This is a genomic window from Streptomyces omiyaensis (genome assembly GCF_014650895.1).
In the GTDB taxonomy this organism is placed as follows: domain Bacteria; phylum Actinomycetota; class Actinomycetes; order Streptomycetales; family Streptomycetaceae; genus Streptomyces; species Streptomyces omiyaensis.
On sequence record NZ_BMVV01000008.1, the window covers coordinates 282,551 to 339,466 of the forward strand.

54 protein-coding genes and 2 tRNA genes (2 of these 56 only partly in view) are annotated in these 56,916 nt (G+C 73.1%); 45 read left to right on the forward strand and 11 right to left on the reverse strand.

Annotation, left to right across the window (positions count from 1 at the left end; genetic code table 11):
* Positions 1–235, forward strand: the end of a protein-coding gene (locus IE287_RS16370) for an aminotransferase class IV (RefSeq protein WP_189849777.1). It extends 596 nt beyond the left edge of the window; the window shows 235 of its 831 coding nt (coding positions 597–831); the start codon falls outside the window, past its left edge; its stop codon occupies positions 233–235.
* Between the two features lie 70 nt (positions 236–305).
* Positions 306–1,145 (forward strand): GNAT family N-acetyltransferase, encoded by an 840-nt coding sequence (locus tag IE287_RS16375; protein WP_189849778.1) that lies wholly within the window; start codon positions 306–308, stop codon positions 1,143–1,145.
* Between the two features lie 39 nt (positions 1,146–1,184).
* Here the strand turns inward: IE287_RS16375 and IE287_RS16380 are convergent, their stop codons facing one another.
* On the reverse strand, positions 1,185–1,703 hold the full coding sequence (locus IE287_RS16380; RefSeq protein WP_189849779.1) for a DsbA family protein: 519 nt from the start codon (positions 1,701–1,703) through the stop codon (positions 1,185–1,187).
* Positions 1,704–1,893: 190 nt separating this feature from the next.
* Here IE287_RS16380 and IE287_RS16385 point away from each other — a divergent pair, with 190 nt between their 5' ends.
* A complete protein-coding gene (locus tag IE287_RS16385) occupies positions 1,894–2,328 on the forward strand; it encodes a hypothetical protein (protein WP_189849780.1) in 435 nt (144 codons plus the stop codon).
* A 132-nt stretch (positions 2,329–2,460) separates the two neighbouring features.
* Positions 2,461–2,643, forward strand: a complete 183-nt coding sequence (locus tag IE287_RS16390; protein WP_189849781.1) for a hypothetical protein — start codon at positions 2,461–2,463, stop codon at positions 2,641–2,643.
* Positions 2,644–2,716: 73 nt separating this feature from the next.
* Here the strand turns inward: IE287_RS16390 and IE287_RS16395 are convergent, their stop codons facing one another.
* Both IE287_RS16395 and IE287_RS16400 read right to left on the reverse strand, forming a co-directional pair.
* Positions 2,717–3,274 (reverse strand): CGNR zinc finger domain-containing protein, encoded by a 558-nt coding sequence (locus tag IE287_RS16395; protein ID WP_189849782.1) that lies wholly within the window; start codon positions 3,272–3,274, stop codon positions 2,717–2,719.
* 191 nt (positions 3,275–3,465) lie between these two features.
* Complete coding sequence (locus IE287_RS16400; RefSeq protein ID WP_030493555.1) at positions 3,466–3,879, reverse strand: SsgA family sporulation/cell division regulator; 414 nt, start codon at positions 3,877–3,879, stop codon at positions 3,466–3,468.
* Positions 3,880–4,068: 189 nt separating this feature from the next.
* Here IE287_RS16400 and IE287_RS16405 point away from each other — a divergent pair, with 189 nt between their 5' ends.
* Together IE287_RS16405 and IE287_RS16410 are read left to right on the forward strand one after the other, a co-directional pair.
* Positions 4,069–4,491 carry a TIGR02611 family protein gene (locus tag IE287_RS16405; protein ID WP_189849783.1) on the forward strand — a complete coding sequence of 141 codons (423 nt, stop codon included), beginning with the start codon at positions 4,069–4,071 and terminating at the stop codon, positions 4,489–4,491.
* Positions 4,492–4,545: 54 nt separating this feature from the next.
* Positions 4,546–4,620 (forward strand) — tRNA-Val (locus IE287_RS16410).
* Positions 4,621–4,683: 63 nt separating this feature from the next.
* Here IE287_RS16410 and IE287_RS16415 read toward each other — a convergent pair.
* Positions 4,684–7,110, reverse strand: coding sequence for an SCO7613 C-terminal domain-containing membrane protein (locus tag IE287_RS16415; protein ID WP_189849784.1), 2,427 nt, complete (start codon positions 7,108–7,110; stop codon positions 4,684–4,686).
* Positions 7,111–7,190: 80 nt separating this feature from the next.
* On the opposite strand from IE287_RS16415, the gene IE287_RS16420 reads away from it, so the two are divergent.
* Complete coding sequence (locus IE287_RS16420; protein WP_189849785.1) at positions 7,191–7,637, forward strand: SRPBCC family protein; 447 nt, start codon at positions 7,191–7,193, stop codon at positions 7,635–7,637.
* 45 nt (positions 7,638–7,682) lie between these two features.
* Positions 7,683–7,754, forward strand: a tRNA-Val gene (locus IE287_RS16425).
* A gap of 56 nt (positions 7,755–7,810) precedes the next feature.
* Here the strand turns inward: IE287_RS16425 and IE287_RS16430 are convergent.
* Positions 7,811–8,539 (reverse strand): 3'-5' exonuclease, encoded by a 729-nt coding sequence (locus tag IE287_RS16430; RefSeq protein ID WP_189849786.1) that lies wholly within the window; start codon positions 8,537–8,539, stop codon positions 7,811–7,813.
* A 122-nt stretch (positions 8,540–8,661) separates the two neighbouring features.
* On the opposite strand from IE287_RS16430, the gene IE287_RS16435 reads away from it, so the two are divergent.
* From IE287_RS16435 to thrS, 3 genes are all read left to right on the forward strand, one after another.
* Positions 8,662–9,228, forward strand: coding sequence for a DUF4365 domain-containing protein (locus IE287_RS16435; protein ID WP_189849787.1), 567 nt, complete (start codon positions 8,662–8,664; stop codon positions 9,226–9,228).
* The gene (locus tag IE287_RS16440) at positions 9,228–10,514 is read left to right on the forward strand and encodes a hypothetical protein (protein ID WP_189849788.1); all 1,287 of its coding nucleotides are present in this window, start codon (positions 9,228–9,230) and stop codon (positions 10,512–10,514) included. The genes IE287_RS16435 and IE287_RS16440 overlap by 1 nt, the downstream gene beginning before the upstream one ends.
* A gap of 117 nt (positions 10,515–10,631) precedes the next feature.
* Positions 10,632–12,608 (forward strand): threonine--tRNA ligase, encoded by a 1,977-nt coding sequence (gene thrS, locus IE287_RS16445; protein WP_189849789.1) that lies wholly within the window; start codon positions 10,632–10,634, stop codon positions 12,606–12,608.
* Between the two features lie 14 nt (positions 12,609–12,622).
* Here thrS and IE287_RS16450 read toward each other — a convergent pair whose 3' ends face one another.
* A complete protein-coding gene (locus IE287_RS16450; protein WP_189849790.1) occupies positions 12,623–13,327 on the reverse strand; it encodes a potassium channel family protein in 705 nt (234 codons plus the stop codon).
* Positions 13,328–13,392: 65 nt separating this feature from the next.
* On the opposite strand from IE287_RS16450, the gene IE287_RS16455 reads away from it, so the two are divergent.
* Positions 13,393–13,956: an HIT family protein gene (locus tag IE287_RS16455; RefSeq protein ID WP_189849791.1), complete on the forward strand. Its 564-nt coding sequence runs from the start codon at positions 13,393–13,395 to the stop codon at positions 13,954–13,956.
* A gap of 65 nt (positions 13,957–14,021) precedes the next feature.
* Here the strand turns inward: IE287_RS16455 and IE287_RS16460 are convergent, their stop codons facing one another.
* On the reverse strand, positions 14,022–15,680 hold the full coding sequence (locus IE287_RS16460) for an AbeC-like domain-containing protein (protein ID WP_189849792.1): 1,659 nt from the start codon (positions 15,678–15,680) through the stop codon (positions 14,022–14,024).
* A 175-nt stretch (positions 15,681–15,855) separates the two neighbouring features.
* Positions 15,856–18,063 (reverse strand): elongation factor G-like protein EF-G2, encoded by a 2,208-nt coding sequence (locus tag IE287_RS16465; protein WP_189849793.1) that lies wholly within the window; start codon positions 18,061–18,063, stop codon positions 15,856–15,858.
* A gap of 267 nt (positions 18,064–18,330) precedes the next feature.
* On the opposite strand from IE287_RS16465, the gene pgsA reads away from it, so the two are divergent.
* From pgsA to IE287_RS16540, 15 genes are all read left to right on the forward strand, one after another.
* Positions 18,331–18,996: a phosphatidylinositol phosphate synthase gene (gene pgsA / locus IE287_RS16470; protein ID WP_189849794.1), complete on the forward strand. Its 666-nt coding sequence runs from the start codon at positions 18,331–18,333 to the stop codon at positions 18,994–18,996.
* Entirely contained in the window at positions 18,993–19,934 is a 942-nt protein-coding gene (locus IE287_RS16475; protein ID WP_229883518.1) for a phosphatidylinositol mannoside acyltransferase, read from the forward strand. The genes pgsA and IE287_RS16475 overlap by 4 nt, the downstream gene beginning before the upstream one ends.
* A complete protein-coding gene (locus IE287_RS16480) occupies positions 19,931–21,085 on the forward strand; it encodes a glycosyltransferase family 4 protein (protein WP_189849795.1) in 1,155 nt (384 codons plus the stop codon). Before IE287_RS16475 ends, IE287_RS16480 begins: the two co-directional genes overlap by 4 nt.
* A gap of 721 nt (positions 21,086–21,806) precedes the next feature.
* Positions 21,807–22,349, forward strand: a complete 543-nt coding sequence (locus IE287_RS16485; protein ID WP_030745424.1) for a hypothetical protein — start codon at positions 21,807–21,809, stop codon at positions 22,347–22,349.
* A gap of 135 nt (positions 22,350–22,484) precedes the next feature.
* Positions 22,485–23,393: a pyridoxal 5'-phosphate synthase lyase subunit PdxS gene (gene pdxS / locus IE287_RS16490; RefSeq protein ID WP_189849796.1), complete on the forward strand. Its 909-nt coding sequence runs from the start codon at positions 22,485–22,487 to the stop codon at positions 23,391–23,393.
* 6 nt (positions 23,394–23,399) lie between these two features.
* Positions 23,400–23,990 (forward strand): pyridoxal 5'-phosphate synthase glutaminase subunit PdxT, encoded by a 591-nt coding sequence (gene pdxT, locus IE287_RS16495; RefSeq protein WP_189849797.1) that lies wholly within the window; start codon positions 23,400–23,402, stop codon positions 23,988–23,990.
* Between the two features lie 63 nt (positions 23,991–24,053).
* Positions 24,054–24,806, forward strand: coding sequence for a YebC/PmpR family DNA-binding transcriptional regulator (locus IE287_RS16500; RefSeq protein WP_189849798.1), 753 nt, complete (start codon positions 24,054–24,056; stop codon positions 24,804–24,806).
* A 122-nt stretch (positions 24,807–24,928) separates the two neighbouring features.
* Entirely contained in the window at positions 24,929–25,459 is a 531-nt protein-coding gene (ruvC, locus tag IE287_RS16505) for a crossover junction endodeoxyribonuclease RuvC (RefSeq protein WP_189849799.1), read from the forward strand.
* Positions 25,456–26,088 (forward strand): Holliday junction branch migration protein RuvA, encoded by a 633-nt coding sequence (ruvA, locus tag IE287_RS16510; protein WP_189849800.1) that lies wholly within the window; start codon positions 25,456–25,458, stop codon positions 26,086–26,088. The genes ruvC and ruvA overlap by 4 nt, the downstream gene beginning before the upstream one ends.
* Before the next feature lie 38 nt (positions 26,089–26,126).
* Complete coding sequence (ruvB, locus tag IE287_RS16515) at positions 26,127–27,206, forward strand: Holliday junction branch migration DNA helicase RuvB (RefSeq protein ID WP_189849801.1); 1,080 nt, start codon at positions 26,127–26,129, stop codon at positions 27,204–27,206.
* Positions 27,207–27,408: 202 nt separating this feature from the next.
* Positions 27,409–27,849 carry a preprotein translocase subunit YajC gene (yajC, locus tag IE287_RS16520; protein ID WP_189849862.1) on the forward strand — a complete coding sequence of 147 codons (441 nt, stop codon included), beginning with the start codon at positions 27,409–27,411 and terminating at the stop codon, positions 27,847–27,849.
* Positions 27,850–27,995: 146 nt separating this feature from the next.
* Entirely contained in the window at positions 27,996–29,777 is a 1,782-nt protein-coding gene (gene secD, locus IE287_RS16525) for a protein translocase subunit SecD (protein WP_189849802.1), read from the forward strand.
* Between the two features lies 1 nt (position 29,778).
* Complete coding sequence (gene secF, locus IE287_RS16530; protein WP_189849803.1) at positions 29,779–30,852, forward strand: protein translocase subunit SecF; 1,074 nt, start codon at positions 29,779–29,781, stop codon at positions 30,850–30,852.
* Positions 30,849–31,400: an adenine phosphoribosyltransferase gene (locus IE287_RS16535; protein WP_189849804.1), complete on the forward strand. Its 552-nt coding sequence runs from the start codon at positions 30,849–30,851 to the stop codon at positions 31,398–31,400. Before secF ends, IE287_RS16535 begins: the two co-directional genes overlap by 4 nt.
* Before the next feature lie 277 nt (positions 31,401–31,677).
* Positions 31,678–34,128: a RelA/SpoT family protein gene (locus IE287_RS16540; RefSeq protein WP_189849805.1), complete on the forward strand. Its 2,451-nt coding sequence runs from the start codon at positions 31,678–31,680 to the stop codon at positions 34,126–34,128.
* Between the two features lie 79 nt (positions 34,129–34,207).
* On the opposite strand, the gene IE287_RS16545 is transcribed toward IE287_RS16540, so the two are convergent.
* On the reverse strand, positions 34,208–35,437 hold the full coding sequence (locus IE287_RS16545; RefSeq protein ID WP_189849806.1) for a DUF349 domain-containing protein: 1,230 nt from the start codon (positions 35,435–35,437) through the stop codon (positions 34,208–34,210).
* A 226-nt stretch (positions 35,438–35,663) separates the two neighbouring features.
* Positions 35,664–36,416, reverse strand: coding sequence for a peptidylprolyl isomerase (locus IE287_RS16550; protein WP_189849807.1), 753 nt, complete (start codon positions 36,414–36,416; stop codon positions 35,664–35,666).
* Positions 36,417–36,570: 154 nt separating this feature from the next.
* Here IE287_RS16550 and IE287_RS16555 point away from each other — a divergent pair, with 154 nt between their 5' ends.
* The 5 genes from IE287_RS16555 to rpsD all read left to right on the forward strand — a co-directional run bounded on the left by IE287_RS16555 (position 36,571) and on the right by rpsD (position 41,669).
* Positions 36,571–37,281, forward strand: a complete 711-nt coding sequence (locus IE287_RS16555) for an MBL fold metallo-hydrolase (RefSeq protein WP_189849808.1) — start codon at positions 36,571–36,573, stop codon at positions 37,279–37,281.
* A 10-nt stretch (positions 37,282–37,291) separates the two neighbouring features.
* Positions 37,292–38,554, forward strand: coding sequence for a histidine--tRNA ligase (hisS, locus tag IE287_RS16560; protein ID WP_189849809.1), 1,263 nt, complete (start codon positions 37,292–37,294; stop codon positions 38,552–38,554).
* Between the two features lie 138 nt (positions 38,555–38,692).
* Positions 38,693–39,307 (forward strand): vitamin K epoxide reductase family protein, encoded by a 615-nt coding sequence (locus IE287_RS16565; protein ID WP_189849810.1) that lies wholly within the window; start codon positions 38,693–38,695, stop codon positions 39,305–39,307.
* Between the two features lie 45 nt (positions 39,308–39,352).
* Complete coding sequence (locus IE287_RS16570) at positions 39,353–40,702, forward strand: replication-associated recombination protein A (RefSeq protein ID WP_189849811.1); 1,350 nt, start codon at positions 39,353–39,355, stop codon at positions 40,700–40,702.
* Positions 40,703–41,054: 352 nt separating this feature from the next.
* Entirely contained in the window at positions 41,055–41,669 is a 615-nt protein-coding gene (rpsD, locus tag IE287_RS16575; protein WP_189849812.1) for a 30S ribosomal protein S4, read from the forward strand.
* Between the two features lie 31 nt (positions 41,670–41,700).
* Here the strand turns inward: rpsD and IE287_RS16580 are convergent, their stop codons facing one another.
* Positions 41,701–43,857: an ATP-binding protein gene (locus IE287_RS16580; RefSeq protein WP_189849813.1), complete on the reverse strand. Its 2,157-nt coding sequence runs from the start codon at positions 43,855–43,857 to the stop codon at positions 41,701–41,703.
* 168 nt (positions 43,858–44,025) lie between these two features.
* On the opposite strand from IE287_RS16580, the gene IE287_RS16585 reads away from it, so the two are divergent.
* From IE287_RS16585 to efp, 13 genes are all read left to right on the forward strand, one after another.
* Positions 44,026–44,466 (forward strand): DUF948 domain-containing protein, encoded by a 441-nt coding sequence (locus IE287_RS16585; protein WP_189849814.1) that lies wholly within the window; start codon positions 44,026–44,028, stop codon positions 44,464–44,466.
* 5 nt (positions 44,467–44,471) lie between these two features.
* On the forward strand, positions 44,472–44,822 hold the full coding sequence (locus IE287_RS16590) for a DUF6167 family protein (RefSeq protein WP_189849815.1): 351 nt from the start codon (positions 44,472–44,474) through the stop codon (positions 44,820–44,822).
* Positions 44,822–47,491: an alanine--tRNA ligase gene (gene alaS, locus IE287_RS16595; protein WP_189849816.1), complete on the forward strand. Its 2,670-nt coding sequence runs from the start codon at positions 44,822–44,824 to the stop codon at positions 47,489–47,491. Before IE287_RS16590 ends, alaS begins: the two co-directional genes overlap by 1 nt.
* Before the next feature lie 2 nt (positions 47,492–47,493).
* On the forward strand, positions 47,494–47,958 hold the full coding sequence (gene ruvX / locus IE287_RS16600; RefSeq protein WP_031005548.1) for a Holliday junction resolvase RuvX: 465 nt from the start codon (positions 47,494–47,496) through the stop codon (positions 47,956–47,958).
* 101 nt (positions 47,959–48,059) lie between these two features.
* Positions 48,060–49,865: an endolytic transglycosylase MltG gene (gene mltG, locus IE287_RS16605; protein WP_189849817.1), complete on the forward strand. Its 1,806-nt coding sequence runs from the start codon at positions 48,060–48,062 to the stop codon at positions 49,863–49,865.
* Complete coding sequence (locus tag IE287_RS16610; RefSeq protein WP_189849818.1) at positions 49,862–50,689, forward strand: shikimate dehydrogenase; 828 nt, start codon at positions 49,862–49,864, stop codon at positions 50,687–50,689. The genes mltG and IE287_RS16610 overlap by 4 nt, the downstream gene beginning before the upstream one ends.
* Positions 50,690–50,868: 179 nt before the next feature.
* Positions 50,869–52,053, forward strand: a complete 1,185-nt coding sequence (gene aroC, locus IE287_RS16615; protein WP_189849819.1) for a chorismate synthase — start codon at positions 50,869–50,871, stop codon at positions 52,051–52,053.
* Positions 52,050–52,568, forward strand: a complete 519-nt coding sequence (locus IE287_RS16620; RefSeq protein WP_189849820.1) for a shikimate kinase — start codon at positions 52,050–52,052, stop codon at positions 52,566–52,568. The genes aroC and IE287_RS16620 overlap by 4 nt, the downstream gene beginning before the upstream one ends.
* Positions 52,565–53,662 (forward strand): 3-dehydroquinate synthase, encoded by a 1,098-nt coding sequence (aroB, locus tag IE287_RS16625; RefSeq protein WP_189849821.1) that lies wholly within the window; start codon positions 52,565–52,567, stop codon positions 53,660–53,662. The genes IE287_RS16620 and aroB overlap by 4 nt, the downstream gene beginning before the upstream one ends.
* Entirely contained in the window at positions 53,659–54,111 is a 453-nt protein-coding gene (gene aroQ / locus IE287_RS16630; protein WP_189849822.1) for a type II 3-dehydroquinate dehydratase, read from the forward strand. Before aroB ends, aroQ begins: the two co-directional genes overlap by 4 nt.
* Before the next feature lie 220 nt (positions 54,112–54,331).
* Positions 54,332–55,228 carry an AAA family ATPase gene (locus IE287_RS16635; RefSeq protein ID WP_189849823.1) on the forward strand — a complete coding sequence of 299 codons (897 nt, stop codon included), beginning with the start codon at positions 54,332–54,334 and terminating at the stop codon, positions 55,226–55,228.
* 69 nt (positions 55,229–55,297) lie between these two features.
* On the forward strand, positions 55,298–56,410 hold the full coding sequence (locus IE287_RS16640) for a M24 family metallopeptidase (RefSeq protein WP_189849824.1): 1,113 nt from the start codon (positions 55,298–55,300) through the stop codon (positions 56,408–56,410).
* Between the two features lie 48 nt (positions 56,411–56,458).
* On the forward strand, positions 56,459–56,916 hold the 5' portion of the coding sequence (gene efp, locus IE287_RS16645; RefSeq protein WP_189849825.1) for an elongation factor P. Its footprint extends 109 nt past the window's final position; 458 of the gene's 567 nt are visible here — the first part of the coding sequence; it begins with the start codon at positions 56,459–56,461; its stop codon lies beyond the right edge, outside the window.

Genomic DNA, 56,916 nt, shown 5'->3' on the forward strand with positions numbered 1-56,916 from the left:
CGGCATCACGCGCGCGCTGACCGCCGAGTGGACCGGAGCCGTCGAGACCGACCTGCCGCTCGACGTGCTGGAGACCGCCGAGGAGATCTTCCTCACCTCCACCCTCCGGGACGTCCAGGCCGTCCACCGTGTGGACGGACGCGAACTCGCCGCCGCCCCCGGCCCGGTGACCGCCAAGGCCATGCGGATCTTCGAGGAGCGCGCCGCGCGGGACCGGGACCCGAGGCTCGGCTGAGCCGGGCCGCCGGGCACGGTGGCGGGCAAATCGGATGACGGAGCCCCCGGGGGTGGGTAGAACACCCCTGATGACCACCACCCTGCGGCCGACCGAGCCGCTCCAGCACTCCGCCGACGGCGGCCGTTCGCGCGCCTACGACATCTGCGTGAACAGCCGCCGGGTCGGCTCCGTCCGCATCGCCACCGATCCGGCCTTCGGCGCCGCCTCGGGGCTGATCGAGAACCTCCGGGTGGACGAGCCGGACCGCGGCCGGGGCCGCGGCACCGTGGCGGCGCTCGCCGCCGAGGAGGTGCTGCGCGGCTGGGGCTGCGCGGAGGTGCAGATATCGGTGCCCGCCGACGCCGCGGCCGCCCTCTCCATGGCCCGCGCCCTCGGCTACGCCGAGCGCAGCCGGAACATGGTGAAGGAGCTCTCCGGCGAGGTGCCGGCGCTCCCGTCCGGCGTGCGGACCCGTCCGATGACGGGCGAGGAGTTCGCGGAGTGGGAGGAGGGCGCCCGGGAGGCCTTCGCCCGCAGCTGGACCGACCGGGGCGTCCCCGAGGAGCGGGCCCGCGCCAAGGCGGAGGCGAGCCACCGCGAGCTGCTGCCCCGGGGGCTCGACACCCCCGGCACCGCGATCCGGGTGGTCGTCCTCGACGGCCGGGTCGTGGGCCACGTGTGGACCGGCGTGCGGGAGCTGGAGCCCGGGGTGAGCGCCGGGTACGTGTACGGCATCGAGGTCGGCGGGGAGCAGCGCGGCCGGGGGTACGGCCGGGCGCTGATGCTGCTCGCCGAGCGCGTGACGCGGGAGGCCGGGGAGACCCTGCTCGGACTGCACGTCTTCGCGGGCAACACCCCGGCGATCCGTCTCTACGAGTCGCTCGGCTACCGCACGACGTACGTCAACAGCGCCAAGCCGCTGCTCTGAGCGCGGCGGGCGGAGCGGGCGCGGCGGGCGGAGCGGGGGTCAGCCGGCCGACAGGCGGTCGGCGATCTCCTCGATCCGGGCCCGCAGGCCCTCCTGGCTCTTGCCGCCGTCGAGGCGCTCCCCGCCGATGACGTAGGTCGGAGTGCCGGTGATCTTGAGGGCCTGGCCCTCGGCCTGGTCGGCGTCGACGGTCAGCAGGTGCCGGCCGTCGATCAGGGCCGTGTCGAACTCCTCGGCGTCCAGGCCGAGTCCGGCCGCCACCTCCAGGAGCACCGGCTCGCCCCGGTCGCCGAGGTCGGCGGTCCGGGCCAGCAGCGCCTCCGCGTACGCCCAGCCCCGTCCCTGGTCGGCGGCCTCCTCGGCGGCCTGGGCGGCGGCGTAGGCGTGCTTGTTCTTGGCGAGCGGGAAGTGGCGCAGCTGTACGTCGAGCCGGTCGCCGTACTTCTCGCGCAGCGCGCGGACGTCGTCGAGGGCCTCGAAGCAGTCGGGGCACTGGAGGTCGAACCAGGCCTCCAGGACGACGGGGGAGGCGGGGGACGCGGTGGTGGAATCAGTCATGACGGGCAGTCTTCCAGCCGGAACGCCCGCGACCCCCATCGGCACCGGTCGGCCCCGACCGGGACCTGAGGAGGAGATCCCGCCCGGAACGACCCGGAGATCTCCCTGAGACCGGCCTGCGGGCATGGCCTCCGGGGCTCCGCGCGGTGCAGGATGGAAGGGACGTATCACCCGGGACCTGGAGGACCGCATGCTCGCCGAGACCATCTTCTCCGCGGTGTCCGTGGCGGGCCTGGGCATCGCCGCGATCACGGCGTACCGGAAGAAGTACCTGTCGGCGACGCGGATCGCCGCCTGGGCGCTGGTGCCGCTCGGCCTGGTGATGGCCGGCGCCGTCGAGTGGGCCTTCGACACCGTCTTCAGCCCGGTCGCCTGGGCCGGCTTCGGCGTGCTCGGCGCGGCCTGGCTGCTCCTGATGACGACCCGGGGCGTGGAGCGGCGTCGAGGAGGGCGCAAGGCGGCCGGGGCGGGAGCGGGGCCCGCGGCGGTCGCGCCGGGCGTTTCGGCCCCGGCCCGGGACGCCCTCGCCCGTCCGGCGCGTCCGGCGGCGCGTCCGGCGGCGCAGGGCGGTGACGCCGAGGACTTCAGCGACATCGAGGCGATTCTGAAGAAGCACGGAATCTGACCGCTTCTGGCCGTTGCCTGCCGGGCTGAGACCGGGCGGTGATCCGGAGATCCACGGGAAGGGATGAACCGCCCGGCGGTCCGGCCCTTTCCGGCCTTCCGGGGGTGCGCGGTGCGCGATCATCCCCCCGAGATGCTGGATGCCTCGCGGGAACCCGCCCCCGCCTCCGCCGAGACCGCCCCCGCCGCCGACGCCCCGGTCGACGAACCCAGGGGCTGTCTCTTCGCGCTGTCGCAGCCGCCGCTGATGATCTTCCTGGCGGTGATCGGGGCCCTGCTGCTGATGGCGTCCCTGCACGACCTCTACGTCCTGTGAGGCCCTCCGTCCCGCGGGGCGGACGGTTCCCCGCCCGCGGGGCACCCGGCCGGCGCGCGCCCGGTGCGCGGGATCAGCCGGCGGCCTCCTTGCGGCGGGCGCGGTAGGCGGCCACGTGCAGCCGGTTGCCGCAGGTGCGGCTGTCGCAGTAGCGGCGGGAGCGGTTGCGGGAGAGGTCCACGAAGGCCCGGCCGCAGTCCGGCGCCTCGCACCGCCGCAGCCGCTCGCGCTCGCCCGCGACCACGATGAAGGCGAGGGCCATCCCGCAGTCGGCGGCCAGGTGGTCGGCGACCGAGGCGCCCGGCGCGAAGTAGTGCACGTGCCAGTCGTAGCCGTCGTGGTCGGTGAGCTGCGGGGTGGTGCTCGCGGCGGCCACCAGCTGGTTGATCAGCGGGGCCGCGATCCTGGCGTCGGGGGCGGAGAAGACCGCGGCGAAGCGCTCGCGCACCTCGCGGACGGCCCGCAGGTCCTCCGCGCCGAGCTCGCCCACGTCGCTGATCCGGTGCTCGCGCACGAAGACGCCCAGCGAGGCGAGGTCCGTGAGCGTGTCCTCACGGTCGCCCTGCCCGGCGGTGTTCATGAGATCGACGACGGTGTCGAGGGCGATCCGGGTGTCGTGGGGGATGAGCACGCTTCGCTCCCTGGCCGGCCGCGGGCGGGCGCCCGCGGATGGGAGACGACTCTAGCGCGCCCCGGAAAAGCGCGACGGCGCCCTTCACCGCGCCGGCTGCGCGGTGGGGACGCCGGATGTCGTGCTGTGTGACTGCCCGCGCGGCGCCGTCTCCCCGAGTTAAGACGGCGCCGTGCGGTCCACGGCCTGGCTCAGCTGTCGGCCAGGATGTGGGAGAGCTCGGTATCGAGGTCGAAGTGCCGGTGCTCGGTGCCCGGTGGCACCGCGGCGTCGGTCCGCTTGAGGAACGACTCCAGGGCCCTCGCCGGGGCCTCGAGCAGGGCCTCGCCCTCGGGCGAGCTCAACGCGATGCAGACGACGCCCTGGCCGTGACTACGGGATGGCCAGACCCGGACGTCGCCGGTGCCGGTGGGCCGGTGCAGCCCCTCGGCGAGAAGGTCGCGGGCGAAGACCCACTCGACCGTCTCCTCGGCTCCGGTGTGGAAGGTGGCGTGCACGGCGTACGGATCCGCCGTGTCATACCGCAGGCCCGCGGGTACAGGCAGTGAGGACTCGCTCGACACAACGAGGCGCAGGTGCAGCTCGCAGCTCACCACGGTGTTCATAAGCGCCAGGGCCTTTCGCTCAGTGTGCGCTCGGGGATTCGCACGTCGGCGAAATCGACATGCCACCTCCGGTGGCGTTGTAAACCCCTCTGTCGGTTTTGTGGCCGTTCAGGTAGCTCGGACGGTGGTATGTGACTTTGGGTAATACCGCCATACCGGTGGGGCTGGTGTGTCGGGTAAATTGGCACCATGCATGCGGAGAGTGACGAGCGCGCCCCCGAGCCCAAGAGTGACGACCAGGTCGAACTGGGATCGCGGGCACCCGAGTTCATCAAGTCCCGCAGGGGCCTCCACCTGAGCTGGCGGGTCGGCGTCTTCATCGTCGGACTCGCCGTGATCGGGGCCGGCATCCTCATGCTGGTCTTCCCCGGGCCGGGCTGGCTCGTGATCTTCGCCGGCATGGCGATCTGGGCGACCGAGTTCGACTGGGCGCAGAAGGTCCTCCGCTGGACCAAGCGCAAGGTCACCGAAGCCGCGCAGCGCGCCCTCGACCCCAAGGTCCGGCGTCGCAACATCACCCTCACCGTCATCGGCGCGGTGATCGTCGCCGCCCTGCTCGGCTGGTACCTGTGGAAGTTCGGCATCGTCATGCCCTGGAAGATCGCCGAATGATCCCGACGTGGTTCGGGAGCCCCGCTGACATGCGGTAATGTTTGCGGTGCGCCCGGGCGATTAGCTCAGTGGGAGAGCACTTCGTTCACACCGAAGGGGTCACTGGTTCGAACCCAGTATCGCCCACCACCCGGCACGAGGGCCCGGAGACGATCACCGTCTCCGGGCCCTCGGCGCATCCCGGGACCCGGCTCACCGCATCCGGCCCAGCCGCTCCCGCAGCGCCCGCGCCTCCCGCAGCCGCCGCTCGTACGTCGCCCCCACGGCGAGCAGCAGCGCGCCCGCCGCGGCCGGCGGCAGCCACCGCGGCAGCGCCCCGACCAGCTGCACCACGTACGGCGCCAGCTCGTGCAGTCCCACCAGGGCGACCACCGACCCGCCCAGCACCAGCGGCGCCCGCAGACGGAACCTCGCTCCCAGCAGCGTCACCGCGAGCGCCGCCGTCCCCAGCAGCAGCGGACGCTCCCAGGAGGGGTCCGACCAGACCGCCGCCAGGCTCGGCACCAGCGTCACCGCCAGACCCGGGCCGTACGCCGTCCAGGACGGGACCGCGGGGTCCCGGCGCCGTCGCAGCAGCCCCACCACCAGCACCGGCACCGTCACCGGCAGGGTGTACGCCTCCGGGACCGTCACGCCCCAGACCGCGAGCCGCACCCAGGCCGCGGCCAGGAACAGCGCCCCGGCCGCCCAGGAGGCCGCCCGTCGCCGCTCGGGCCGCAGCGCGGTCGCCGCCGCGACCACCCCGCCCAGCGCCAGCGCCAGGGCGAGCAGCGCCGGCCGCGGCGCCGTGAGCGCCACCGCCACCACGCCCACCGCCGCCCCCGTGAGCTCGGCCGCCGCCGACCGGAACCGCGCGGCCAGCGCCGCCGTCCCCGCCGGGACCACCAGCAGCACGAGGCCCGTCACGGACGGCGCCAGCCCCGCAGCGCCCGCCCCGGCCGCCGTCAGGCCCGCCGCCGCGAGCACCGCCGCCCCGGCCGCCGTCTCGCGGGCCGCGCCGGCGCCGAGCGCCGCCGCCACCGCGAACAGCCCCAGCAGCGCGCCCAGCACCCCGAAGGTCGCCGCCCGCGCGTCCAGCGCCAGGAGGGCCACCGAGCCGGCCGAGGCCACCGCGGCCGCCAGGGCCGTCCCCGCGAGCAGCGCGCCCGGCCGGAGCGGCGCGACCGCCCCGGACGCCCAGGCCGCGCCCCAGGTGCCCGCCGGCCCCTCCGGTCCCGGCTCCGGCCGGGGTGCCGGCTCGGGCAGGCCGCGGGCCGCGAGCCCCGGCCGCACCGCCAGCGCGAGCGCCGCGGCCACCGTCACCAGCCGCACGGCGAGCCCCGCCGCGTACGGCAGGCCCAGCGAGACCGGGAGCGCCGTGAGCAGCGCCCACCCCAGCACCACCGCGCCCCACCGGCCCCACAGCCGCCCCGTCGCCGCCGCCGCGCCCGCGCCGAGCAGCAGCACCAGCGCCGCCGTCGCCGGATGGCCGGCGGCCACCGGCTCCGCGTGGACCCCCGACCAGACGCCTCCGCTCCGGGCCGCGGGCCCCAGCAGGCCCCCCAGCACCGGCGGCAGCGCCCACAGCACGCCCAGCGCCGCGACCCCGCCCCCGGCCCACCCGAACCCGGCGCGTACCGGCTCCGGCACCCGCAGGGCCCGCACCGGACGCCACAGCGCCGCCAGGGCCAGGCCGCAGGCCACGTACACCGGCACCGCCCACTCCGCCGGCAGGGCGGCCCGCAGCGGCCCGCCGACGCCCGCCACCGCCGCCAGACCGGCCACCGCGGCCAGCGCGGCGCCCGCCGGGCGGACCGCCCGCGCCCCGTACAGGCAGAGCGCGGCGCAGGCGAGGAGCAGCGGAGCGCCGGTCCACGGGCTCGTCAGCGAGAGCCAGGCGCAGGTCGGCAGCGTCCACAGCGCGAGCACGCCCGCCGCCGCCCCCGCCGTGATCCGCACCGCGAGCCCCGCCGGCCGCGCGACCAGCAGCAGGTCCCCCGCCGCCGTCAGCAGCGCCGCCCACGCCACCGCCGCCGGACCGCCCCCGGCCGCGAGCGTGCCCAGCGGCAGCGCGAGCTGCGCCGCCGCCACCGCCGCCGGCAGCGGGAGCCGCAGCCCCCGCAGCAGCCCGCCGTACCCGGCCCACACGCCCGCCAGGACCGCCGAGGCCACCGCCGTGTAGCCGAGCCCGTCCGTCCCCGGCAGCGCCACCCGGTGCAGGGCGTACGCGTCGAGCACCGTCAGGACCAGCCCCACCGCGCCCAGCGCCTCCGCCGTCGACGCCAGCCCCCGCCGCAGCAGCACCGCCGGCGCGGCCAGCGCCGCCGACGTCACCACGAGCAGCACCGCCGAACGCCCGGCGATGCCCAGCGAACCCCAGCTCACCAGCGTGAAGGCGAGCGCCGCGATCGCCAGCAGCGTCCCGCCCAGCGTCAGCAGCGCGTTCTGCGCCCCGCGCGGCGAGGTCTCCGCGGGCGCCGCACCCCCCGGCGGCGGCACGGCCGGCCGGCCGGCGGGGGAGTGCAGCACGCCCAGCAGCCACGCCCGACGGGCCAGCAACTCCGCGCGCCGCGCGTCGAGTCGGACCAGTTCGAGGTCGACGCGGCGCAGCTCCTCGACCGGGGGCAGTCTCATGTCCATGACCGGAGTGTCGCGCCGCGCCCGCGCCCGGGGAATGCGCGCTGCTACTCAGATCCGGTCCGAGTACCCACACTGGAGCCATGGACTGGTGCCGGTACCGCTTCCGCAGCGTCTGGCGGCTCGACGCCCCGCCCGACCGGGTCTACGCCGTCCTGGCCCGCGCCGAGGAGTACCCCCGCTGGTGGCCCCAGGTCCGCTCCGTCGTGCCGCGCGACGCCGCCACCGGCACCGCCCGCTTCCGCTCCGTCCTCCCTTACGACCTCCACGTCACCGTCCGCGCCCTGCGGCAGGACCCGGGGGTCCGCGTCCTGGAGGTCCGGCTCGACGGCGACCTGGAGGGCTGGGCCCGCTGGACCGTCACCCCCGACGGTGCCGGCACCCGTGCCCTGTACGAGCAGGAGGTCGAGGTCAGGGCGCGGCTGCTGCGCCTCCTCGCCGTCCCCGGCCGGCCCTTCTTCCGCGCCAACCACGCCCTGATGATGCGCGGGGGGAGGCGGGGGCTCGCCGGCCGCCTGCTCTCCGAATGAATTTGGAGCCCGGCCCGGGATCCCTGTATGGTTCAACCCGTTCCCGGGCGATTAGCTCAGCGGGAGAGCACTTCGTTCACACCGAAGGGGTCACTGGTTCGATCCCAGTATCGCCCACCGGGAGAGGCCGGTCCGTCATCACGACGGACCGGCCTCAGCCGTTTCCGGCCGCCTCACGCCGCCTTCCGCAGCTCCTGGCGGAGCGGCCACGCCGGATCCACCAGCTCCGGCGTCCCCTGCCGGGTGAACCACGCCTGGAGCCCCCGCGCCTGCGCCGCGTGCCACACCGCCTGGAGCGTGTGCAGCTCCGCCGGCGACAGCCGCTCCAGCCGGGAGGCGAACCGCCGCCCGACCGCCCGGACCACCTCCATCGCCGCCGTGGCGTCCGCCGCCGCGTCGTGCGCCCCCGCCAGCTCCACCTCGTAGTGCGCGCACAGGTCCGTCAGCGTCCGGCGGCCCTTGCGGTACCGGTCCAGATGCTTGTCCAGCACCCGCGGATCGAGCACGCACAGCGCGGTGTGCTCCAGGTAGCGGCCCAGCGTCGACGCCCGATGGCGCCTCAGCTCCCGGTCCAGGATGGTGAGGTCGAACGGCGCGTTCATCACCACCAGCGGCCGGCCGGCCGCGTTCTGCTCCGCCAGGGCGCGCCCCAGCTCCTCCATCACGGGGGACGGCCAGCGGCCGTTCCGCTGGAGGTGGTCGTCCGTCAGTCCGTGGACCGCCGTGGCCCCTTCCGGCACCGGGACGCCCGGATTGACCAGCCAGCGGGTCACCCGGGGCCGCGCTCCGGCGGCGTCCTGGACGACCAGAGCGGCGGACACGATCCGGTCCTGCTCGACGTCCACTCCGGTCGTCTCCGTGTCGAAAGCGGCCAGGGGCCCTTCGTACCAGTTCGTCGTCATAGCCGAACTCCTCGCACACGCGCGGCAGATGGCCAACCCCCTGCCCCGAAGCGGTGATACCCGCCCTGTTTGCGCCGTACGCGGACCGGTGACAACAGGGGTGACGGGGGAAGGACGTTCACATGGCGCTCGCCCAGCCCGAGTCGGGAGGACTGCCGCCCCAGCGGGTGGCCCCGGCCCGCGGTTCACTCGCCACCACCGCCTGCATGGAGACCCTCCAGGTGGCCTACCTGCACGCCGTCGCCGCGGCGGCGGGCTGCTCGCTCGGGCAGCCCTTCCCGGACAACGGCATCGACTGGCACGTGAGCCACGGCTCGCCCGCACACACCGTCGACGACGAGGTCACCATCAAGGTGCAGCTCAAGTGCACCTACCAGCTGCCGCCCCACCCCAAGGGGAGCACCTTCCCCTTCACCCTCGACAACGACCACCTGGTCAAGCTCGCCCGGTCCCCCGTGGCCGTGCACAAGATCCTGGTCGTGATGATCGCCCCGAGAGACCCGGAGGACTGGCTGCGCGCGAGCCACGACCGGCTCGACCTGCGGCACTGCTGCTACTGGATGAACCTGGCCGGGCACCCGGTCACCGGACGCCACCGGACCACCGTGCGCGTCCCCACGGCGCGGATCTTCGACGACCGGGCGCTCTGCGAGATCATGACCCGGGTCGGCCGGGGAGGGAGACCCTGATGCACCGACCGATCGACGAGTCCGGACACGGGACGGGAGGCGGCGCCGGGCGCGGCCCCGTCCCGCCTCCGTACCGGCCCCACCCCGTGCCGTCCGCCGGCCCCGCCGGCTCCTGGACCGACCCCGGCGACGGCGTGCCCGACCCCGGCCGGGTCGACCCGCGCGTCCTCGGTGCCCTCCTCGCCCGGCACGGCTGGCGGCGCCGCGGCGGGCCGGCCGGCCGGTACGGACGGTGGACGCCGCCCGGCGACGGGCCGGGCGGCGGCACCAGCCTCCTCGTCCCCGACACCCTGGCCTTCCCCGACAGCGAGGAGCTGATCGGGGAGGCCCTCACGGCGCTCGCCCGCAGCGGCACCCCCGCCGCGCGCGAGGTCCTCACCGGCCTCGCCGTCCCCAGCGACGAGATCCGCTGGTGGCGCGAGGTGCCCCCGGGGCCGGCCGGCACCGTCCCCTGGCCCGCGCAGGAACAGCTCCGCGCCGCCGCCCGCGGCGTCCTCCTGGCCGGCGCCCTCGCCGTGCGCGGCCGGGCCGGGTACCACGGCTCCCGGCACCGCTCCGCCGCGCGGGCCGCCCTCGACGCGGTCCTCGTCGGCACCGACCCCGGCGGCCGCGCGCTGACCGCCTTCCTGCCCGTCCCGCCGGGCCGCCCCCTCGCCGTCCGGCTCCACCACGCCCTGCACGCCGCCCGCGAGGCCGTCGACTACCAGCGCGCCACCAACGGCATGGAGGCCTTCGACTCGGCCGTCGAGGCCGGTGTCAGCCGCGAGCTCACCGAGGCGCTCGTCGCCCTCGTCCGGGGTACGGAAGGCGTCCGCATCGCCCTCGCCTGGGCGCCGGCCGCCGGCGTCCCGGACGGCTGCGCCGCCCGGCCCGAGCCCGTCGAGTTCTCGCCCGGCGACCTGCCCGCGCTCCGCGAGGCGAGTGCCCGCTACCTCACGGACGAGCCCTCCGTCCCCGTCCGGATCACCGGCGCCGTCGTCCGGCTCCGCCGTTCCGGGCCGCGCGGCGGGGGCACGGTCAAGCTCCGGGTGCTCGGCGGCGCCGAGGTGGGCCACGTCCGGGTCGCCCTCGACGAGGAGGCGTACCGCACCGCCGGCCACGCCCACCTCGTCGGCCTCCCCATCCGGGTCGTCGGCCGCCTGGAGAGCCGCGGCGGCTTCCGGCGGCTCGCCGACGCCTCGGACGTGGTCCCGGTGCAGGTGGACGAGGCCGAGCGGGACCGCCTGATGAAGTCGCTGCACGAGGACCTCGACTACTTCGAGGAGGCGTGCGGGCCGGGGGAGTAGCGGCGAGCGGCGAGCGGCCGGGCCCGTAAGATCGAGGGGACGCGGCACCTCGTCTCTGCCGCGCGCCACCGACGCCGGCACCTCGTGTCTGCCGGCGCCCCGATGCATGGAGTACCCGTGTCCGAAGTCCGTGTGACCGTCCCGACCGCCTCAGGACCCGAGGAGAGGACGGTGAGCGCGGGCACCACGGCCGGCGCCCTGTTCGCCGACGACCGCACCGTCATCGCCGCCCGCGTCGCGGGCGAGCTGAAGGACCTCTCGTACGAGCTCGCCGAGGGCGACGTCGTCGAGGGCGTCGAGATCGGCTCCGAGGACGGCCTGAACATCCTGCGCCACTCCACCGCGCACGTCATGGCCCAGGCCGTGCAGGAGCTCTTCCCCGAGGCCAAGCTGGGCATCGGCCCGCCGGTCCGCGACGGCTTCTACTACGACTTCGACGTCGAGAAGCCGTTCACGCCCGAGGATCTCAAGGCCATCGAGAAGAAGATGCAGGAGATCCAGAAGCGCGGCCAGCGCTTCGCCCGCCGCGTCGTCACCGACGAGGACGCCCGCGAGGAGCTCGCCGACGAGCCGTACAAGCTGGAGCTCATCGGCATCAAGGGCTCCGCGTCGACCGACGACGGTGCGAACGTCGAGGTGGGCGGCGGCGAGCTGACCATCTACGACAACCTGGACGCCAAGACCGGCGAGCTGTGCTGGAAGGACCTCTGCCGCGGTCCCCACCTGCCCACCACCCGGAACATCCCGGCGTTCAAGCTCATGCGCAACGCGGCCGCCTACTGGCGCGGCAGCGAGAAGAACCCGATGCTCCAGCGCATCTACGGCACCGCCTGGCCGTCGAAGGACGAGCTGAAGGCCCACCTCGACTTCCTGGCCGAGGCCGAGAAGCGCGACCACCGCAAGCTGGGCAACGAGCTCGACCTCTTCTCCGTCCCGGACGAGATCGGCTCCGGCCTCGCCGTCTTCCACCCCAAGGGCGGCATCATCCGCCGGGTCATGGAGGACTACTCGCGCAAGCGGCACGAGGAGGAGGGCTACGAGTTCGTCTACTCGCCGCACGCCACCAAGGGCAAGCTGTTCGAGAAGTCGGGCCACCTCGACTGGTACGCCGAGGGCATGTACCCCCCCATGCAGCTCGACGAGGGCGTGGACTACTACCTCAAGCCCATGAACTGCCCGATGCACAACCTGATCTTCGACGCGCGCGGGCGCTCCTACCGTGAGCTGCCGCTGCGCCTGTTCGAGTTCGGCACCGTGTACCGGTACGAGAAGTCGGGCGTCGTCCACGGCCTGACCCGCGCCCGCGGCTTCACCCAGGACGACGCGCACATCTACTGCACCCGCGAGCAGATGGCGGACGAGCTCGACCGCACCCTGACCTTCGTCCTGAACCTGCTCCGCGACTACGGTCTGACCGACTTCTACCTGGAGCTGTCGACCAAGGACCCGGAGAAGTTCGTCGGCTCCGACGAGGTGTGGGAGGAGGCCACCGCCGTCCTCCAGCAGGTCGCCGAGAAGCAGGGCCTGCCGCTCACCCCCGACCCGGGCGGCGCCGCCTTCTACGGCCCGAAGATCTCGGTCCAGGCGCGGGACGCCATCGGCCGCACCTGGCAGATGTCGACCGTCCAGCTCGACTTCAACCTGCCGGAGCGCTTCGACCTGGAGTACACCGCCCCGGACGGCACCAAGCAGCGCCCGGTCATGATCCACCGCGCGCTCTTCGGCTCGATCGAGCGGTTCTTCGCGGTGCTCCTGGAGCACTACGCGGGCGCCATGCCGCCGTGGCTGGCCCCGGTCCAGGCGACCGGCATCCCGATCGGCGACGCGCACGTCGACTACCTGCAGGAGTTCGCCGCCAAGGCGAAGAAGCAGGGGCTGCGCGTGGAGGTCGACTCCTCCTCGGACCGGATGCAGAAGAAGATCCGCAACGCGCAGAAGCAGAAGGTCCCCTTCATGATCATCGCGGGTGACGAGGACATGGCCGCCGGCGCCGTCTCCTTCCGCTACCGCGACGGTTCGCAGGAGAACGGCATCCCCGCCGACGAGGCCATCGCCAAGATCGCCAAGATCGTCGAGGAGCGCGCCCAGGTCTGACGGCCGGCGCGGCTTCAGGAGGCCCCCGGGAAGTCCCCCGGGGGCCTCTCCCCGTTCCCCGGCTTCTCGTCCTCCCGGGTGAAGGCCTGGATCAGCCAGGACGAGAAGGAACCCGTCACCGCGCCCAGCAGCGCCAGCCCGCAGGCCATCAGGCCGACCGCGACCGTCCTGCCGATCGGCGTCACCGGGGTCACGTCGCCGTAGCCGACCGTCGCCAGGGTGGCGCAGGCCCACCAGACCGAGTCGCCGAAGGTGAGGATCGTGGCGCCGGGGGCGTCGGCCTCGTGGTGGTAGACGGTGAGCGCGGCGGTGAAGCCGAGCAGGGAGACCGAGAGGCCGGAGTAGACCATCACCCGGGCGTAGAGGCCGAGCCGCGGCTGGCCCCGGCGGCGCTGCACCCGGTCGTAGAGCGCCACCATCCGGACCGGGCGCAGCAGCGGCAGCAGGAGGACCACCGTGTCCAGCAGGTGGGTCCGGACGAAGCGGAGCGGGTGCAGGCCGCTGAGCCGGAGCCGCACCACGTAGTCCGTGACGAAGACCGCCCAGGCGCCGAGGACGACCCCGACGCAGAGGTCCACGCCGAGCCTCGGGAGGTGGTCGCGGGCGAGGACCCGGACCGCGTACCCCGCGAGGTAGGCGAGTGAGGCCACGGCGAGCGGCAGCTCCATGCGGCGGTCCCAGCATTCCTGGCGGGGCGGTTTCGGGGGCCTTTCGCTCATCGGATCAGGATCACCCGCGAAGGCTTCGCTCGCCCCGCCGACACGTTCCGAACGGGCGAAGCAATATGCTGCACGGCATGACGACTGAGCCGGAGCAGCAGATCGGAGTGGGGGCGCCGGACGCGTTCCAGCGCCTGTGGACGCCTCACCGGATGGCCTACATCCAGGGCGAGAACAAGCCGACCGGGCCGGGGGCCGACGACGGCTGTCCGTTCTGCTCGATCCCGTCGAAGTCGGACGAGGACGCGCTGGTGATCGCCCGGGGCGGCAGCGTGTACGCGGTCCTCAACCTGTACCCGTACAACGGCGGACACCTGATGGTCGTCCCGTACCGGCACGTCGCCGACTACACGGACCTGGACGCCGCGGAGACGGCCGAGCTCGCCGACTTCACCAAGCGCGCGATGGTCGCGCTGCGCGCCGCGTCGGGTGCGCACGGCTTCAACATCGGGATGAACCAGGGCGCCGTGGCGGGGGCCGGGATCGCCGCCCACCTGCACCAGCACGTCGTGCCCCGCTGGGGCGGCGACACCAACTTCATGCCGGTCGTCGGTCACACCAAGGTGCTCCCGCAGCTGCTCGCGGACACCCGGAAGATGCTGGCCGACGCCTGGCCGGCCACCGTCTGAACCGTCGTGTCCGTACGGCCCCGGGGCGCGCGCCCCGGGGCCGTCGGCGTTCCCGCGGGCGGCGGTCAGGCGTCGTAGACGTCGGCCTTCCTCGGACCGGCCTCCTGCACGCCCCCGCCCAGGACGAGGGAGCGGTTGGTGAAGCGCTCGGTGTCCACGTTGTGCTCGTCGAGGAAGCGGATGGTCGCGGTGTGGACGGCGCGGAGCACGGGGGTGGCCATGCGGATGGCGTCGTCGGCCATGAAGCGGTTCTTCCAGAGCGGGCCGGCCCAGACGTGCCGGAGGCCGAAGGGCTCGGGCAGGCTCATCTTGCCGCCGAGGAACTCCAGGACCGGCGGGTACCAGGTGAGCGGGGCGCGGACGGCGAGCCGGACGATGTCGTCGGTGCCGAGCAGCGGCTGGGGGATCTCCTTGGTCTCCCAGAAGCGGACGGTCTTCGAGACCTCCTTGGACTTCCCCTTGGGCTTGGTGGTGAAGAGGCCGTGGACGGGGCCGAGGGCGTGCCCGGTGACCTCGATGCGCAGGGTGTGGTGGAGCGAGGTGACGGTCACCATCATGGTGAGCACCACGTTCCCGTCCCAGAGGGTGAACTGGACGCCCAGGTAGTGGCGGTTGCCGGCGTCGAACTGCTGCTCGTTGCAGATGCGCTGTATCTCGTGCGGCTTGACCTGGAAGTGGACGATGTTGTCGCCCTCGGGGCGGGAGACCTCGTCGGCGCCCTCGCCCACCGGGGAGACGATCCAGTGCTTCACGGTCGGCTTGGGGAAGCCGGTCTTGAGGGAGCCGCGCTCCAGGAGGGTGAGCTGGTCGTGGATCTTGCGGATCAGGTCCCAGGCGCGGAAGTCGTGCATCTCGCGGCCCGCGACGGGCACCAGCTCCTCGGCCAGGGTCCAGCTGCCCCAGCGGGTGCCGAGGCCGAGGATGCCCTTGGGGCCGGCGTAGAAGACCACGTTGGACTGCTGCTCGGCGGCGAGCTTCTCCAGGTTGAGACGGAGCTCCTCGGCGGACTTCTCGCCCGGGTCCTTGGGGACGGACTCGGGGACCTGGGCGCCGACGCCGCCGCCGCTGAGCAGCCCGGTCCAGCGCTCGCGGAGGTCCATGGCGGCGGTCAGGCAGATCCGGCTCGCCAGGTACCAGCCGACGACCGGGGCGACCATCATCGCCCGCAGGTAGTTGGGCAGCACCCCGTCGAAGGGGAGCTTGAGCAGGAAGAGGACGGCGACGAGGCCGAAGGCCCAGAGCAGGACGGTGCCGATGAGGCTGGTCCGCTTGTTCTCGGAGCCGGCGGCGGTGCGGCGCAGGTGGATCAAGCCGAGCCAGAGGAGCAGGCCGGGCAGGAAGAGGACGCCGCAGACGAAGGTGACGAGGGTCAGCTTGACGTCGCGGCGGCGGCGGATGTGGGTGGCGGCGAGGCAGTGCTCCACCACCGGCTGGGGCTCGGCGCCGAAGGACTGGATGAGGGCCTTGCGGCCGCCGCCGAGCATGCGGACCTGCACGGCCCGCGAGAAGGCCTCGCCGAGGTCGGGGCGGAAGAGCTTCTCCCACTTCCCCTTCTTGATCCCGGTCTTGTAGTACTCGTTGTCGGCTTCCTGGATGGTCTCCAGGGGGCTGTCCCGGTACGCGGCCGAGGCCAGCGCGTTCGTCGCACCGGTCAGGCCGCTGCCGCCCTGGAGCGGGATCTGTGCCCCCGGTCCGAAACCGTCGATCGCCACTTGTGCCCCCATCACCGCGAGTACCTGTGCGGGCTGTTCCCGACTGCCGCGCCCGGCACGCCTTCCGAGCTGGGCACCACAGCGTAACCGGGTGGCGTGGTATGCGTCACGGGCTGTGGACAACCGCGACCGGAACCCGTCCGCCCGCCGGGGGCGGGACGGACGGGAACCGCTGCCGTCGCGTCAACTAGGGTCGCTTTCCGGTCTGTTCGCGGAGGCGTTCGGCGATCTGAGGGGGCATCGGTTCGTGCCGGGCGTAGCTGCGGTCGAAGCGGCCCGTGCCGTGGGAGACGGACCGCAGGTCGACGGCGTACCGGCCGATCTCGATCTCCGGCACCTCGGCCCGGACGACCGTGCGGCCGGGACCGGCCTGGTCGGTGCCGACGACCCGGCCGCGACGCCCCGACAGGTCGCTCATCACCGCGCCGACGTACTCGTCGGGGACGAGCACCCGGACCTCGGCGACCGGCTCCAGGAGGTGGACCGGGACCTCGGCGGCCGCCTCGCGCAGGGCGAGCGCCCCGGCCGTCTGGAAGGCGGCGTCGGAGGAGTCCACCGAGTGGGCCTTGCCGTCCCGCAGGGTGACCCGGACGTCGACCAGCGGGTGCCCGGCGGCGACGCCGCGCGCGGCCTGGGCCCGTACGCCCTTCTCGACGGAGCCGATGAAGGGACGGGGGACCGCGCCGCCCACCACCTTGTCGACGAACTCGATGCCGCTGCCCGGCGGGAGCGGCTCGACGTCGATCTCGCAGATCGCGAACTGGCCGTGTCCGCCGGACTGTTTGACGTGCCGTCCGCGGCCGGAGGCGGCGGCGCCGAAGGTCTCGCGCAGCGGCACCCGGTAGGGGACCGCGTCGACGCGCACCCCGTAGCGGCCGCGCAGCCGCTCCAGGACGACGTCCTGGTGGGCCTCGCCGAGGCACCAGAGCACGACCTGCCCGGTGTCCTGGTTCTGTTCGAGGCGGAGGGTCGGGTCCTCGGCGACGATTTTGGCCAGGCCCTGCGAGAGACGGTCCTCGTCGGCCTTGGAGTGCGCCTCGACGGCGAGCGGCAGCAGCGGCTCGGGCATGGTCCAGGGGGCGATGAGGAGCGGGTCGTCCTTGGCGGAGAGGGTGTCGCCGGTCTCGGCGCGGCCGAGCCGGGCGACGCACGCGAGGTCGCCGGCGACGCAGTGCGCCATCGGCCGCTGCTGCTTGCCGAAGGGGGAGGACAGGGCGCCGACCCGTTCGTCGACGTCGTGGTCCTCGTGGCCCCGGTCGGCCAGGCCGTGACCGGAGACGTGCACGGTCTCGTCGGGGCGCAGGGTGCCGGAGAAGACCCGGACGAGGGAGATCCGGCCCTGGTAGGGGTCGGCGGCGGTCTTCACGACCTCGGCGACCAGCGGCCCCTCGGGATCGCAGGCGAGCGGGGGCCGGGGCTCCCCGGAGGGGGTGGTGACGGCGGGCGGCTCGTGCTCCAGCGGGGAGGGGAAGCCGCGCGTGATCAGCTCCAGGAGCTCGACCGTGCCCAGGCCCTGGCCGCCGCCGTCGGCGGCCGGCGCGGCGGCGAGCACGGGGTGGAAGCCGCCGCGGGCGACCGCCTTCTCCAGATCGCCGACGAGGGTCCCGAGGTCGACCTCCTCGCCGCCGAGATAGCGGTCCATCAGGGTCTCGTCCTCGCTCTCGGCGATGATCCCCTCGATGAGCCGGGCCCGCGCGCCGGCGATCGGCCCGAGGTCGGCGTCGCCGGGCGGCAGTTCGCGCCGGACGCCCGTGGAGTAGTCGAGGACCCGCTCCGAGAGCAGGCCGATCAGCCCGGTGGCGGGCGCGTGCCCGTCGGGGCCCTCGGGACCGTGCACCGGCAGGTAGAGGGGGAGGACGGCGTCGGGGTCCTCGGCGCCGAAGAGCTCCGCGCAGACCTCCGTCAGCTCGGCGAAGCCGGTGCGGGCGGTGTCGAGGTGGGTGACGACGATCGCCCGGGGCATGCCGACGGCCGCGCACTCCTCCCAGACCATCCGGGTGGAGGCGGCGACCGCGTCGGCCTCCTGGGCGGCGGAGACGACGAAGAGGGCCGCGTCCGCCGCGCGCAGACCGGCCCTCAGCTCCCCGACGAAATCGGCGTACCCGGGGGTGTCCAGCAGATTGATCTTGAAGCCGTCCCAGCCGACCGGGACGAGGGAGAGCTGGACGGAGCGGTGCTGCCGGTGCTCGATCTCGTCGTAGTCGGAGACGGTCGCCCCGTCCTCGACCCGGCCGGGTCTGCCCAGCGCCCCGGCGGTCTGCGCGAGCGCCTCGACGAGCGTCGTCTTGCCCGAGCCGCTGTGGCCGACCAGCACCACGTTCCGTACCTCCGAGGGCCGGTCGGCCGTCGGTGCCCTGCCGGCGGCCCCGGCGGGGGTCCGCGCCTTGTCGCCCATGATGATCCTCCCGGCCGTGAGACGGTGAGGGGTGGGAGCGGGCGCGGGGGAGTGGCATCGCGGTGCGGCTCCGGCGGTGCCCGCGGGGTGCTCCTTCGAGCTTTGCACCGACGCGGGGACGCGTCCATACGTCGTACACCCGTGGGCCCCCAGGGGTGCCCCGACGCGGCGGGGCGGGTGCGCTCCCGTACCCCGCCACGCGCGTGGCTACGATGGGTGAGCCGGTGGTCATAGGACCGCACGGCCCGCCGAAACCTCGGGAAGGCCATGCTGAACAAGTACGCGCGTGCGTTTTTTACGCGTGTCCTCACACCGTTCGCCGCGTTTCTGCTCCGCCGGGGCGTCAGTCCCGACGCCGTGACGCTGATCGGCACGGCGGGAGTGGTCGCCGGAGCGCTGGTCTTCTTCCCCAGGGGCGAGTTCTTCTGGGGCACGATCGTGATCACGCTCTTCGTCTTCTCCGACCTCGTCGACGGCAACATGGCCCGGCAGGCGGGGATCTCCAGCCGCTGGGGCGCCTTCCTCGACTCGACCCTCGACCGGGTCGCCGACGGGGCGATCTTCGGAGGCTTCGCCCTCTGGTACGCGGGCAAGGGCGACGACAACGTGCTGTGCGCGGTGTCGATCTTCTGCCTGGCGAGCGGTCAGGTCGTCTCGTACACCAAGGCGCGCGGCGAGTCGATCGGCCTGCCGGTCGCGGTCAACGGCCTGGTCGAGCGGGCCGAGCGCCTGGTGATCTCGCTGGTCGCCGCGGGCCTCGCCGGCCTGCACGCCTTCGGCGTGCCCGGCGTCGACGTGCTGCTGCCGATCGCGCTGTGGATCGTGGCCGCCGGTTCGGCCGTGACCCTGGGGCAGCGGGTCGTGACGGTACGCAGGGAAGCGGCCGAGGCGGACGCCGCCCCGGCGGCCGGGGGGAGCGGAGCGGCCTCGTGAGCACACCGAAGGACAAGAGCACACCGAAGGACACGGGCACGCTGAAGGACAGGCTGGCCGACGGGCTGTACGGGCTCGGCTGGGCGACCGTCAAGAAGCTCCCGGAACCGGCGGCCAAGGCCCTCGGCCGGCAGATCGCCGACATCGCGTGGAAGCGGCGCGGCAAGGGCGTGCTGCGCCTGGAGGCCAACCTCGCGCGCGTGGTGCCGGACGCCACGCCCGAGCGGCTCGCCGAGCTGTCGAAGGCCGGCATGCGCTCGTACATGCGCTACTGGATGGAGTCCTTCCGGCTCCCCACCTGGAGCCGCGAACGGGCCGCGAACAGCTTCTCGCTCAAGGACGCCCACCACCTGATGGACGGGCTCGCCTCCGGGCGGGGCGTCGTCCTCGCCCTGCCCCACATGGGCAACTGGGACCTGGCCGGCGTCTGGGTGACCCGCGCCCTCGGAGTGCCCTTCGCCACCGTCGCCGAGCGGCTCAGGCCCGAGTCGCTGTACGACCGCTTCGTCGCCTACCGGGAGTCCCTCGGGATGGAGGTGCTGCCGCACACCGGCGGCGCCGCCTTCGGGACCCTGGCCCGGCGGCTGCGGGCCGGCGGACTGGTCTGCCTGGTGGCCGACCGGGACCTGTCCGCCTCCGGGGTCGAGGTCGCCTTCTTCGGCGAGACCACCCGGATGCCCGCGGGACCGGCCATGCTCGCCCTCCAGACCGGCGCGCTCCTGCTGCCGGTGACCCTCTGGTACGACGACTCCGACGTCATGCAGGGACAGGTGCACGCGCCCGTCGAGGTGCCCGGCTCAGGTGACCGGGCCGCCCGGGCGTCCGTCATGACACAGGCCCTCGCCGACGTCTTCGCCGGGGCCATCGCGGACCATCCGGAGGACTGGCACATGCTCCAGCGCCTCTGGCTGGCGGACCTGGAGGAGCGCACGCCGTGAAGATCGGGATCGTCTGCCCGTACTCCTGGGACGTACCGGGCGGCGTCCAGTTCCACATCCGCGACCTCGCCGAGCACCTGATCCGGCTCGGCCACGAGGTCTCCGTCCTGGCCCCCGCCGACGACGACACCCCGCTGCCGCCGTACGTGGTCTCGGCCGGGCGCGCCGTGCCGGTGTCGTACAACGGCTCGGTGGCCCGGCTCAGCTTCGGCTTCCTCTCCGCCGCGCGGGTCCGGCGCTGGCTGCACGACGGCACCTTCGACGTCGTCCACATCCACGAGCCGACCTCGCCCTCGCTGGGGCTGCTCACCTGCTGGGCGGCGCAGGGGCCGATCGTCGCCACCTTCCACACCTCCAACCCGCGCTCCCGGGCGATGATCGCCGCGTACCCGATCCTCCAGCCGGCGCTGGAGAAGATCAGCGCCCGGATCGCGGTCAGCGAGTACGCCCGCCGCACCCTGGTGGAGCACCTCGGCGGCGACGCGGTCGTCATCCCCAACGGCGTCGACGTCGGGTTCTTCGCCGACGCGGAGCCGAAGGCGGAGTGGCAGGGCGGGACGCTGGGCTTCATCGGGCGGATCGACGAGCCCCGCAAGGGCCTGCCGGTCCTGATGAGGGCCCTGCCCCGGATCCTCACCGAGCGGCCCGGCGCCCGGCTCCTCGTCGCCGGCCGCGGCGACGAGGAGGAGGCGGTGGCCTCGCTGCCCCGGGAGATGCGCTCCCGGGTGGAGTTCCTCGGCATGGTCAGCGACGAGGACAAGGCGCGGCTGCTGCGGAGCGTCGACGTGTACGTGGCGCCCAACACGGGCGGCGAGTCCTTCGGCATCATCCTCGTCGAGGCCCTGTCGGCCGGGGCACCGGTCCTCGCCGCCGACCTGGACGCCTTCGCGCAGGTCCTCGACCAGGGCGCGGCGGGCGAGCTCTTCGCCAACGAGGACGCGGACGCGCTGGCCGAGGCCGCGATCCGGCTGCTCGGCGACCCCGCGCGCCGCGCGGAGCTGAGCGCGCGGGGCTCCGCGCACGTGCGGCGCTTCGACTGGTCCACCGTCGGCGCGGACATCCTGGCGGTCTACGAGACGGTCGCGGACGGCGCGGCGGCGGTCGACACCGACGAGAAGACGGGCGGCCTGCGGGCGAGGCTGGGGCTGTAGGACCCGCCGGCGCGGGCAGGCGTTCCGCCCCCGGCGGAACGCCGCCCCTCACGGGGGCCGCCGGGCGGGCCGGCCGGGTGATCCACGCGACCGCGGCCCGACCTCGGACGCTTCACGCGCCCCGCCGACGCGTGGGACGGGCCCCACGCGCGTGGGGCCCGCGCTCGCCCATCTCGTCCGCCACCCCGCCGGCACCGTCCCCTTCGACACCGGCACGGGCGAGGGCTCGCCGGAGACCGACGCCCCCTACGGCATCGTGCGCCGCCCCCTCGCCGTCCCGCCCGCGGAGGCCGCCCCGCTGGTCGACTGCCCCTGCACCTCGACCGCACCGGCGGCGATCGGCGCTTCCCCGGCACCCCGGCCCTCGTCCGGCGCGCCGAGCTCGCCACCGCGCGGGCGGGCGACCGCACCATCGACTCCCTCCTGCCCGGCGTCGCCTGGACGGAGAGCGGCGGGGAGCACGAGATCGCCCCCGGGACCCCGGTCCTGCCGACGCCGGGACGCGTCGAGGGGCACCAGTCGCTCCTCCTCGACCACGGCGACCGCCTGACGCCCTCGCCGGGCAGGCGTACGACACGGCCGCCGACTTCGGGACGCCGTACCGGTCCCGGCTCGGGCGGCTCGCCGAGCGCGCGGACGGGCGGCCGGTCCGTGTCCCGTTCGCCCGCGACCACGCCCTTCGGGACGGTGTGCCGCACCCGCCCGGGTAGCCTGTGCGCCCGTGACCGAAACCCTGATCTGGACCGTCGTCGCGCTGATCCTCATCGGCGTCTACCTGAGCTGGACCGCCGGACGGCTCGACCGGCTGCACACCCGCATCGACGCGGCGCGCGCCGCGCTCGACGCCCAGCTGCTGCGCCGGGCCTCGGTCACCCAGGAGCTGGCCACCTCCGGAGTCCTCGATCCGGCCGCCTCGATCGTCCTGTACGAGGCCGCGCACGCCGCCCGGCAGGCGGAGGAGGACCACCGGGAGGTCGCGGAGAGCGAGCTGAGCCAGGCCCTGCGGGCGGTCTTCGGCGAGCCCGAGCAGGTGGAGCTGGTACGGGAGGCGCCCGGTGGCGAGGAGGCCGCCGGGGAGCTGGCCGCCGCGGTCCGCCGCGTCCCGATGGCCCGCCGCTTCCACAACGACGCCGTCCGCGCCGCCCGCGCCCTGCGCCGCCACCGCAAGGTCCGCTGGTTCCGGCTCGCGGGCCACGCGCCCTTCCCGATGGCCTTCGAAATGGACGACGAACCGCCGGTGGCCCTGGCCGATCGCCCGTCCTGAGCCCCTGCGGCCTCGGATTCGCGCGAAAAGGATCCACAGCCTGCACATTGGCCCTTGCTGTGGACCGGTCCCGGATTGTTTCCTCGCTCTAGTCGTCAACGCCCCGTTGAACCCGTTGTCACGAGTGAGGTTCCCGTGTCCAGCTCCACCACCCCCCAGACCCCCGAGACCGGCACCGCCCGCGTGAAGCGCGGCATGGCCGAGCAGCTCAAGGGCGGCGTGATCATGGACGTGGTCAACGCCGAGCAGGCGAAGATCGCCGAGGACGCCGGCGCCGTCGCCGTCATGGCCCTGGAGCGGGTCCCCGCGGACATCCGCAAGGACGGCGGCGTGGCCCGGATGTCCGACCCGAACATGATCGAGGAGATCATCGGCGCGGTCTCCATCCCCGTGATGGCCAAGTCCCGCATCGGCCACTTCGTCGAGGCCCAGGTCCTCCAGTCCCTCGGCGTCGACTACATCGACGAGTCCGAGGTCCTCACCCCGGCCGACGAGATCAACCACTCCGACAAGTGGGCCTTCACCACCCCCTTCGTCTGTGGCGCCACCAACCTGGGCGAGGCCCTGCGCCGCATCGCCGAGGGCGCGGCCATGATCCGCTCCAAGGGCGAGGCCGGCACCGGCAACGTCGTCGAGGCCGTCCGCCACCTGCGCCAGATCAAGAACGAGATCGCCAAGCTGCGCGGCTTCGACAACAACGAGCTGTTCGCCGCCGCCAAGGACCTGCGCGCCCCGTACGAGCTCGTCAAGGAGGTCGCCGAGCTCGGCAAGCTCCCCGTGGTCCTCTTCTCCGCCGGTGGCGTCGCCACCCCCGCCGACGCCGCGCTGATGCGCCAGCTCGGCGCCGAGGGCGTCTTCGTCGGCTCCGGCATCTTCAAGTCGGGCGACCCGGCCAAGCGCGCCGCCGCCATCGTGAAGGCCACCACCTTCTACGACGACCCGAAGGTCATCGCGGACGCCTCCCGCAACCTCGGCGAGGCCATGGTCGGCATCAACTGCGACACCCTCCCCGAGTCCGAGCGCTACGCCAACCGGGGCTGGTAAGCACCGATGAGCAGCACCCCCGTGATCGGAGTCCTGGCCCTCCAGGGCGACGTGCGGGAGCACCTGATCGCCCTGGCCGCGGCGGACGCCGTGGCCAGGCCGGTCCGGCGCCCCGAAGAGCTCGCCGAGGTCGACGGCCTGGTCCTCCCCGGCGGCGAGTCCACCACCATCTCCAAGCTGGCCGTCCTCTTCGGCCTCATGGAGCCGATCCGCGAGCGGATCGCCGCGGGCATGCCGGTCTACGGCACCTGCGCCGGCCTGATCATGCTCGCCGACAAGATCCTCGACCCGCGCTCGGGCCAGGAGACCTTCGGCGGCATCGACATGATCGTGCGCCGCAACGCCTTCGGGCGGCAGAACGAGTCCTTCGAGGCCGGAGTCACCGTCACGGGGATAGACACCCCCGTCGAGGGCGTCTTCATCCGCGCCCCGTGGGTGGAGTCCGTCGGCGCCGCGACCGAGGTGCTCGCCGAGCACGAGGGCCACATCGTCGCGGTCCGCCAGGGCAAGGCGCTCGCGACCTCCTTCCACCCCGAGCTCACCGGGGACCACCGCATTCACGAGCTGTTCGTGGACATGGTGCGCGCGGATCGGTGACGTGATCCCGGTAGGATCGCTGGGGTTCGTTCAAGAAGTTGGTTACGCGAAGGAGACAGGCAGATGTCCGGCCACTCTAAATGGGCTACGACGAAGCACAAGAAGGCCGTGATCGACGCCAAGCGCGGCAAGCTCTTCGCGAAGCTGATCAAGAACATCGAGGTGGCCGCCCGTACCGGCGGTGCCGACCTGGACGGCAACCCGACGCTGTTCGACGCCGTCCAGAAGGCGAAGAAGCAGTCGGTCCCGAACAAGAACATCGACTCGGCGCTCAAGCGCGGTGCGGGTCTCGAGGCCGGCGGCGCCGACTACGAGACGATCATGTACGAGGGCTACGGCCCGAACGGCGTCGCGGTGCTCATCGAGTGCCTCACCGACAACCGCAACCGCGCCGCCTCCGACGTGCGCGTCGCCATGACCCGCAACGGCGGCTCGATGGCCGACCCCGGCTCCGTCTCGTACCTGTTCAACCGCAAGGGCGTCGTCGTGCTCCCCAAGGGCGAGCGGACCGAGGACGACGTCCTGGAGGTCGTGCTCGACGCGGGCGCCGAGGAGGTCAACGACCTCGGCGAGTCCTTCGAGGTCATCAGCGAGGCCACCGACCTGGTCGCGGTCCGCACCGCGCTCCAGGAGGCCGGCTTCGACTACGACTCGGCCGAGTCCAGCTTCGTCCCGACCATGCAGGTCGAGCTCGACGAGGAGGGCGCGCGCAAGATCTTCAAGCTGATCGACGCCCTGGAGGACAGCGACGACGTGCAGAACGTCTTCGCCAACTTCGACGTCAGCGACGAGGTCATGGAGAAGGTCGACGCCTGAGCGCCGGCCGCTCCACACCGCTTCACCGCAGCGGGCCGACGGGGACACACCCCGTCGGCCCGCTGCGTTGTCGGTGGCACCCGATAGCCTGCACGAATAGCTGATCGAAGGGAGGCGGCGACGTGCGCGTACTGGGGGTGGACCCGGGGCTCACCCGCTGCGGCGTCGGTGTCGTCGAAGGCGTCGCCGGACGGCCGCTCACCATGCTCGGGGTCGGCGTCGTCCGCACCCCCGCCGACGCCGACATCGGCCTCCGCCTCGTCGGCATCGAGCGCGGCATCGAGGAGTGGATCGACCGCTTCCAGCCCGAACTGGTCGCCGTGGAGCGGGTGTTCAGCCAGCACAACGTGCGCACGGTGATGGGCACCGCGCAGGCCAGCGCCGTCGCCATGCTCTGCGCCTCCCGGCGCGGCATCCCCGTCGCCCTGCACACCCCCAGCGAGGTCAAGGCCGCCGTCACCGGCTCCGGCCGCGCCGACAAGGCCCAGGTCGGCGCCATGGTCACCCGGCTGCTCCGGCTCTCCGCCCCGCCCAAGCCCGCCGACGCCGCCGACGCCCTCGCCCTCGCCATCTGCCACATCTGGCGCGCCCCCGCCCAGAACCGCCTCCAGCAGGCCGTCGCCCTGCACGCCTCGAAAGGCCGCACGTCATGATCGCCTTCGTCAGCGGCCCGGTCGCCGCCGTCGCCCCCACCACCGCCGTCGTCGAGGTCGGCGGCGTCGGCATGGCCGTCCAGTGCACCCCGGGCACCCTCGCCGGCCTCCGCGTCGGCGAGCACGCCCGGCTCGCCACCTCGCTCGTCGTCCGCGAGGACTCCCTCACGCTGTACGGCTTCGCGGACGACGACGAGCGGCAGGTCTTCGAGCTGCTCCAGACCGCCAGCGGCGTCGGCCCCCGCCTCGCCCAGGCCATGCTCGGCGTGCACAGCCCCGACGCGCTCCGCCTCGCCGTCTCCACCGGTGACGAGAAGGCGCTCACCGCCGTCCCCGGCATCGGCAAGAAGGGCGCCCAGAAGCTCCTCCTGGAGCTGAAGGACAAGCTCGGCCAGCCCCTCGGCAGCAGCGGACTCGTCGGCCAGCAGCGCGCCGTCGCCACCGGGCCCGCCCCCTGGACCGAGCAGCTGGCCGCCGCCCTCGTCGGCCTGGGCTACCCGAGCCGCGAGGCCGAGGAGGCCGTCGCCGCGGTCGCCCCGCAGGCCGAGGCCGCGCTCGCCGAGACCGGCTCCGCGCCCGTGCCCCAGCTGCTGCGCGCCGCCCTGCAGACGCTCAACCGCGCCCGCTGACCGCCGCAGACCCTCTCCGTACGAAGGAAGACACCACCGTGAACTGGGACGACGAGACGGCATCCGCCCACGAGGAGCGGATCGTCGGCGCCGCCGCCGAGGGCGACGACCAGGCCGTCGAGGCCGCCCTGCGCCCCAAGGACCTCGGCGAGTTCATCGGCCAGGAGAAGGTCCGGCAGCAGCTCGACCTCGTCCTCAAGGCGGCCCGCCAGCGCGGCGCCACCGCCGACCACGTCCTGCTCTCCGGCGCCCCCGGCCTCGGCAAGACCACCCTGTCGATGATCATCGCCGCGGAGATGAACGCGCCGATCAGGATCACCTCCGGCCCCGCCATCCAGCACGCCGGCGACCTCGCCGCGATCCTCTCCTCCCTCCAGGAGGGCGAGATCCTCTTCCTCGACGAGATCCACCGGATGTCCCGGCCCGCCGAGGAGATGCTCTACATGGCGATGGAGGACTTCCGCGTCGACGTCATCGTCGGCAAGGGCCCCGGCGCCACCGCCATCCCGCTCGACCTGCCGCCCTTCACCCTGGTCGGCGCCACCACACGGGCCGGCCTGCTGCCGCCCCCGCTCCGCGACCGCTTCGGCTTCACCGCCCACATGGAGTTCTACGAGCCGCACGAGCTGGAGCGGGTCGTCACCCGCTCCGCCGGACTCCTCGACGTGGAGATCGACCCGGCCGGCGCCGCCGAGATCGCCGGCCGCTCCCGCGGCACCCCCCGCATCGCCAACCGGCTGCTGCGCCGCGTCCGCGACTACGCCCAGGTCAGGGCGGACGGAGTGATCACCCGCGAGATCGCCGCCGCCGCCCTCCGGGTGTACGAGGTGGACAGCCGCGGCCTCGACCGCCTCGACCGCGCGGTCCTCGAAGCCCTGCTCAAGCTCTTCGGCGGCGGGCCCGTCGGCCTCTCCACCCTCGCCGTCGCCGTGGGGGAGGAGCGCGAGACCGTCGAGGAGGTGGCCGAGCCCTTCCTCGTACGGGAGGGACTGCTGGCGCGCACTCCCCGTGGCCGGGTCGCCACGCCCGCCGCGTGGACCCACCTCGGACTGGTTCCGCCGCAGGCAGCGGGCCCGGCGGGGGCGGGATCGGGACAACAGGGGCTCTTCGGCGCCTGAGGCCGCTGTGACGGACGGGTGACGGCGCGGAGTATCGCCCGAGGAGGAACCACGGTGCCATGCTGGGCGTTGTTCCATCGATGCGGACTCGCCTAGACTCCGCCGATGCCGCCCTTTCCGGTCGGCGTGCCCACCCCCGAAGATCAGGCCGCGGGTTCTCCGTGACCGTGCGAAGGATTTCCGTCCCGTGAATAACATCGGCATGCTCCTCCCCTTCATCGTGCTCATCGGGGCGATGTTCCTGATGACCCGCTCTGCCAAGAAGAAGCAGCAGCAGGCGGCGGAGATGCGCAACCAGATGCAGCCCGGCACCGGCGTACGCACGATCGGGGGAATGTACGCCACCGTCAAGGAGATCCAGGACGAGACCGTCCTGCTCGAGGTCGCGCCCGGCGTGCACGCCGTCTACGCGAAGAACGCGATCGGCGCGGTCCTCGACGACGCCGAGTACAACCGGATCGTCCACGGCGACACCGACGAGGACGACGCCACCGGTTCCGACACGGTCGTCCCGGACGACGCCTCCTCGCTGACCGACGCGGCCGACGAGGCCCCGAAGGCCGACCTGACGAAGAAGTCGGACGCGGCCGAGGCCGAGGTCGAGAAGGACGGCAAGGCCGACGGCGAGACCGAGGCGAAGTAAGCCGCACCCGGTGACGCGGCCACGCCCCACGGCGCGGCCGCGGCCGGGAACGGTCGGACGTCTGCGGGGGATGGTCCCCACACATACTTGGTGGCCTCCGTGCGCCCATCCGGCGCCCGGACGGTTTGGACAGGGAGAAACGACAGGTGGCAGCACCGAAGAAGGGCCGAGGGCCGGCGGGGGGACAGAGCCGGCCTGGGCGCGCCCTGGCTTTCATTCTGATCGCCATGGTCGCGCTCACCGGCGGCATGTTCTGGTCGGGGCACACCACCCCGCGCCTCGGCATCGACCTCGCCGGCGGCACGTCGATCACGCTCAAGGCCAAGGCCGAGCCCGGCCAGGAGTCCGCGGTCAACGAGACCAACATGAACACGGCGGTCGGCATCATCGAGCGCCGCGTCAACGGTCTCGGCGTCTCCGAGGCCGAGGTCCAGACGCAGGGCCGCGAGAACATCATCGTCAACATCCCCAAGGGGACGAACGAGAAGCAGGCCCGCGAGCAGGTCGGCACCACCGCCCAGCTCTACTTCCGGCCCGTGCTCACCGTCGCCGCCGCCGCGCCCGACGCGGCGCCCACCGCGACCCCCTCGGGCACGGCCACGCCGAAGCCCTCCGCGTCCGCCTCCGTCGGCGAGAAGAAGCCGGCCACGCCGACCGCCACCGCGTCGACCCAGGGGCGCGCCCTCTCCGAGGCCCTCAAGGCCCCGAACGCCACCGGGACGCCCACCCCCACCGGCAGCGCCTCCGCCACGGCCACGCCCAAGGCGACCGGCACCCCGCAGGCCACGCCCAGCGCGGACGCCGCCACCGCCGCGCTGCAGCAGAAGTTCGCCACGCTGAACTGCCTGGACCCCAAGCAGCGCACCGCCGCCGCCGCGGGCACCAAGCCGGCCGACACGATCGTCGCCTGCGGCAAGAACGCGATCGGCCAGTGGGAGAAGTACCTCCTCGGTCCCGCCGAGGTCGAGGGCCGTGACGTCGACGACGCCAAGGCCGCCATCGACCAGCAGAGCGGTCAGTGGATCGTCGACATGGCGTTCACCGACGCCGGCTCGAAGAAGTTCCAGTCGATCACCAGCAAGCTCTCGCAGCAGACCGAGCCGCAGAACCAGTTCGCGATCGTCCTCGACGGCGAGGTCGTCTCGGCGCCCCGCGTCCAGACCACGCTGAGCGCCAACGCCCAGATCTCCGGCAGCTTCAACCAGCAGTCCGCCCAGGACCTCGGCAACATCCTGGCCTACGGCGCCCTGCCGCTCTCCTTCGACACCCAGAGCGTCGACACCGTCACCGCCGCCCTCGGCGGCGAGCAGCTGGAGGCCGGTCTCATCGCCGGTGCGATCGGCCTGGCGCTGGTCATCCTCTACCTGGTGGTCTACTACCGCGGCCTGTCGTTCATCGCGATCCTCAGCCTCGGCGTCTCCGCCCTGCTCACCTACGTGATCATGGCCCTGCTCGGCCCGGCCATCGGCTTCGCGCTGAACCTGCCGGCCGTCTGCGGCGCCATCGTCGCCATCGGCATCACCGCCGACTCCTTCATCGTCTACTTCGAGCGCATCCGCGACGAGCTCCGCGAGGGCCGCACGCTGCGCCCCGCCGTGGAGCGCGCCTGGCCGCGGGCCCGCCGCACCATCCTGGTCTCCGACTTCGTGTCCTTCCTGGCCGCGGCCGTGCTCTTCATCGTCACCGTCGGCAAGGTCCAGGGCTTCGCGTTCACGCTCGGTCTGACCACCCTGCTCGACGTCGTCGTGGTCTTCCTCTTCACCAAGCCGCTGATGACGCTGCTCGCGCGCACCAAGTTCTTCGGCGACGGCCACCCGCTCTCCGGCCTGGACCCGAAGCGCCTGGGCGCCAAGCCGCCGCTGCGCCGCAGCCGCCGTACCGCCCCCGCAGCCGGCGCCGCCGGCACCGTCGAACCGAAGGAGGCGTGAGATGTCGAAGCTCGGCGATCTCGGCGCCCGGCTCCACCGCGGTGAGGTCGGTTACGACTTCATCGGGAACCGTAAGATCTGGTACGGCCTCTCCGTCCTGATCACCATCACGGCCATCGTCGCCCTGGCCGTCCGCGGCCTCAACATGGGCATCGAGTTCCAGGGCGGTGCCGTCTTCACCACCCCGAAGACGGACGTCACCGTCAGCCAGGCCACGGAGTACGCGGAGGAGGCCTCCGGCCACGACGCGATCGTCCAGCAGCTCGGCAACGGCTCCCTGCGCATCCAGGTCGGCGGCCTCGACACCGAGCAGTCCGACCAGGTCCGCACCGAGCTGGCCAAGGACCTGAACCTCCCCGAGGAGAAGATCGCTGCCGAGCTGGTCGGCCCCAGCTGGGGCGAGCAGATCGCCAACAAGGCCTGGACCGGCCTCGGCGTCTTCATGATCCTCGTGGTGATCTACCTGGCCATCGCCTTCGAGTGGAGAATGGCCGTCGCGGCGCTGATCGCGCTGATCCACGACCTCACGATCACGGTCGGCATCTACTCGCTGGTCGGCTTCGAGGTCACGGTCGGCACGGTGATCGGTCTGCTGACCATTCTCGGATATTCGCTGTACGACACCGTCGTCGTCTTCGACTCCCTCAAGGAGCAGACGAAGGACATCACGAAGCAGACCCGCTTCACCTACAGCGAGATGGCGAACCGCTCGATCAACGGCACGCTGGTCCGCTCGATCAACACCACCGTCGTGGCGCTGCTGCCCGTCGCGGGCCTGCTCTTCATCGGTGGCGGCGTCCTCGGCGCCGGCATGCTGAACGACATCTCGCTGTCGCTCTTCGTGGGTCTGGCCGCCGGTGCCTACTCCTCGATCTTCATCGCCACCCCGCTCGTCGCCGACCTCAAGGAGCGCGAGCCGGCGATCAAGGCGCTGCGCAAGCGCGTCCAGGCCAAGCGCGCCTCCGCCGCCGCCCGCGGCGAGGACGGCCCGGACGACGGCGTCGAGGCCGCGGAGGCCGCCGTCGTCGGCCCGCGCGCCGCGCGCCGGGGCCGCAGCGAGGAGCGCCGCGGATGACCGAGGCCTCCGAGGACGTGACCGGCCTGCTGCTCAGCAGGATCCGTGACGTCCCCGACTACCCGATCCCGGGCGTGATGTTCAAGGACATCACCCCGCTGCTCGCGGACCCGGAGGCGTTCACGGCCCTCACCGACGTCCTCGCCGCCCTCTGCTCCGCGCAGGGCGCGACGAAGATCGTCGGCCTGGAGGCCCGCGGCTTCATCCTCGCGGCGCCGGTCGCCGTCCGCGCGGGCCTGGGCTTCGTCCCGGTCCGCAAGGCCGGCAAGCTGCCCGGTGCCACCCTCCGGCAGGCGTACGAGCTGGAGTACGGCACCGCCGAGATCGAGGTGCACGCCGAGGACCTGGCCGCGGGCGACCGCGTCATGGTCATCGACGACGTCCTCGCCACCGGCGGCACCGCCGAGGCCTCCCTCGAACTGGTCCGCCGCGCGGGTGCCGAGGTCGCGGGCGTCGCGGTCCTCATGGAGCTCGGCTTCCTCCCGGGCCGCGCCCGGCTGGACCCCGCCCTCCGGGGCGCTCCGCTCACCGCGCTGATCACGGTCTGAGGCGGGTCGGGAACGGTCCGAGGCGGGTCCGGAAAGGATCCATCGGAATCACGCCAGGGGCGCCCCGGGAATTCCCGGGGCGCCCCTGGCGTTTGCCCCGGTATGCCCCCGATCGGGGGCCGAAGCGCGCCGCCGCGGCGGCCTCCCGGTCCCCGTCCGTCCCCCGGGCGCGTGAGCACGGGGCGTCGTGGCTCGATACGATGGCCTCTCCGGGCCTGTCCGGGGGACCCGGAACCTCCCCCAGACTCCGTCCGGGGGGACCCCAGAGGAGCGCTCTTTGCCAGACGAGGCCCAGTCACTCTCCGCCGCGCAGCCCGACCCCGAGGCCGACCGGGCCGCGCAGGGAACCGGCACGTCCCCGAAGAAGCCCGCGGAGAACAGGCCGAAGCCTGCTGCGCCCGCTCCCGCACCGGCCCCCGCGCCCAGCCGCTCCGGCGGCTCCTCCAACCGGGTGCGCGCCCGCCTGGCCCGGCTCGGCGTGCAGCGCTCGTCGCCGTACAACCCGGTCCTCGAACCCCTGCTGCGGATCGTCCGCTCCAACGACCCCAAGATCGAAACGGCGACTTTGCGCCAGATCGAGCGGGCCTACCAGGTCGCGGAGCGCTGGCACCGCGGCCAGAAGCGCAAGAGCGGCGACCCGTACATCACCCACCCGCTCGCCGTCACCACCATCCTCGCCGAGCTCGGCATGGACCCGGCGACGCTGATGGCGGGCCTCCTCCACGACACCGTCGAGGACACCGAGTACGGCCTGGAGGACCTGCGCCGCGACTTCGGCGACCAGGTCACGCTCCTCGTCGACGGCGTCACCAAGCTCGACAAGGTCCGGTTCGGCGAGGCCGCGCAGGCCGAGACCGTCCGCAAGATGGTCGTCGCCATGGCCAAGGACCCCCGGGTCCTCGTCATCAAGCTCGCCGACCGCCTGCACAACATGCGCACCATGCGCTACCTCAAGCGGGAGAAGCAGGAGAAGAAGGCCCGCGAGACGCTGGAGATCTACGCCCCGCTGGCGCACCGGCTGGGCATGAACACCATCAAGTGGGAGCTGGAGGACCTCGCCTTCGCGATCCTCTACCCCAAGATGTACGACGAGATCGTCCGCCTCGTCGCCGAGCGCGCCCCCAAGCGGGACGAGTACCTCGCCATAGTGACCGACGAGGTCCAGACCGACCTGCGCGCCGCCCGCATCAAGGCGACCGTCACCGGCCGCCCCAAGCACTACTACAGCGTCTACCAGAAGATGATCGTCCGCGGCCGTGACTTCGCGGAGATCTACGACCTGGTCGGCATCCGCGTGCTCGTGGACACCGTCCGCGACTGCTACGCGGCCCTCGGCACCGTCCACGCGCGATGGAACCCGGTCCCCGGCCGGTTCAAGGACTACATCGCGATGCCGAAGTTCAACATGTACCAGTCGCTGCACACGACGGTCATCGGACCCAACGGCAAGCCCGTCGAGCTCCAGATCCGCACCTTCGACATGCACCGCCGCGCCGAGTACGGCATCGCCGCGCACTGGAAGTACAAGCAGGAGGCCGTCGCCGGTGCCTCCAAGGTGCGCACCGACGTGCCGAAGAACACCGGCAAGGACGACCACCTCAACGACATGGCGTGGCTGCGCCAGCTGCTCGACTGGCAGAAGGAGACCGAGGACCCGGGCGAGTTCCTGGAGTCCCTCCGCTTCGACCTCTCGCGCAACGAGGTCTTCGTCTTCACGCCCAAGGGCGACGTCATCGCGCTGCCCGCCGGCGCCACCCCGGTCGACTTCTCCTACGCCGTCCACACCGAGGTCGGCCACCGCACGATAGGGGCGCGGGTGAACGGGCGGCTGGTGCCGCTCGAATCCACCCTCGACAACGGCGACCTGGTCGAGGTCTTCACCTCCAAGGCGGCCGGCGCCGGACCCTCCCGCGACTGGCTGGGCTTCGTCAAGTCCCCGCGCGCCCGCAACAAGATCCGCGGCTGGTTCTCCAAGGAGCGCCGCGACGAGGCGATCGAGCAGGGCAAGGACGCCATCGCGCGGGCCATGCGCAAGCAGAACCTGCCGATCCAGCGGATCCTCACCGGCGACTCCCTCGTCACCCTCGCGCACGAGATGCGCTACAACGACATCTCCTCGCTGTACGCGGCGATCGGCGAGGGACACGTCACCGCCCAGTCCATCGTGCAGAAGCTGGTGCAGGCGCTCGGCGGCGAGGAGGCCGCCACCGAGGACATCGAGGAGGCCGCGCCGTCGACCCGGGGCCGCTCCAAGCGCCGCTCCAACGCCGACCCCGGCGTGGTCGTCAAGGGCGTCGACGACGTGTGGGTCAAGCTGGCCCGCTGCTGCACCCCGGTGCCCGGCGACCCCATCATCGGCTTCGTCACCCGCGGCAGCGGCGTCTCCGTCCACCGCAGCGACTGCGTGAACGTCGACTCGCTCTCCCGGGAGCCCGAGCGGATCCTGGAGGTCGAGTGGGCCCCCACCCAGTCCTCGGTCTTCCTGGTCGCCATCCAGGTCGAGGCGCTGGACCGCTCCCGGCTCCTGTCGGACGTCACCCGGGTCCTCTCGGACCAGCACGTCAACATCCTCTCGGCGGCCGTCCAGACCTCCCGGGACCGGGTGGCCACCTCCCGCTTCACCTTCGAGATGGGCGACCCCAAGCACCTGGGCCACGTCCTGAAGGCGGTCCGGGGCGTGGAGGGCGTGTACGACGTCTACCGCGTCACCAGCGCCCGACGCCCCTAGGGCCCCTGCCGGTACGCACGAGGAAGGGCCCCCGGCACGCGCCGGGGGCCCTTCCTCGTACCGCTCGTGCCGGCGGGGGTCAGCCGCCGAACTCCTCCAGGCCCTTCAGCGCCTGGTCGAGCAGGGCCTGGCGGCCCTCCAGCTCCTTGGAGAGCTTGTCGGCCTTGGCGTCGTTGCCCGCAGCCCGGGCCGCGTCGATCTGCTTGCGCAGCTTCTCGACGGCGTCCTGGAGCTGACCGGTCAGACCCGCGGCACGCGCGCGCGCCTCCGGGTTGGTCCGGCGCCACTCGGCCTCCTCGGCCTCCTGGATCGCCCGCTCCACCGCGTGCATCCGGCCCTCGACCTTCGGGCGGGCGTCGCGCGGCACGTGGCCGATGGCCTCCCAGCGCTCGTTGACGGCGCGGAAGGCGGCACGGGCGGCCTTCAGGTCCGTCACCGGGAGCAGCTTCTCGGCCTCGCCGGCGAGCTCCTCCTTCAGCTTGAGGTTCTCGGTCTGCTCCGCGTCCCGCTCGGCGAAGACCTCGGACCGGGCCGCGAAGAAGACGTCCTGGGCGCCGCGGAAGCGGTTCCACAGGTCGTCCTCGTGCTCGCGCTGCGCCCGGCCGGCGGCCTTCCAGTCGGCCATCAGCTCGCGGTAGCGGGCCGCGGTCGCGCCCCAGTCGGCGGAGTTCTGCAGCGCCTCGGCCTCGGCGACCAGACGCTCCTTGGCCTTGCGGGCGTCCTCGCGCTGCGAGTCGAGCTGGGCGAAGTGGGCCTTGCGGCGCTTGGAGAAGGCCGAGCGGGCGTGCGAGAAGCGGTGCCACAGCTCGTCGTCGGACTTGCGGTCGAGCCGGGGCAGGCCCTTCCAGGTGTCCACGAGCGCCCGCAGCCGCTCGCCGGCGGACCGCCACTGCTCGCTCTGCGCCAGCTCCTCGGCCTCGGTGACCAGCGCCTCCTTGGCGGAGCGGGCCTCGTCCGCCTGCTTCGCCTTCTGCGCCTTGCGCTCCTCGCGGCGCGAGTCCACCGACTCCACGAGCTTGTCCAGGCGGGCGGAGAGCGCGGCCAGGTCGCCGACGACGTGGTGCTCGTCGACCTGGTGCCTGATGTGCTCGATCGCCGTCTGGGCGTCCTTCGCCGAGAGGTCGGTGGTCTTCACCCGCTTCTCGAGGAGGCCGATCTCGACAACCAGGCCCTCGTACTTGCGCTCGAAGTAGGCCAGGGCCTCCTCGGGGGTGCCCGCCTGCCAGGATCCGACGACCTTCTCACCCTCGGCCGTCCGCACGTACACCGTGCCGGTCTCGTCGACACGGCCCCACGGGTCGCTGCTCACAGCGCCTCCTCACCATGATGCCCTCGTCGGGTGGTGACCCCGGGCATCGTCCACAGTTCCTGGGCGGGCCTCGCCCGCCTTCCGCCGCGCGGCCGACGGATCGGACCGCGCCGCACAACGCCAATCTAGGCGAACGGCGGCCCGGCTGTCCGCACTCAGCGCGACCGAAATTCCACGGTCACGTGCGTGCCGACCGCCGGACCGCCGTCCCGCGGAGCGCCGCGCCTCACTTCTTCGTGACGGTCGCCTTCTCGATCGTGACCGGCTTCTTCGGGGCGCCGTCGCCCTGACCGCCGTCGGCCCCGGCCGCGCCGACCTTCTGCACCGCGGCCAGACCGGCCGCGTCGATCGTGCCGAAGGGGGTGTACTGCGGCGGCAGCGGCGAGTCCTTGTAGACGAGGAAGAACTGCGAGCCGCCGGTGCCCGGCTGCCCGGTGTTGGCCATGGCGACCGTGCCGGCCTTGTACACGACCTTGCCGTCGGCGCCCGGCTTGCCCAGGGAGTCGAGGTTCTCGTCCGGGATGGTGTAGCCGGGACCGCCCATGCCGGTGCCCTCCGGGTCGCCGCACTGGAGCACGAAGATCCCGGCGGTGGTGAGCCGGTGGCACTTGGTCCCGTCGAAGTACTTCTTGTCGGCGAGGTGCTTGAAGGAGTTCACCGTCCGCGGGGTCTTCGCCGCGTCCATCTCGACGGTGACGTCGCCCTCGTTGGTCTTCAGGGCGAAGGCGTACGTGCCCTCGGCCTCGATGCCCATCTTCGGCTCGCCGGTCGCCGCCTCGTTCTCGGTGTTCTTGGCGTCGTCCCCCAGCAGCTGCACCGAGGCGTACACCGCCCCGCCGGCGGCGAGGACCACCGCGAGGGAGGCGGCGATCACGGTGTTGCGGCGCTTGGTCTTGCGCTGCGCCTCCGCCCGTCGCTGCTGCTGGCGCGCGTACTTGTCCCTGGCGAGCTGCCGCCGCCGCTGATCGCTGGTGACCACGGGGTCCGCTCCCTCTCGTTCGTGTGTTCCTGTCCTGGCCGGGTGTGCCCGTACCGTATACGGGTTGGCTGTGGAATACGCACCGCCGGTAGGCTCTGATCTGCTGCATTCCGCAAGGCCGCAGTCAACTGCCGGACGAGAGTGAAGGACGATCGTGCTGATTGCCGGGTTCCCCGCCGGGGCCTGGGGCACCAACTGCTACGTGGTCGCCCCCGCCGCAGGCGAGGAGTGCGTCATCATCGACCCGGGCCACCAGGCCGCCCAGGGTGTCGAGGAGACGCTGAAGAAGCATCGGCTCAAGCCCGTCGCGGTGGTCCTCACCCATGGCCACATCGACCACGTCGCCTCCGTCGTCCCGGTCTGCGGCGCCCATGGCGTGCCCGCGTGGATCCACCCCGCCGACCGGTACATGATGAGCGACCCCGAGAAGGCCCTCGGCCGCTCCATCGGGATGCCCCTCATGGGCGAGCTGACCGTGGGCGAGCCGGACGACGTGCACGAGCTCGCCGACGGCGCAGCGCTGAAGCTCGCCGGCATGGACTTCTCCGTCGCGCACGCGCCCGGTCATACCAAGGGGTCGGTGACCTTCCGGACGCCGGAGACCTCGGAGATCCCCTCCGTGTTCTTCTCCGGCGACCTGCTCTTCGCCGGCTCCATCGGACGCACCGACCTGCCCGGCGGTGACATGGCCGAGATGCTCGAATCGCTGACCCGCGTGGTCCTGCCGCTCGACAACTCGACCGTCGTCCTGTCCGGCCACGGTCCCCAGACGACCATCGGCCAGGAGCGCGCCACCAACCCGTACCTGCGGCAGGTGGCCTCCGGCCTCGGGAGCGAGACCCAGGCTCCCCGACGAGGAATGTGACGAGACCTTCGTGAGCACCTTTCAGGCCCCCAAGGGCACGTACGACCTGATTCCGCCCCGTTCCGCCGTGTTCCTGGCGGTCCGTGACGCCATCGCGACCCAGGTGCGGAACGCCGGCTACGGCTACGTCGAGACCCCCGGCTTCGAGGACGTGAACCTCTTCGCCCGCGGCGTCGGCGAGTCCACCGACATCGTGACCAAGGAGATGTACACCCTCACCACGAAGGGCGGCGACCAGCTCGCCCTCCGTCCCGAGGGCACCGCCTCCGTGCTGCGCGCGGCCCTCCAGGCCAACCTGCACAAGCAGGGCAACCTCCCGGTCAAGCTCTGGTACTCCGGCTCGTACTACCGCTACGAGCGCGCCCAGGCGGGCCGCTACCGCCACTTCTCGCAGGTCGGCGCCGAGGCCATCGGCGCCGAGGACCCGGCGCTCGACGCCGAGCTGATCATCCTGGCCGACCAGGCGTACCGCGCCCTCGGCCTGCGCCAGTACCGCATCCTGCTGAACTCGCTCGGCGACAAGGAGTGCCGCCCCGTCTACCGCGAGGCCCTGCAGACCTTCCTGCGCGGCCTCGACCTCGACGAGGAGACCCTGCGCCGCGCCGAGATCAACCCGCTGCGGGTCCTCGACGACAAGCGCGCCGACGTGCAGAAGCAGCTCGTCGACGCGCCGCTGCTCCGCGACTACCTGTGCGACGCGTGCAAGGCGTACCACGAGCAGGTCCGCGAACTGATCACCGCCGCCGGCGTGGTCTTCGAGGACGACCTCAAGCTGGTCCGCGGCCTCGACTACTACACCCGGACCACCTTCGAGTTCGTCCACGACGGCCTCGGCTCCCAGTCCGCCGTGGGCGGCGGCGGCCGCTACGACGGCCTCTCCGAGATGATCGGCGGCCCCGCGCTGCCCTCCGTCGGCTGGGCGCTCGGCGTCGACCGGACCGTCCTCGCCCTGGAGGCGGAGGGCATCGCCCTCGACCTGCCGGCCGCCACCAGCGTCTTCGCGGTCGCCCTCGGCGAGGAGGCGCGCCGCGTCCTCTTCGCCAAGGTCACCGAGCTGCGCCGGGCCGGTGTCGCGGCCGACTTCTCCTTCGGCGGCAAGGGCCTCAAGGGGGCCATGAAGGACGCCAACCGCTCCGGCGCCCGCCTCACGCTGGTCGCGGGGGAGCGGGACCTCGCCGAGGGCGTGGTCCAGCTCAAGGACATGGAGTCCGGGGAGCAGCGCGCGGTCGCCCTGGACGAGGTCCTGGACGCCGTGCGGGCCCAGCTCGCCTGACGTCCGGCTTTCGGGGGAGGGGCCCGGTCCGCGCCCGCGGCCGGGCCCTTCCTTATGCCCCGCGAACGGCCGATGGCGTACGCCTTGTTGCAGAATGACCATGGCCAGGGGGCCCGCGAGCGACGGAGAAGGACAGGCATGACGAACGCCGGTACGGAGACGACGGCGGCGACGGGGACCGTCGGCGCGAGCAAGGGCCTGGCCTGGCTCCTGGTGATCACCGGGGCGGCCGGGGTCCTCGCCGCCTGGATCATCACCATCGACAAGTTCAAACTCCTGGAGGACCCGAACTTCGTCCCCGGGTGCAGCCTCAACCCCATCGTGTCCTGCGGGAACATCATGAAGAGCGAGCAGGCCTCGGTCTTCGGCTTCCCCAACCCCCTGCTGGGCCTGGTCACCTACGCCATGGTGATCGCCATCGGCGTCGGCCTCCTCGCCGGCGCCCGCTACCGCCGCTGGTACTGGCTCGGCCTCAACGCCGGCACCCTCTTCGGCGTCGGCTTCTGCACCTGGCTGATGCAGCAGTCCCTGTACGAGATCAACTCGCTCTGCCTGTGGTGCTGCCTCGCCTGGGCCGCCACCATCGTCATGTTCTGGTACGTGACCTCCCACAACGTCCGCCACGGCGTCATCCCCGCCCCGGCCGGCCTGCGGACCTTCCTCGCCGAGTTCACCTGGGTCCTGCCCGTCCTGCACATCGGGATCATCGGCATGCTGATCCTCACCCGCTGGTGGGACTTCTGGACGAGCTGACCGCTCCCGCCCGCTTGTCGGCGGCGTGACCTAGGCTTCGTGGACGTGGAGCCCGACCTCTTTACCGCAGCCGCCGAAGAACGCCAGGAGAAGGACCCGTCCAGCAGCCCCCTGGCTGTCCGGATGCGCCCCCGCACCCTCGACGAGGTGGTGGGCCAGCGCCACCTGCTCAAGCCGGGCTCACCGCTGCGGCGGCTCGTCGGGGAGGGGAGCGGCCCCGCAGGCGCCTCCTCGGTGATCCTCTGGGGCCCGCCCGGCATCGGCAAGACCACTCTCGCGTACGTGGTCTCCAAGGCCACCGAGAAGCGTTTCGTCGAGCTCTCCGCGATCACCGCGGGCGTCAAGGAGGTCCGGGCCGTCATCGACGGGGCCCGCCGCGCCTCCGGCGGCTACGGCAAGGAGACCGTCCTCTTCCTCGACGAGATCCACCGCTTCTCCAAGGCCCAGCAGGACTCCCTGCTCCCGGCCGTCGAGAACCGCTGGGTCACCCTCATCGCCGCCACCACCGAGAACCCCTACTTCTCGGTGATCTCCCCGCTCCTCTCCCGCTCGCTGCTCCTCACCCTGGAGCCGCTCACCGACGAGGACCTCAGCGGCCTGATGGACCGGGCCGTCACGGAGGAGCGCGGTCTCGGCGGCGCCGTCGGTCTCGGCGACGACGCCCGCGCCCACCTGCTGCGGATCGCCGGAGGGGACGCCCGGCGCGCCCTCACCGCCCTGGAGGCCGCGGCCGGCGGCGCCCTCGCCAAGGGGGAGCGGGAGATCACCCTCCAGACCGTCGAGGAGGCGGTCGACCGGGCGGCCGTGAAGTACGACCGGGACGGCGACCAGCACTACGACGTCGCCAGCGCCCTCATCAAGTCCATCCGCGGCTCCGACGTGGACGCGGCCCTGCACTACCTGGCCCGCATGATCGAGGCCGGCGAGGACCCCCGCTTCATCGCCCGCCGGCTGATGATCTCCGCCAGCGAGGACATCGGCCTCGCCGATCCCCAGGCCCTGCCGCTCGCCGTCGCCGCCGCCCAGGCCGTCGCCATGATCGGCTTCCCCGAGGCCGCCCTCACCCTCAGCCACGCCACCATCGCCCTCGCCCTCGCCCCCAAGTCCAACGCGGCGACCAACGCGATCTCCGCCGCCCGCGAGGACGTCAGGAACGGCCTGGCCGGCCCGGTCCCGTCCCACCTGCGCGACGGCCACTACAAGGGCGCGGCCAAGCTCGGCCACGCCCAGGGGTACGTCTACCCGCACGACGTGCCCGGCGCGATCGCCGCCCAGCAGTACGCCCCCGACGCCCTCCACGGCAGGCGGTACTACGAACCCACCCGCTACGGTGCCGAGGCCCGCTACGCGGACGTGGTCGAGAAGGTCCGCGGGCGGCTCAAGGGCGACGGCTGAGCGGACCGGCCCCCGGGACGGCGGCGCTCCGCGGAGCCGGTACACTGGTCGGGATCGCTGCGTTCCGCGTCCGGCCCCGCCGGCACCACCAGAGCGGGACAGTCAGCAGGAGACCCGCCCCCGGGCAGGGTTTCCAGGAGCGTCGCGCACCTTCGAAGGTGTCGCGTGCCACCCACCACCCCCCGGATTCCCGGGACCGGCGGTGGGCCGTCCGCGTGCTGCACGTACGTGCCCAGACCGGGAAGCGGCTGCCCGACGGGTCCCTCGCGGACCCGACGGGTTTTCCCGGCTGCGGATGCGACCTCCCTGACCACTGGTGAAGCCGTATTCGTTCAGACAGAGAGGTTGGTTCATGACGAACCAGGCCCGCCCCAAGGTCAAGAAGTCGCGTGCCCTCGGCATCGCGCTGACGCCGAAGGCCGTCAAGTACTTCGAGGCCCGTCCCTACCCGCCGGGCGAGCACGGCCGCGGCCGCAAGCAGAACTCGGACTACAAGGTCCGTCTGCTCGAGAAGCAGCGTCTGCGTGCCCAGTACGACATCAGCGAGCGCCAGATGGCGCGCGCCTACGACCGCGCCAAGAAGGCCGAGGGCAAGACGGGCGAGGCGCTGGTCGTCGAGCTCGAGCGCCGTCTCGACGCCCTGGTCCTGCGTTCGGGCATCGCCCGCACCATCTACCAGGCCCGTCAGATGGTCGTCCACGGCCACATCCAGGTCAACGGTGGCAAGGTCGACAAGCCGTCCTTCCGCGTCCGTCCCGACGACGTCGTGATGGTCCGCGAGAAGTCCCGCGCGAAGACCCTCTTCCAGGTCGCCCGCGAGGGTGGCTTCGCCCCCGACGGCGAGACCCCGCGCTACCTCCAGGTCAACCTGAAGGCCCTGGCCTTCCGCCTGGACCGCGAGCCGAACCGCAAGGAGATCCCGGTCATCTGCGACGAGCAGCTGGTCGTCGAGTACTACGCCCGCTGATCCAGCGGCCGCAGCGCTCGATCCGCGGTGTTCAGCCCGCCGCCTCCCCGCCCTTTCCGGTGGGGGAGCCGGCGGGCTTCCGCGTTCCCGGCACCACCGGCGGACGCGCGGTGCGGAACGGCCGCGGCGCCGCCCCCGCCGGCCCGCCGGCGACCGCCCCCGGCCGGTCGGCCACCGCCCGCTCCACCGCCTCGTCCAGCGAGAGGTCCTGCCCCCGCCGGAACGCCTCCTCGTACCGCCCGGCGCCCAGCTCCTCCACCGCCCGCCCCGCGCACAGCGCCCGCGGCCCGTCGAAGGAGCCCGAGCCGAAGAGCTGGAGCCCGACCGCGTCCCAGACCGGCAGCGCCGCCCCCTGGAGCACCGCCGCCTCCACCGCGTCGCCCTCGCTCACCGTGACCAGCGCCAGCAGCTCCACGGCCAGCACCACCCCCACCAGGTCGCGGAAGAGGTGGTTGATCGTCAGGCACTCCACCAGCAGCTCCCGCGCCTCCGCCGGCGCGCCCCGGGTCCACGCCGCGTACCCGAGCACATAGAGCGCGTACGCCCGGGTCCACCGCTCGCCCCGCTCCTCGCAGACCTCGCGCACCTCCCGGCAGATCGCCACCGCGCCCTCCAGGTCGCCCCGGAAGGCCCGCGCCATCGCCAGCTCCACCCGGCCCATCAGCACGTTGCTGTTCAGCTCGCCGAGCTCCGCGTACGCGTCGAGGGCCCGGCCCAGCAGCTCCTCGGCGCGCGGGAAGTCGTCCGAGAGGAGCGCCAGACACCCCAGCCGGTGCGTCGCGTACGCCTCCGCCAGCCGGTTCCGCGACGCCCGCGCCCGCTCCCGGCAGGAGTGCAGCGCGGCCACCGCCGCCGTCGGATCGCCCTGGAGGACCGCCACGTAGCCGAGCACCCACTGGGCCTTCAGCCGTGCCTCCTCGTGCCCCGAGTCGAGCGCCAGGGCCCTGTCCAGCCAGTGCCGCCCCTCCGAGAGCCGCCCGCACCCCACCCACGCGAACCAGAGCGTCCCCGCCAGGTGCTGGGCCAGGTGCGCCTCGTCCGGCAGCTCCAGGCAGAGGTCGAGCGCGGCCCTCAGGTTCGGCAGCGCCGCGGCCGTCCGGACCGCCACCTCCGCCTGCCGGGGGCTGAACCACTCCAGCTCGCACCAGGTCGCCAGGCCCATGTACCAGTCCCGGTGCCGCCGCCGCATCCGCTCGGTGTCCCCGAGCGCCGCCAGCCACTGCGCGCCGTACGCCGCCACCGTGTCGAGCATCCGGTAGCCCGGGCCCGCCGCCGTGTCCTCCCGGGCCACCAGCGACTGCGCGAGGAGGCCGTCCAGCAGGTCGAGGATCCCCTCCTGCGGCAGGTCGGGGCCCCCGCACACGTACTCCACCGCCTCCAGGTCGAAGGGGCCGGCGAAGACCGAGAGGCGCGCCCAGAGCAGCCGCTCCTCCGGGGTGCACAGCTCGTGGCTCCAGCCGATGGCGGTGCGCAGCGTCCGGTGACGGGGGAGGACTCCGCGCCCGCCGTCGCCGAGCAGCCGGAACCGGTCGTCGAGGCGGGCCAGCAGCTGCTCGACGGAGAGCAGGGAGAGCCGTCCCGCGGCCAGTTCGAGCGCGAGCGGGATCCCGTCGAGGCGCCGGCACAGCTCCCGTACCGGCCCGTCCTCCGCGAGGGCGGGCGCGCCGGCCCCCGCGGCCCGCTCGGCCAGCAGCTCCCGCGCGTCGGGCTCGTCCATCGGCGCCAGCCTCAGCACCGCCTCGCCCGGGATCCGCAGCGGACGGCGGCCGGCGGCGAGCACGGTGAGGCCGGGGGCCGCCGCGAGCAGCTCGCGGACGAGCGGGGCACAGGCCTCCACCAGGTGCTCGAAGCCGTCGAGGACGAGGAGCAGCCGGCGCCCGGCGAGGTGCTCCAGCAGCACCTCGCGCGGTCCGCGGAGCGTGTGGTCGGTGAGGCCGAGCGCCTCCACGAGGGCGTGCTCGACCAGCTCCGGGTCGCGCAGCGGCGCCAGCTCCGCGAGCCGCACCTCCTCGCCAAAGCGTTTCTGCGCGGCGGCGGCGACCCTGAGGGCGAGCCGGGTCTTGCCGACCCCGCCCACCCCCAGGACGGTGACGAGGCGTGACTCGTCCAGGAGGGCGGCCAGCGCGGCCTGCTCGTCGGCGCGTCCCACGAACCGGTTGAGCTCCGCGGGGAGGTTGCTGCGTCGCATGGGACACGGAGCGTACTCATCCGCGCGCGCTCCGTACAATCTGATCGGGTAACTCCCGCCCCACGGGCGGTAATGCGGTACGGCTCGACAGCCCGGGCGCGATAGGGTCGGAGGACGACTTTTCGCAGGACCCGAACGACCAACGACGACAGCAGAGAGCGGTGCGGAGTGACCGGTGGAGAGGTTGCCGGGATCCTGGTGGCCGTGTTCTGGGCGATCCTCGTCTCCTTCCTCGCCGTGGTACTGGCGAGGCTGGCACAGACGCTCCGGGCGACCACCAAGCTCGTGGCGGACGTGACCGAGCAGGCGGTTCCCCTGCTCGCCGACGCGTCGGCCACCGTGCGCTCGGCGCAGACCCAGCTCGACCGGGTGGACGCCATCGCCTCCGACGTCCAGGAGGTCACCGCCAACGCCTCCGCGCTCTCGACGACCGTCGCCTCCACCTTCGGCGGCCCGCTCGTCAAGGTCGCCGCGTTCGGCTACGGGGTCCGCAGGGCGCTCGGCCGCGGCCGGGACCGGGGGGACGTGCCGCCCGCCGCCGGGCGCCGTACTGTGATCGTCGGTCGTACCGTGCCCCTCGCACGGCGCCGGAAGCAGAAGGGCCGATAGCCGCGATGTTCCGCCGTACGTTCTGGTTCACGGCCGGCGCAGCCGCCGGCGTCTGGGCCACCACCAAGGTCAACCGCAAGATCCAGCAGCTGACCCCCGAGAGCCTGGCGGCCCAGGCCGCCAACAAGGCGGTCGAGGCGGGCCACCGGCTCAAGGACTTCGCCCTCGACGTGAGGGCGGGGATGGTCCAGCGGGAGGCCGAGCTGGGTGAGGCGCTCGGCCTCGACGCACAGCCCCCCGCGGACCGGGAGCTCCCCGAGCCCCGCCGCCGGGCCGCTCTCGGCCCCACCCCGCACAAGACCACGACCACGTTTTCGTCGCGCACGATCTCGTACAACCGGAATGAGGACCACTGATGGAGTCGGCTGAAATCCGCCGCCGCTGGCTGAGCTTCTTCGAGGAGCGCGGTCACACCGTCGTCCCTTCGGCGTCGCTCATCGCGGACGACCCGACTCTGCTGCTCGTCCCCGCGGGCATGGTGCCCTTCAAGCCCTACTTCCTGGGTGAGGTCAAGCCGCCCTTCGCGCGCGCCTCCAGCGTGCAGAAGTGCGTGCGCACGCCCGACATCGAAGAGGTCGGCAAGACCACCCGCCACGGCACGTTCTTCCAGATGTGCGGCAACTTCTCCTTCGGCGACTACTTCAAGGAAGGCGCCATCAAGCTCGCCTGGGAGCTGCTGACCACCTCGGTGGAGCACGGCGGCTACGGGCTGGAGCCGGAGAAGCTCTGGATCACCGTCTACCAGGACGACGACGAGGCCGAGCAGATCTGGCGCGACGTCGTGGGCGTCCCGGCCGAGCGCATCCAGCGCCTCGGCAAGAAGGACAACTTCTGGTCCATGGGCGTCCCCGGCCCCTGCGGCCCCTGCTCCGAGATCAACTACGACCGCGGCCCGGAGTTCGGCGTCGAGGGCGGCCCGGCCGTCAACGACGAGCGGTACGTCGAGATCTGGAACCTCGTCTTCATGCAGTACGAGCGGGGCCGGGGCATCGGCAAGGAGGACTTCGAGATCCTCGGCGACCTGCCGTCCAAGAACATCGACACCGGTCTCGGTCTCGAGCGCCTGGCGATGATCCTCCAGGGCGTGCAGAACATGTACGAGACCGACACCCTCAAGGTCGTCATCGACAAGGCCACCGAGCTCACCGGCGTCGCCTACGGCAAGAGCCACGACAGCGACGTCTCGCTGCGCGTGGTCGCCGACCACATGCGCACCTCGGTCATGCTCATCGGCGACGGCGTCACCCCGGGCAACGAGGGCCGCGGCTACGTGCTGCGCCGCATCATGCGCCGTGCCGTCCGCAACATGCGCCTGCTCGGCGCCACCGGCCCGGTCGTCGGCGAGCTCGTCGACACGGTCATCCGGACCATGGGCGAGCAGTACCCGGAGCTGGAGACCGACCGCAAGCGCATCGAGACGGTCGCCCTCGCCGAGGAGGCCGCGTTCCTGAAGGCCCTCAAGGGCGGCACCAACATCCTCGACACCGCCGTCACCGAGACCAAGGCCGCCGGCGGCTCGGTCCTCGCCGGCGAGCAGGCCTTCCTGCTCCACGACACCTGGGGCTTCCCGATCGACCTCACCCTGGAGATGGCCGCCGAGCAGGGCCTCTCCGTGGACGAGGACGGCTTCCGGCGCCTGATGAAGGAGCAGCGGGACCGCGCCAAGGCCGACGCCCTGGCCAAGAAGACCGGCCACGCCGACGTGACCTCGTACCGCGAGATCGCCGACGCCGCCGGCGCCACCCGGTTCACCGGCTACACCAACACCGAGGGCGAGTCCACGGTCGTCGGCCTGCTGGTGAACGGCGTCCCCTCGCCGGCCGCCTCCGAGGGCGACGAGGTCGAGGTCGTCCTCGACCGCACCCCCTTCTACGCCGAGGGCGGCGGTCAGATCGCCGACCAGGGCCGCATCCGGCTCCACTCCGGCGCCGTCATCGAGATCCGCGACGTGCAGCAGCCCGTCCCCGGCGTCTCGGTGCACAAGGGCGCGGTGCAGGTCGGCGAGGTGACCGTGGGCTCCACCGCCTACGCCACCATCGACGTGCGCCGCCGCCAGGCCATCGCCCGCGCCCACTCGGCCACCCACCTGACCCACCAGGCGCTGCGCGACGCCCTCGGCCCGACGGCCGCCCAGGCCGGTTCGGAGAACCAGCCCGGCCGCTTCCGCTTCGACTTCGGTTCGCCGAACGCCGTCCCCGGCACGGTCCTCATGGACGTCGAGCAGAAGATCAACGAGGTCCTCTCGCGCGAGCTGGAGGTCCACGCCGAGGTCATGCCGATCGACGAGGCCAAGCGCCAGGGCGCCATCGCCGAGTTCGGCGAGAAGTACGGCGAGCAGGTCCGCGTCGTCACCATCGGCGACTTCTCCAAGGAGCTGTGCGGCGGCACCCACGTCAAGAACACCTCCGCGCTGGGCCTGGTGAAGCTGCTCGGCGAGTCCTCCATCGGCTCCGGCGTGCGCCGCATCGAGGCCCTGGTCGGCGTCGACGCGTACAACTTCCTCGCCAAGGAGCACACGGTCGTCGCCCAGCTCCAGGAGCTGGTCAAGGGCCGTCCGGAGGAGCTGCCGGAGAAGATCGCCTCCATGCTCGGCAAGCTGAAGGACGCCGAGAAGGAGATCGAGAAGTTCCGCGCGGAGAAGGTCCTCCAGGCTGCCGCCGGTCTGGTCGACTCCGCCAAGGACATCCGCGGCCTCGCCCTCGTCACCGGCCAGGTCCCGGACGGCACCGGCGCCGACGACCTGCGCAAGCTCGTCCTCGACGTGCGCGGCCGGATCCCCTCCGACCGTCCGGCCGTCGTCGCCCTGTTCACCACGGCCAACGGCAAGCCGCTCACGGTCATCGCCACCAACGAGGCCGCCCGCGAGCGCGGCCTCAAGGCCGGTGACCTGGTCCGCACCGCCGCCAAGACCCTCGGCGGCGGTGGCGGCGGCAAGCCGGACGTCGCCCAGGGCGGCGGCCAGAACCCGGAGGCCGTCGGCGAGGCCATCGCCGCCGTCGAGCGCCTCGTGGTGGAGACGGCGTGACGATGCGTCGCGGCCGCCGTATCGCGGTCGACGTCGGGGACGCCCGGATCGGGGTCGCCTCGTGCGACCCCGACGGGGTCCTCGCCACGCCGGTGGAGACCGTGCCGGGACGCGACGTCCCGGCCGCCCACCGGCGGCTCCGCCAGATCGTCGAGGAGTACGAGCCGATCGAGGTCGTCGTGGGCCTGCCCCGCTCGCTCAGCGGGCGGGAGGGTCCGGCCGCGGCCAAGGTCCGCGCCTTCGCCCGCGAGATGGCGAAGGGCGTCGCCCCGGTGCCGGTGCGCCTGGTCGACGAGCGGATGACGACGGTGACGGCGACCCAGGGGCTGCGGGCCTCCGGGGTGAAGTCCAAGAAGGGCCGGTCCGTCATCGACCAGGCCGCCGCTGTGATCATCCTTCAGAACGCTCTTGAGTCCGAACGGGTATCAGGTAATCCGCCCGGTGAGGGCGTCGAAGTGGTCATCTGATCGCGATACGGTAACGTTCCGCGCGATGCGGCCGCGTTCGAACAGCTGCCGCACTACGTAGAGGCGGATCGTCCGGAAGCCTCGCGGCTGTTTGGGGATCGATGACTGAGTATGGCCGGGGCCCTGGCCCCGAACCGTGGCACCCCACGGACCCGTTGTACGGGGACCAGGGGTGGGAAGGTCAGCAGCAGTACCAGCAGCAGCCGCAGCACCCGCAGCAGCCGCAGCAGGCGACGCCGTACGCGCAGGGTGGCCAGGCCTACCAGGACCCGTACGCCCAGCAGGGCTACGGGACCGACCCGTACCAGCAGCAGGCCGCGTACCAGCAGCAGCAGTACCAGCAGCAGGGCTACGCCGACCCGCACGCGCAGGCGTACGGCGACCAGGGGCAGCTCCACGGGCAGGCCCAGGGCCAGCCGCAGGCGTACGACCGGGCCGGCTGGGACCAGGGGTACGACACGCCCGGGCAGCCCGGACAGGCGTACGACGGCAACTGGGAGACCGGTCAGGCCGCCATGGCCTACAACGCACCGCCCGCCGATCCGTACGGCGGTCAGCAGCCCGACCTCTACGGCACCCCCGAGGCCTATCCGCCGCCGCAGCCGCCCGGCCGCCGGCAGCAGCCCCCGGAGCCGGTCGTCGACTGGGAGCCGGAGCCCGAGCCCGCCCGTCCCGAGCCGGAGGAGTCGCACCCCTTCTTCACCGGTGACGACGAGAACGACCACGACGACCACGAGGACGAGGAACCCGCCGGCCGCCGGGGCCGTGGCGGACGCGGCGGCGACCGCGAGCGCCGCGGCAAGGAGAAGAAGCGCAAGGGCAAGAACGGCGTGGCCTGCCTGGTCGTCGCCGCGGTCCTGGTCGGCGGCGTCGGCGGCGTCGGCTACTTCGGCTACCAGTTCTGGCAGGGCCAGTTCGGCGAGGACCCCGACTTCGCGGGGACCGGCAGCGGCGAGGTCCAGGTCGAGATCCCGAAGGACTCCGGCGGCTACCAGATCGGCAACATCCTCAAGAAGGCCGGCGTGGTCAAGAGCGTCGACGCCTTCGTCTCCGCCCAGGCGAAGAACCCCAAGGGCCTCTCGATCCAGGCGGGCTTCTACACGCTCAAGAAGGAGATGTCGGCGGAGAGCGCGGTCGCGCTGATGCTGAACCCGGCGAGCCAGGCCAACCTCGTCATCCCCGAGGGCAAGCGCAACGCCTGGGTCTACGAGGAGCTCGACAAGCGCCTCGACCTGGAGGCGGGCACCACCAAGGAGGTCGCCTTCAAGCAGGCCGACTCCCTCGGCCTGCCCGACTGGGCCAAGAACCACCCGAACGTCAAGGACCCGCTGGAAGGATTCCTCTTCCCCGCGAGCTACCCGGTCGGCAAGGGCACGAAGCCCGAGGACGCGCTCAAGAAGATGGTGAGCCGCGCCAACGCCGAGTACGTGAAGCTGGACCTGGAGGGGAAGGCGCGGGCACAGGGCCTGAAGGGGCCCTGGGAGCTGCTGACCGTCGCCAGCCTCGTGCAGGTCGAGGGCAAGTACAAGCACGACTTCGACAAGGTCGCGCGGGTGGTCTACAACCGCCTCCAGCCGGACAACGCCGAGACGGCGGGCCGTCTGGAGTTCGACTCCACGGTGAACTACCTCCGGGGGAAGAGCACCCTGGACGTCGGCACCGTCGAGGAGATGCGGAAGATCAAGGACCCGTACAACACGTACGCGTACGACGTGAAGGGCCTCGTCCCCGGCCCCATCAGCAACCCCGGCATCGAGGCGCTGAATTCGGCCATCTCCCCGGCCGAGGGCCCGTGGTACTACTTCGTGTCGATCAACGAGAACAAGACCGTCTTCTCCGTGACCCTCAAGGAACACAACCGGAACGTGGCGGAGTACGAGAAGGAACGGGAGAAGTCCGGCCAGTGAGCACACCGCACCGTGCCGCCGTCCTCGGTTCGCCGATCGCCCACTCGCTCTCCCCGGTCCTGCACCGGGCCGCGTACGCGGAGCTCGGCCTGGACGACTGGTCGTACGAGCGCTTCGAGATCGACGAGGCGGCCCTGCCGGCCTTCCTCGCGGAGCTCGACGGCTCGTGGGCCGGCCTGTCCCTGACCATGCCGCTCAAGCGGGCGGTCATCCCGCTGCTCGACGAGGTCACCGCCACGGCGGCCTCCGTCGAGGCGGTCAACACGGTGGTCCTCCGCGAGGACGGCCGCCGCGTCGGCGACAACACCGACATCCCCGGCATGATCGCCGCCCTGCGCGAGCGGGGCGTCGAGAAGGCCGACTCCGCGGCGATCCTCGGCGCGGGGGCCACCGCCTCCTCGGCGCTCGCCGCCCTGGCCCGCGTCTGCGCGGGCCCGGTCACCGCCTACGTCCGCAGCGAGGCCCGGGCCGCCGAGATGCGCGGCTGGGGCGACCGGCTCGGCGTCGACGTCCGCACCGCCGCCTGGGAGGACGCGGCGGAGGCGTTCGCCGCGCCGCTGGTGGTCGCCACGACCCCGGCCGGGACGACCGACGCCCTCGCCGCCGCGGTCCCCGACCGCCCCGGCACCCTCTTCGACGTCCTGTACGACCCCTGGCCCACCGCCCTCGCGGCCGCCTGGTCCGACCGGGGCGGCAGGGTGGTCGGCGGCCTGGACCTCCTGGTCCACCAGGCGGTCCTCCAGGTGGAGCGGATGACGGGCGTTCCCCGGGCCCCGCTGGCCGCCATGCGCGCCGCCGGCGAGAGCGCGCTCGCCGCCCGCTGACCCGCTCCGCAGGCCCGCCGCGACCGTGCCCCCGCCGTCCGCGACGGCGGGGGCACGCGTCCGCCAGCTGGACCGGAGGCCGGGCTCGCCCCGCGGACGTGGGAGGATCGGGGACGGCGGGTCCGGGCCGCGCGTCCGGGGCTGCCGCAGCAGTGCCCAGGCGAGTATGAGGAGCATCGTTGAGCAGGTTGCGTTGGCTGACCGCTGGGGAGTCCCACGGACCCGCGCTGGTCGCGACGCTGGAGGGTCTTCCCGCCGGCGTCCCGGTCACCACCGAGCTGGTGGCGGACCACCTCGCGCGGCGGCGCCTCGGCTATGGGCGCGGCGCCCGGATGAAGTTCGAGCAGGACGAGATCACCTTCCTCGGTGGCGTCCGGCACGGCCTCTCCCTCGGGTCGCCGATCGCCGTGATGGTCGGCAACACCGAGTGGCCCAAGTGGGAGAAGGTCATGTCGGCCGACCCGGTCGACCCGTCCGAGCTCAAGGAGACCGGCCGCAACGCGCCGCTCACCCGGCCCCGGCCCGGTCACGCCGATCTGGCCGGCATGCAGAAGTACGGCTTCGACGAGGCCCGGCCGATCCTGGAGCGCGCCAGCGCCCGGGAGACCGCCGCCCGCGTCGCCCTCGGCGCCGTCGCCCGCTCCTTCCTCAAGGAGGCCGCCGGCATCGAGATCGTCTCGCACGTGATCGAGCTGGCCGCCGCCAAGGCCCCGTACGGCGTCTACCCGACCCCCGCCGACGTCGAGAAGCTCGACGCCGACCCGGTCCGCTGCCTCGACGCCGACGCGTCGAAGGCGATGGTCGCCGAGATCGACCAGGCCCACAAGGACGGCGACACCCTCGGCGGCGTCGTCGAGGTCCTCGCCTACGGCGTGCCCGTCGGCCTCGGCTCCCACGTGCACTGGGACCGCCGTCTCGACGCGCGGCTCGCCGCCGCGCTCATGGGCATCCAGGCCATCAAGGGCGTCGAGGTCGGCGACGGCTTCGACCTCGCCCGCGTGCCCGGCTCGCAGGCCCACGACGAGATCGTGAGGACCGAGGACGGCATCAAGCGCACCTCCGGCCGCTCCGGCGGCACCGAGGGCGGTCTCACCACCGGCGAGCTGCTGCGCGTCCGCGCCGCCATGAAGCCGATCGCGACCGTCCCGCGGGCGCTCGCCACCGTCGACGTCGCCACCGGCGAGGCCGCCGCCGCCCACCACCAGCGCTCCGACGTCTGCGCCGTCCCGGCCGCCGGCATCGTCGCCGAGGCCATGGTCGCCCTCGTCCTCGCCGACGCCGTCCTGGAGAAGTTCGGCGGGGACTCGGTCCCCGAGACCCGCCGCAACGTCCAGGGCTACCTCGACAACCTGCGCATCCGGTGACCGGCGGCCCCCTGGTCGTCCTCGTCGGCCCGATGGGCTCCGGCAAGTCCACGGTGGGCGCGCTCCTGGCCGAACGGCTCGGCGCGCCCTACCGGGACACCGACGCCGACATCGTCGCCGCCGAGGGCCGCGAGATCTCCGACATCTTCGTCGAGGACGGCGAGGAGCGCTTCCGCGCCCTGGAGAAGGCCGCCGTCGCGCGGGCGCTCGCCGACCACGAGGGCGTCCTCGCCCTCGGCGGCGGCGCGGTCCTCGACGCCGACACCCGCGCCCTGCTGGCCGGCCGGCCCGTCGCGTACCTCTCGATGGACGTCGAGGAGGCGGTGCGCCGGGTCGGGCTCGGCGCGGCCCGCCCGCTGCTCGCGGTCAACCCGCGGCGCCAGTGGCGCGAGCTGATGGACGCCCGCCGCCACCTGTACGAAGAAGTCGCCCGTGCCGTGGTCGCCACCGACGCGCGCACCCCCGAAGAGGTCGCCGAGGCGGTCCTCGACGCACTGGAGTTGAAGGACGCATGACCACGGACCAGGAAGTGACCCGCATCCACGTCGGCGGCAGCGCGGGCACCGATCCGTACGAGGTGCTGGTCGGCCGGCAGCTGCTCGGCGAACTGCCCGCCCTCATCGGCGACAAGGCCAGGCGGGTCGCCGTCATCCACCCCGAGGCGCTCGCCGGGACCGGCGAGGCGCTCCGCGAGGACCTGGCCGAGCAGGGGTACGAGGCCGTCGCCATCCAGGTGCCGAACGCCGAGGAGGCGAAGACCGCCGAGGTCGCCGCCTACTGCTGGAAGGCGCTCGGCCAGACCGGCTTCACCCGCACCGACGTCATCGTCGGCGTCGGCGGCGGCGCCACCACCGACCTGGCCGGCTTCGTCGCCGCGACCTGGCTGCGCGGCGTCCGGTGGATCGCCGTGCCGACCACCGTCCTCGGCATGGTCGACGCGGCCGTCGGCGGCAAGACCGGCATCAACACCGCCGAGGGCAAGAACCTCGTCGGCGCCTTCCACCCGCCGGCCGGCGTCCTGTGCGACCTCGCCGCGCTGGAGTCGCTGCCGGTGCACGACTTCGTCAGCGGGCTCGCCGAGATCATCAAGACCGGCTTCATCGCCGACCCGGTCATCCTCGACCTCATCGAGGAGGACCCGCAGGCGGCCCGCACGCCCGCCGGCCCGCACACCGCCGAGCTGATCGTCCGCTCCATCCAGGTCAAGGCCGACGTGGTCTCCGGCGACCTCAAGGAGTCCGGCCGCCGCGAGATCCTCAACTACGGGCACACCCTCGCGCACGCCATCGAGAAGAACGAGCGGTACAAGTGGCGCCACGGCGCCGCCGTCTCCGTCGGCATGGTCTTCGCCGCCGAGCTGGGCCGGCTCGCCGGCCGCCTCGACGACGCCACCGCCGACCGGCACCGCGCCGTCCTGGAATCCGTCGGCCTGCCGCTCACCTACCGCGGCGACCAGTGGCCCAAGCTCCTGGAGACGATGAAGCTGGACAAGAAGTCCCGCGGCGACCTGCTGCGCTTCATCGTCCTCGACGGGCTCGCCAAGCCGTCCGTCCTGGAGGGCCCGGACCCGTCCGTCCTCATCGCCGCCTACGGGGAGCTCTCGGCATGAGCGCGCCGCGCCGCGTCCTGGTGCTGAACGGACCGAACCTCGGCCGGCTGGGCTCGCGCGAGCCCGACATCTACGGCGCCACCTCCTACAAGGGGCTCGTCGAGTCCTGCCGGGAGCTCGGCGGCGAGCTCGGCTTCGACGTCGAGGTCCGCGAGACCAACGACGAGGGCGAGATGATCCGCTGGCTGCACGAGGCGGCCGACGGACGGGTGCCGGTCGTGCTCAACCCGGGCGCCTTCACGCACTACTCGTACGGGATGCGCGACGCGGCCGCGCAGCGCACCGCCCCGCTGATCGAGGTGCACATCTCGAACCCGTACACCCGCGAGGAGTTCCGGCACACCTCGGTGGTGGCCGCCGTGGCGACCGGCACCGTGGCGGGCTTCGGCATCGGCTCGTACCGGCTCGCCCTGCGCGCCCTCGCCGAGGAGCTCGACACCCCTTCCTGAGCGGTACGCGGGACCCCGGGGCGGTCGCCGTGAGGCGGCCGCCCCTCGCGCGCGGTCCGGTCCGCCGCGGCCGGGCACTTTCGGCGGGGTCCCACCCGTTCCCCGAGCGGGCGGAGGGGGCGGTAACGTTTTGGCATCACCGGGCGACCGGGGCGGGGCCGGCGGCACCGGACCGGCCGCCCCGACGACGCACCAGGCCGACGAGACGGAGTGGCACCGGATGCAGCACGCAGTGGGGGGACCGCTGCCACCGCCCGAGCAGCCGGGCCGGGCGCCCGGCCCGGCCCCGGCCGGCGGACACGGCCCCGTACCCCCGCCCCCGCAGACCGCGCCCTACCCGGGGCCGCCGTCCGGCGCGCCCGGCGGCCGGCTCGGGGTGCACCCCGCCGTGCAGCCCGGACCGCCCCCGCCGTCCGCGCAGGGGCCCGGCGGTCCCGGCTGGGGCGCGGCCCCCGGAGCCGTACCGCCGCCCGCCCCCGGGGCCGTGTCCCCGCACGTCACCGGGGCCGTGCCGCTGGCGCCCCCGATGCCGCTCTTCGAGCACCGGCCCGGCACCGGGACCGCCACCCTCGCGGTGCTGCTCATCGGGCCGGCCGGCGCGGGCAAGACCACGGTCGCCCGGCACTGGGCGCGCCGGCGGCCGGTCCCCACCGCCCACATCAGCCTCGACGACGTGCGGGAGTGGGTCTGCTCCGGCTTCGCCGACCCGCAGTCGGGGTGGAACGAGCACTCCGAGGCCCAGTACCGGCTGGCCCGCCGCACCTGCGGCTTCGCCGCCCGCAACTTCCTCGCCAACGGCATCTCCTGCATCCTCGACGACGCCGTCTTCCCCGACCGGCCCGTCGTCGGCCTCGGCGGCTGGAAGCGGCACGTCGGCCCCGGCCTGCTGCCGGTGGTCCTGCTGCCCGGTCTGGAGGTCGTCCTGGAGCGCAACGCCCAGCGCTCCGGCAACCGGCGCCTCTCCGACGAGGAGGTCGCCGCCATCCACGGCCGGATGGCCGGCTGGTACGGCTCCGGGCTGCCGATCATCGACAACTCCGCGCTCGACGTGGAGGCCACCGCCCGGCTCCTCGACGAGGCCCTGGCCCGGGCGATAGCCGCGCCGCCCGCCGGCTGACCGGCGAGCCCTCCCCGGTCGGACGCCGCCGACAGGCCGGGGAGGGGACCGGCTCGTAGGCTCGGAGACATGTCACAGGTGTATGCGGACCGCCGGGTCAGGCTGCGCGACCGGGTCGCGGCAGCGGGCAGCGCGGCGGCCCTGGTGTCCCGTCCCGCCAACGTCCGCTATCTCGCGGGCGGCGCCCCGCCCGGCGCCGTGCTGCTGGTCGGCCCCGAGCCCGGCGCCGACCTGCTGGTCCGGCCCGCCGCGGTCGAGGGCGAGCCGCTCGACGGGCGGCTGGACGAACTGCTCCGGCAGCAGCAGCTCCCGCTCGGCGGCGGCGATCCGGCCGTCGCCGCCGCCGAGCTCGCCCGCCGGTCCGGAGCCGACGGGCTCGCCGTGGAGGAGCACGACCTGACGGTGGCCCGCCACCGCAGCCTCGGGGCCGCCGCCCCCGGGCTCCGCCTCGGCGACCTCTCCTGCGCCGTCGAGCAGCTCCGGGTGGTGAAGGACGAGGACGAGATCGCCTGTCTGCGGATCGCCGCCGAGATCGCCGACCAGGCCCTCGGGGAGCTCCTGGAGTCGATCCTGGTCGGCCGCACCGAGCGCCACCTCGCCCTCGAACTGGAGCGGCGGCTCGTCGACCACGGCGCCGACGGGGCCGCCTTCGCGACCTCGGTGGCCACCGGACCCCACTCCGGCAGGCGCGGCCACCGCCCCACCGACCGCCGGGTCGAGGAGGGCGACTTCCTGTCGGTCTGCCTCGGCGCGGACTACCGCGGCTACCGCTGCGAGATCGGGCGGACCTTCGTCATCGGCACCGCTCCGGCCGACTGGCAGATCGAGCTGTACGACCTCGTCTTCGCCGCCCAGCGGGCCGGGCGGGAGTCCCTGGTGCCCGGTGCCGAGTACCGCGACGTGGACCGCGCGGCCCGCCAGATCCTCGACGCCGGGGGCCACGCGGGGACCGCCGTACCCCTCACCGGACACGGGGTGGGGCTCGAAATCGACGAGGACCCGCAGCTCTCCCCCTCGGCCATGGGTAAACTGGACGCTTGTGTGCCGGTCACCGTCGAACCGGGGGTCCACCTCCCGGGCCGGGGCGGGGTCCGGATCGATGACACGCTCGTCGTGCGCCAGGAGGCGGACGGCGGACCCGAGCTACTCACCATCACGACCAAGGAGCTGCTCGCGCTGTAGCGCGTGGCCGGCCCGTTGGTCCACGTCAGTCCAGGAGATTCCGCAACCGTGGCTTCCACGAACGACCTCAAGAACGGCATGGTGCTCAAGCTCGACGGGGGCCAGCTCTGGTCCGTCGTCGAGTTCCAGCACGTCAAGCCCGGCAAGGGCCCGGCCTTCGTGCGCACCAAGCTCAAGAACGTGCTGTCCGGCAAGGTCGTCGACAAGACCTTCAACGCCGGCGTGAAGGTGGAGACCGCGAACGTCGACAAGCGCGACATGCAGTTCTCCTACATGGACGGCGACTACTTCGTCTTCATGGACCTGGACACCTACGACCAGCTCCACATCGACCGCAAGGTCGTCGGCGACGCCGCCAACTTCCTCATCGAGGGCTTCACCGCGCTCGTCGCGCAGAACGAGGGCTCCGTGCTCTACGTCGAGCTGCCGGCCGCGGTCGAGCTGGTCATCGCCGAGACCGAGCCGGGCGTCCAGGGCGACCGCTCCACCGGTGGCACCAAGCCCGC

Coding starts and splice junctions, on each gene's coding strand:
- IE287_RS16375 (WP_189849778.1), top strand. CDS start 306: ATGACCACCACCCTGCGGCCGACCGAGCCGCTCCAGCACTCCGCCGAC.
- IE287_RS16380 (WP_189849779.1), bottom strand. CDS start 1,703: ATGACTGATTCCACCACCGCGTCCCCCGCCTCCCCCGTCGTCCTGGAG.
- IE287_RS16385 (WP_189849780.1), top strand. CDS start 1,894: ATGCTCGCCGAGACCATCTTCTCCGCGGTGTCCGTGGCGGGCCTGGGC.
- IE287_RS16390 (WP_189849781.1), top strand. CDS start 2,461: ATGCTGGATGCCTCGCGGGAACCCGCCCCCGCCTCCGCCGAGACCGCC.
- IE287_RS16400 (WP_030493555.1), bottom strand. CDS start 3,879: ATGAACACCGTGGTGAGCTGCGAGCTGCACCTGCGCCTCGTTGTGTCG.
- IE287_RS16405 (WP_189849783.1), top strand. CDS start 4,069: ATGCATGCGGAGAGTGACGAGCGCGCCCCCGAGCCCAAGAGTGACGAC.
- IE287_RS16415 (WP_189849784.1), bottom strand. CDS start 7,110: ATGGACATGAGACTGCCCCCGGTCGAGGAGCTGCGCCGCGTCGACCTC.
- IE287_RS16420 (WP_189849785.1), top strand. CDS start 7,191: ATGGACTGGTGCCGGTACCGCTTCCGCAGCGTCTGGCGGCTCGACGCC.
- IE287_RS16430 (WP_189849786.1), bottom strand. CDS start 8,539: ATGACGACGAACTGGTACGAAGGGCCCCTGGCCGCTTTCGACACGGAG.
- IE287_RS16435 (WP_189849787.1), top strand. CDS start 8,662: ATGGCGCTCGCCCAGCCCGAGTCGGGAGGACTGCCGCCCCAGCGGGTG.
- IE287_RS16440 (WP_189849788.1), top strand. CDS start 9,228: ATGCACCGACCGATCGACGAGTCCGGACACGGGACGGGAGGCGGCGCC.
- IE287_RS16450 (WP_189849790.1), bottom strand. CDS start 13,327: ATGAGCGAAAGGCCCCCGAAACCGCCCCGCCAGGAATGCTGGGACCGC.
- IE287_RS16455 (WP_189849791.1), top strand. CDS start 13,393: ATGCTGCACGGCATGACGACTGAGCCGGAGCAGCAGATCGGAGTGGGG.
- IE287_RS16460 (WP_189849792.1), bottom strand. CDS start 15,680: ATGGGGGCACAAGTGGCGATCGACGGTTTCGGACCGGGGGCACAGATC.
- IE287_RS16465 (WP_189849793.1), bottom strand. CDS start 18,063: ATGGGCGACAAGGCGCGGACCCCCGCCGGGGCCGCCGGCAGGGCACCG.
- pgsA (WP_189849794.1), top strand. CDS start 18,331: ATGCTGAACAAGTACGCGCGTGCGTTTTTTACGCGTGTCCTCACACCG.
- pdxT (WP_189849797.1), top strand. CDS start 23,400: ATGAGCAGCACCCCCGTGATCGGAGTCCTGGCCCTCCAGGGCGACGTG.
- IE287_RS16500 (WP_189849798.1), top strand. CDS start 24,054: ATGTCCGGCCACTCTAAATGGGCTACGACGAAGCACAAGAAGGCCGTG.
- ruvA (WP_189849800.1), top strand. CDS start 25,456: ATGATCGCCTTCGTCAGCGGCCCGGTCGCCGCCGTCGCCCCCACCACC.
- yajC (WP_189849862.1), top strand. CDS start 27,409: ATGCTCCTCCCCTTCATCGTGCTCATCGGGGCGATGTTCCTGATGACC.
- secF (WP_189849803.1), top strand. CDS start 29,779: ATGTCGAAGCTCGGCGATCTCGGCGCCCGGCTCCACCGCGGTGAGGTC.
- IE287_RS16535 (WP_189849804.1), top strand. CDS start 30,849: ATGACCGAGGCCTCCGAGGACGTGACCGGCCTGCTGCTCAGCAGGATC.
- IE287_RS16565 (WP_189849810.1), top strand. CDS start 38,693: ATGACGAACGCCGGTACGGAGACGACGGCGGCGACGGGGACCGTCGGC.
- rpsD (WP_189849812.1), top strand. CDS start 41,055: ATGACGAACCAGGCCCGCCCCAAGGTCAAGAAGTCGCGTGCCCTCGGC.
- IE287_RS16580 (WP_189849813.1), bottom strand. CDS start 43,857: ATGCGACGCAGCAACCTCCCCGCGGAGCTCAACCGGTTCGTGGGACGC.
- IE287_RS16590 (WP_189849815.1), top strand. CDS start 44,472: ATGTTCCGCCGTACGTTCTGGTTCACGGCCGGCGCAGCCGCCGGCGTC.
- alaS (WP_189849816.1), top strand. CDS start 44,822: ATGGAGTCGGCTGAAATCCGCCGCCGCTGGCTGAGCTTCTTCGAGGAG.
- ruvX (WP_031005548.1), top strand. CDS start 47,494: ATGCGTCGCGGCCGCCGTATCGCGGTCGACGTCGGGGACGCCCGGATC.
- mltG (WP_189849817.1), top strand. CDS start 48,060: ATGACTGAGTATGGCCGGGGCCCTGGCCCCGAACCGTGGCACCCCACG.
- aroB (WP_189849821.1), top strand. CDS start 52,565: ATGACCACGGACCAGGAAGTGACCCGCATCCACGTCGGCGGCAGCGCG.
- aroQ (WP_189849822.1), top strand. CDS start 53,659: ATGAGCGCGCCGCGCCGCGTCCTGGTGCTGAACGGACCGAACCTCGGC.
- IE287_RS16635 (WP_189849823.1), top strand. CDS start 54,332: ATGCAGCACGCAGTGGGGGGACCGCTGCCACCGCCCGAGCAGCCGGGC.
- IE287_RS16640 (WP_189849824.1), top strand. CDS start 55,298: ATGTCACAGGTGTATGCGGACCGCCGGGTCAGGCTGCGCGACCGGGTC.